The sequence below is a fragment of the Cupriavidus sp. UYPR2.512 genome (assembly GCF_000379565.1).
Taxonomy (GTDB): Bacteria; Pseudomonadota; Gammaproteobacteria; order Burkholderiales; family Burkholderiaceae; genus Cupriavidus.
Genome location: NZ_KB902887.1, coordinates 1 through 57,671 on the forward strand (window position 1 = coordinate 1; position 57,671 = coordinate 57,671).

At 62.5% G+C, this 57,671-nt stretch carries 43 protein-coding genes and 2 pseudogenes (1 of these 45 running past the window's edge); 12 read left to right on the forward strand and 33 right to left on the reverse strand.

Annotated elements, in window-relative coordinates; genetic code table 11:
* Positions 1-340, forward strand: a 340-nt coding sequence (locus A3A5_RS37940) for a hypothetical protein (RefSeq protein ID WP_018310099.1), incomplete at its 5' end; no start/stop codon positions are given.
* A 447-nt stretch (positions 341-787) separates the two neighbouring features.
* Here the strand turns inward: A3A5_RS37940 and A3A5_RS0108115 are convergent.
* Together A3A5_RS0108115 and A3A5_RS0108120 are read right to left on the reverse strand one after the other, a co-directional pair.
* Positions 788-1,087 carry a hypothetical protein gene (locus A3A5_RS0108115; RefSeq protein WP_018310100.1) on the reverse strand — a complete coding sequence of 100 codons (300 nt, stop codon included), beginning with the start codon at positions 1,085-1,087 and terminating at the stop codon, positions 788-790.
* 2 nt (positions 1,088-1,089) lie between these two features.
* Positions 1,090-1,521, reverse strand: a complete 432-nt coding sequence (locus A3A5_RS0108120; RefSeq protein WP_157637157.1) for a hypothetical protein — start codon at positions 1,519-1,521, stop codon at positions 1,090-1,092.
* Positions 1,522-2,305: 784 nt separating this feature from the next.
* On the opposite strand from A3A5_RS0108120, the gene A3A5_RS43095 reads away from it, so the two are divergent.
* Positions 2,306-4,918 carry a hypothetical protein gene (locus tag A3A5_RS43095; protein ID WP_157637158.1) on the forward strand — a complete coding sequence of 871 codons (2,613 nt, stop codon included), beginning with the start codon at positions 2,306-2,308 and terminating at the stop codon, positions 4,916-4,918.
* 1,178 nt (positions 4,919-6,096) lie between these two features.
* On the opposite strand, the gene A3A5_RS37945 is transcribed toward A3A5_RS43095, so the two are convergent.
* The 17 genes from A3A5_RS37945 to A3A5_RS0108220 form a co-directional block, all read right to left on the reverse strand.
* On the reverse strand, positions 6,097-7,821 hold the full coding sequence (locus tag A3A5_RS37945; protein WP_018310104.1) for a restriction endonuclease subunit S: 1,725 nt from the start codon (positions 7,819-7,821) through the stop codon (positions 6,097-6,099).
* Positions 7,818-9,290: a class I SAM-dependent DNA methyltransferase gene (locus A3A5_RS0108140; RefSeq protein ID WP_018310105.1), complete on the reverse strand. Its 1,473-nt coding sequence runs from the start codon at positions 9,288-9,290 to the stop codon at positions 7,818-7,820. The genes A3A5_RS37945 and A3A5_RS0108140 overlap by 4 nt, the downstream gene beginning before the upstream one ends.
* 12 nt (positions 9,291-9,302) lie before the next feature.
* Positions 9,303-11,648: an EcoAI/FtnUII family type I restriction enzme subunit R gene (hsdR, locus tag A3A5_RS0108145; protein WP_018310106.1), complete on the reverse strand. Its 2,346-nt coding sequence runs from the start codon at positions 11,646-11,648 to the stop codon at positions 9,303-9,305.
* Positions 11,649-11,681: 33 nt separating this feature from the next.
* Positions 11,682-13,460, reverse strand: coding sequence for an N-6 DNA methylase (locus A3A5_RS40980; protein ID WP_081623831.1), 1,779 nt, complete (start codon positions 13,458-13,460; stop codon positions 11,682-11,684).
* A gap of 14 nt (positions 13,461-13,474) precedes the next feature.
* Entirely contained in the window at positions 13,475-13,729 is a 255-nt protein-coding gene (locus A3A5_RS0108160) for a DUF4258 domain-containing protein (RefSeq protein ID WP_018310109.1), read from the reverse strand.
* 959 nt (positions 13,730-14,688) lie between these two features.
* Positions 14,689-17,130 (reverse strand): hypothetical protein, encoded by a 2,442-nt coding sequence (locus A3A5_RS0108165; RefSeq protein ID WP_018310110.1) that lies wholly within the window; start codon positions 17,128-17,130, stop codon positions 14,689-14,691.
* A complete protein-coding gene (locus A3A5_RS40205; protein WP_026200573.1) occupies positions 17,127-18,701 on the reverse strand; it encodes a hypothetical protein in 1,575 nt (524 codons plus the stop codon). The genes A3A5_RS0108165 and A3A5_RS40205 overlap by 4 nt, the downstream gene beginning before the upstream one ends.
* A gap of 453 nt (positions 18,702-19,154) precedes the next feature.
* Entirely contained in the window at positions 19,155-20,648 is a 1,494-nt protein-coding gene (locus A3A5_RS0108175) for a hypothetical protein (protein WP_018310112.1), read from the reverse strand.
* Positions 20,645-25,564, reverse strand: a complete 4,920-nt coding sequence (locus tag A3A5_RS0108180) for an AAA domain-containing protein (RefSeq protein ID WP_198293114.1) — start codon at positions 25,562-25,564, stop codon at positions 20,645-20,647. The genes A3A5_RS0108175 and A3A5_RS0108180 overlap by 4 nt, the downstream gene beginning before the upstream one ends.
* Before the next feature lie 392 nt (positions 25,565-25,956).
* A complete protein-coding gene (locus tag A3A5_RS0108185) occupies positions 25,957-28,431 on the reverse strand; it encodes a DEAD/DEAH box helicase (protein WP_018310114.1) in 2,475 nt (824 codons plus the stop codon).
* A gap of 305 nt (positions 28,432-28,736) precedes the next feature.
* Complete coding sequence (locus A3A5_RS0108190) at positions 28,737-30,131, reverse strand: hypothetical protein (protein ID WP_018310115.1); 1,395 nt, start codon at positions 30,129-30,131, stop codon at positions 28,737-28,739.
* 90 nt (positions 30,132-30,221) lie between these two features.
* A complete protein-coding gene (locus A3A5_RS0108195; protein WP_018310116.1) occupies positions 30,222-30,548 on the reverse strand; it encodes a hypothetical protein in 327 nt (108 codons plus the stop codon).
* A 486-nt stretch (positions 30,549-31,034) separates the two neighbouring features.
* A complete protein-coding gene (locus tag A3A5_RS0108200) occupies positions 31,035-31,358 on the reverse strand; it encodes a hypothetical protein (RefSeq protein ID WP_018310117.1) in 324 nt (107 codons plus the stop codon).
* A gap of 423 nt (positions 31,359-31,781) precedes the next feature.
* Complete coding sequence (locus A3A5_RS0108210; RefSeq protein ID WP_018310119.1) at positions 31,782-32,357, reverse strand: hypothetical protein; 576 nt, start codon at positions 32,355-32,357, stop codon at positions 31,782-31,784.
* Between the two features lie 25 nt (positions 32,358-32,382).
* Positions 32,383-33,171 carry a DNA-processing protein DprA gene (locus A3A5_RS40985; protein WP_157637159.1) on the reverse strand — a complete coding sequence of 263 codons (789 nt, stop codon included), beginning with the start codon at positions 33,169-33,171 and terminating at the stop codon, positions 32,383-32,385.
* A 167-nt stretch (positions 33,172-33,338) separates the two neighbouring features.
* A complete protein-coding gene (locus A3A5_RS0108215; protein ID WP_018310120.1) occupies positions 33,339-33,905 on the reverse strand; it encodes a ComF family protein in 567 nt (188 codons plus the stop codon).
* 694 nt (positions 33,906-34,599) lie between these two features.
* Entirely contained in the window at positions 34,600-35,007 is a 408-nt protein-coding gene (locus A3A5_RS0108220; RefSeq protein ID WP_081623833.1) for a diguanylate cyclase, read from the reverse strand.
* 264 nt (positions 35,008-35,271) lie between these two features.
* Here A3A5_RS0108220 and A3A5_RS45595 point away from each other — a divergent pair.
* The 3 genes and pseudogenes from A3A5_RS45595 to arfB form a co-directional block, all read left to right on the forward strand.
* Positions 35,272-35,445, forward strand: a pseudogene (locus A3A5_RS45595) (MipA/OmpV family protein); the annotation flags it as partial.
* A gap of 100 nt (positions 35,446-35,545) precedes the next feature.
* Entirely contained in the window at positions 35,546-35,926 is a 381-nt protein-coding gene (locus A3A5_RS44530; protein WP_018310121.1) for a MipA/OmpV family protein, read from the forward strand.
* A gap of 28 nt (positions 35,927-35,954) precedes the next feature.
* The gene (gene arfB / locus A3A5_RS0108230) at positions 35,955-36,359 is read left to right on the forward strand and encodes an alternative ribosome rescue aminoacyl-tRNA hydrolase ArfB (RefSeq protein ID WP_018310122.1); all 405 of its coding nucleotides are present in this window, start codon (positions 35,955-35,957) and stop codon (positions 36,357-36,359) included.
* A gap of 16 nt (positions 36,360-36,375) precedes the next feature.
* On the opposite strand, the gene htpX is transcribed toward arfB, so the two are convergent.
* Positions 36,376-37,254 carry a protease HtpX gene (gene htpX / locus A3A5_RS0108235; protein WP_026200575.1) on the reverse strand — a complete coding sequence of 293 codons (879 nt, stop codon included), beginning with the start codon at positions 37,252-37,254 and terminating at the stop codon, positions 36,376-36,378.
* A gap of 125 nt (positions 37,255-37,379) precedes the next feature.
* Complete coding sequence (locus A3A5_RS0108240) at positions 37,380-37,694, reverse strand: hypothetical protein (RefSeq protein WP_018310124.1); 315 nt, start codon at positions 37,692-37,694, stop codon at positions 37,380-37,382.
* Positions 37,695-37,927: 233 nt separating this feature from the next.
* Between A3A5_RS0108240 and A3A5_RS0108245 the strand changes: the two genes are divergently transcribed.
* The 3 genes from A3A5_RS0108245 to A3A5_RS0108260 all read left to right on the forward strand — a co-directional run bounded on the left by A3A5_RS0108245 (position 37,928) and on the right by A3A5_RS0108260 (position 40,032).
* Positions 37,928-38,383, forward strand: coding sequence for a Cd(II)/Pb(II)-responsive transcriptional regulator (locus A3A5_RS0108245; protein ID WP_018310125.1), 456 nt, complete (start codon positions 37,928-37,930; stop codon positions 38,381-38,383).
* 535 nt (positions 38,384-38,918) lie between these two features.
* Entirely contained in the window at positions 38,919-39,338 is a 420-nt protein-coding gene (gene rnk / locus A3A5_RS0108255; protein WP_018310127.1) for a nucleoside diphosphate kinase regulator, read from the forward strand.
* Positions 39,339-39,618: 280 nt separating this feature from the next.
* Positions 39,619-40,032, forward strand: coding sequence for a hypothetical protein (locus tag A3A5_RS0108260; RefSeq protein WP_013958352.1), 414 nt, complete (start codon positions 39,619-39,621; stop codon positions 40,030-40,032).
* 158 nt (positions 40,033-40,190) lie between these two features.
* On the opposite strand, the pseudogene A3A5_RS45600 reads toward A3A5_RS0108260, so the two are convergent.
* The 7 genes and pseudogenes from A3A5_RS45600 to gcl all read right to left on the reverse strand — a co-directional run.
* Positions 40,191-40,755, reverse strand: a pseudogene (locus A3A5_RS45600) (efflux RND transporter permease subunit); the annotation flags it as partial.
* A 340-nt stretch (positions 40,756-41,095) separates the two neighbouring features.
* A complete protein-coding gene (locus A3A5_RS0108270) occupies positions 41,096-41,962 on the reverse strand; it encodes a neutral zinc metallopeptidase (RefSeq protein WP_018310128.1) in 867 nt (288 codons plus the stop codon).
* 247 nt (positions 41,963-42,209) lie between these two features.
* Entirely contained in the window at positions 42,210-43,673 is a 1,464-nt protein-coding gene (gene pyk / locus A3A5_RS0108275; protein WP_018310129.1) for a pyruvate kinase, read from the reverse strand.
* A 108-nt stretch (positions 43,674-43,781) separates the two neighbouring features.
* The gene (locus A3A5_RS0108280) at positions 43,782-45,104 is read right to left on the reverse strand and encodes a glycerate kinase (protein WP_018310130.1); all 1,323 of its coding nucleotides are present in this window, start codon (positions 45,102-45,104) and stop codon (positions 43,782-43,784) included.
* A gap of 66 nt (positions 45,105-45,170) precedes the next feature.
* A complete protein-coding gene (gene glxR, locus A3A5_RS0108285) occupies positions 45,171-46,085 on the reverse strand; it encodes a 2-hydroxy-3-oxopropionate reductase (protein WP_018310131.1) in 915 nt (304 codons plus the stop codon).
* A gap of 57 nt (positions 46,086-46,142) precedes the next feature.
* The gene (gene hyi / locus A3A5_RS0108290) at positions 46,143-46,925 is read right to left on the reverse strand and encodes a hydroxypyruvate isomerase (RefSeq protein ID WP_018310132.1); all 783 of its coding nucleotides are present in this window, start codon (positions 46,923-46,925) and stop codon (positions 46,143-46,145) included.
* A 128-nt stretch (positions 46,926-47,053) separates the two neighbouring features.
* Positions 47,054-48,838, reverse strand: coding sequence for a glyoxylate carboligase (gene gcl / locus A3A5_RS0108295; RefSeq protein WP_018310133.1), 1,785 nt, complete (start codon positions 48,836-48,838; stop codon positions 47,054-47,056).
* A 283-nt stretch (positions 48,839-49,121) separates the two neighbouring features.
* Here gcl and A3A5_RS0108305 point away from each other — a divergent pair, with 283 nt between their 5' ends.
* The 3 genes from A3A5_RS0108305 (at position 49,122) to A3A5_RS0108315 (ending at position 51,284) form a co-directional block, all read left to right on the forward strand.
* Positions 49,122-49,817 carry a hypothetical protein gene (locus A3A5_RS0108305; RefSeq protein ID WP_018310135.1) on the forward strand — a complete coding sequence of 232 codons (696 nt, stop codon included), beginning with the start codon at positions 49,122-49,124 and terminating at the stop codon, positions 49,815-49,817.
* Positions 49,818-49,965: 148 nt separating this feature from the next.
* Positions 49,966-50,886 (forward strand): LysR family transcriptional regulator, encoded by a 921-nt coding sequence (locus A3A5_RS0108310; RefSeq protein WP_018310136.1) that lies wholly within the window; start codon positions 49,966-49,968, stop codon positions 50,884-50,886.
* A gap of 17 nt (positions 50,887-50,903) precedes the next feature.
* Positions 50,904-51,284, forward strand: a complete 381-nt coding sequence (locus tag A3A5_RS0108315; RefSeq protein ID WP_018310137.1) for a DUF2784 domain-containing protein — start codon at positions 50,904-50,906, stop codon at positions 51,282-51,284.
* 10 nt (positions 51,285-51,294) lie between these two features.
* Here the strand turns inward: A3A5_RS0108315 and A3A5_RS0108320 are convergent, their stop codons facing one another.
* From A3A5_RS0108320 to A3A5_RS0108340, 5 genes are all read right to left on the reverse strand, one after another.
* Positions 51,295-52,128 carry a crotonase/enoyl-CoA hydratase family protein gene (locus A3A5_RS0108320; protein WP_018310138.1) on the reverse strand — a complete coding sequence of 278 codons (834 nt, stop codon included), beginning with the start codon at positions 52,126-52,128 and terminating at the stop codon, positions 51,295-51,297.
* 103 nt (positions 52,129-52,231) lie between these two features.
* Positions 52,232-53,011, reverse strand: a complete 780-nt coding sequence (locus A3A5_RS0108325) for an enoyl-CoA hydratase-related protein (protein ID WP_018310139.1) — start codon at positions 53,009-53,011, stop codon at positions 52,232-52,234.
* Positions 53,012-53,053: 42 nt separating this feature from the next.
* A complete protein-coding gene (locus A3A5_RS0108330) occupies positions 53,054-53,857 on the reverse strand; it encodes an SDR family oxidoreductase (protein WP_018310140.1) in 804 nt (267 codons plus the stop codon).
* 583 nt (positions 53,858-54,440) lie between these two features.
* Positions 54,441-55,133 carry a GntR family transcriptional regulator gene (locus A3A5_RS0108335; RefSeq protein ID WP_018310141.1) on the reverse strand — a complete coding sequence of 231 codons (693 nt, stop codon included), beginning with the start codon at positions 55,131-55,133 and terminating at the stop codon, positions 54,441-54,443.
* A gap of 47 nt (positions 55,134-55,180) precedes the next feature.
* Complete coding sequence (locus A3A5_RS0108340) at positions 55,181-56,581, reverse strand: C4-dicarboxylate transporter DctA (RefSeq protein ID WP_026200577.1); 1,401 nt, start codon at positions 56,579-56,581, stop codon at positions 55,181-55,183.
* Positions 56,582-57,008: 427 nt separating this feature from the next.
* On the opposite strand from A3A5_RS0108340, the gene A3A5_RS0108345 reads away from it, so the two are divergent.
* Positions 57,009-57,671, forward strand: the 5' portion of a protein-coding gene (locus tag A3A5_RS0108345; protein WP_018310143.1) for an allantoate amidohydrolase. The gene runs 594 nt beyond the window's last position; 663 of the gene's 1,257 nt are visible here — the first part of the coding sequence; its start codon is at positions 57,009-57,011; its stop codon lies beyond the right edge, outside the window.

The window sequence follows — 57,671 nt, forward strand, 5'->3', positions numbered from 1 at the left end:
GCGCTCAGGCGCGCTCGCCGACTATCAAATTGATATGGAAGAGGATCTGCTGCCAGACCAGGTCTGGACCGGTGTGCTGCAGGACTATCCGCGTTGGTCCGCCAGCGTCTGGGACCTGGTCGCGCGCAGCATTGCCGTGGCGCTGACGGGAAGGGAGGAACTGCCTCCGCGGCCGACCATCCCGCCGATTCCCATTCACGACTCCGATGGCCCTTGGCCGTACGTCCGCTTTGACGATATCCCTGAGCCGACCCGCACGTTCTTTATGCACAATTTGCATGGATCGAGTACGCCTGCTTTCGGTGCGCGGCATACGCGTGGGACTGGGAAGACTTCCTGACTGGGCAGCGATGAGCGATCGCTCCGACGCGCATGCGCGAGAGATGGTTGCGGGAATATCCTGGTACAACTGCCTTGGGAAGGAGCAAAGGCTCGTCTGGCTCGACAAGGGTGCGGGTCTCTTCGGCGAGCGAAACTGTGTGACGGCCTGACGTGCCCTTAAAGCCGAGCGCCCGCAAACCGCGCAGCGCATTGTGGCAGCGAGCGATTTACCGCTGCCCGAGGCTAANAAAATTCAAAACCGCCTCGCACACAAAAATACGGACAGTCCCCCTAGTGTTCTGACTCCTTAATCGCATCGAACGGGACGTGCAGAGACAGATTGGCTCTTCGCGAGCATGTATGAGGCTGACATCAAGGGTGTCCAACCGTTGCAGCTTGCGAATATAGGTACGCCGGCTCCGTCGAAGAAGCGAAGCCGGCCGCCTGGCAACCAATCCCGATCCGTTCACTCGCCGTCCGGGCCACCCCCTCGATCCTCATCGCCTCGATCGTCTCCGCGATCCTCATCTCCGCGATCGCCGCGGTCGTCACCTTCGGCGTCGCGCTCTCCCTCCACAACAGCGCCCCCCCCTTCCTTGTCGTAGTCAATCTCGATCACACGGCTGCCATCATCATTCTCCCGAACAGTAATGTCCGGCTCGGCCCCCGCTTGCCCGGTTTTGTCCTCGAGATCGCCGTCGAGGTCCTCAGCAAACTGCATGTCTTCATCTGTCGGCGGCACTTCGTCGCCCTTCTGTTCACCCATTTTCAATCTCCTTTTGCCGTCAATTTTCCATTCAGCACTTTCAAAAGAAACGCCCACCTTTTACGACGGTTCTCCTCTTTTGCAGTTGTACTGCACTTCTGAAATACCCCTCGGACCTGTTGAATCGCCTCCGGGGAATCCTTCAATACATTGATGAATGCCTTGTTGAAGATGATGGTATTCGTCACGGAGGTGACGTCGGTCAAAGGCAGGTCACACAGCGAAGCTTTTGACTGCGTGTAGCAGTCCACATGGGTGCTCATTGCAAAACTCTTCATCTTTGCGCAGTCGCAAGACATGGGGTTGTCGATCGGAAGTACTTCTACTGCCTTTTCTTGCAAACAAACCAATGTCGTGTCTCTCCATGCCTTGCCCGCTTCGCTTAGAGTAGTGTTCGCTAGGAAGGCCTCGCAATACTTTTTGCCGAACGACATGAAGTAATCGTCGTTCTTGTCCTTACACGGACAATATTTGTCGAAACAGGCTTGGTAGACGTTGCAAGAAGCGGTCGCCGAATTGACACACTGCCCGTAAGCGAACGTCGAAAGAATCAATGACGCGACGAAGATGCAGGTGCGCAACATGCTCGATCCCTTAACGTCGGCGACGTGTGCCAATGTCTTTGCTTCACGCCAGCATGACAAGTGCAGAAACACTAGATGTCTATGCGAATACACCATCCCTGGAATTCTATTGTTTTCGCTCCCCGGCCTTCTTTCAATAGCCTTTCGGCTCGAAGAATAGGCGACCTGCAGAATATAACTACTCCGCCAAAAGGCGGAGATGATATGAGAATAATTTAATTGAGATGTAAGAGATGTTGATGTGAGGTTCTGTTGCTAAGGTAGACTGGCCCGGGAGTCTTACGCGATGACCGATTAGTGTTTCAATATTGAAACAGAACTGACGCGAGACAGTGCCTCAAGGGTTTACGGAAACCGAGCGTCGCCCGTGATGTCAACTACCGTGAGGGCAAAGGGATAGTGGACGGTGATGGGTCAGTGAAAAAAAAGTATGTCGAGTCCCAATAAGCCCCCCGAACTTGCAGAGGCACTGAGGTTGCCATGGGCGACCTGAAGGACACTGACGGTCGATAGGTATCGCATTGTCCTAAAATGGAGAAATCCAAGCTGCCGGAAAAAGGAGAGCGCTATGGCCACAGGCGGAGTCCATCACGCGAGGGTGCTCTCTAAGATCCTTGGTAATGTCATTTGGAGCTTGACAAAGCCAGTCTTTACCCTCTGGCCTTGGATATTCTCTGTAGCGGTCTTTTTGGCGCTGCTGAACTCATCGCAAGGCGAATCCTTAGCAGGAAATTTCGCATCGGAGCCGCTTGCTATACAGGTTGTCATTACCGGGCTATTGGTCTACCTGCTACTAACGTCCTTTGGTTGCTTTCTTTCCTCGGTTGTCACAACAGCGCTCGAGACGAAATCCTCACCGGGGGGGAAGGTGCTGGATGACGCGGCAGTACAGTTCGCTTCATATTCATTGTGGATATTGGTAATTAGTACTTTGCCCGCACTTGCCTTTGGCATTAAAACTGGATCTATCGCTTCGCAGATCATCGCTTCAGCCTGGGCGGCACTGATCTTCTCTCTCAGTCTTGTGGGACTTCGGTCCATCAAAGGACGGAAGAGCAGTCTTTGGGAAAGCCTAATCGTCGTGTGCCGCCGGCATCGACTGATCTTTGCTGCTTGCATGATGGCATTTGCCGTTGCTCCGCTGATATTGGGCGCGATCACCGCCTACCGAGCGCCACTAAGATTGACACCTGCGGGGCCTCTCGTACTAGCCCTCGTCGGCACCAGCGCGCTCGGCACGCTCATTGGAACAATCTTGATTATTATCCCGAGGTGTCTTCGGCTTCCATGGCTTGGTTGGGCGATTGGAGCAGGAATTACTGCCCAAGTCCTTCTAGCGCCGCTATCTATTGATGCAGAGAACCCTCTGCTACGAAAAGAACGCCAAGAGGCGACGTTGACGAACGAAGAGTGGGAGACCAAGTGTCCTACTTTCGAGACGGCGCCGGCCGGACAGGTCTTGATATCCAGGGTGGATGATGAAATTTTAGAGGCGGATGAGATCGAAGACTCCGGGGAGCGCCGTCCCGAGTCGCGGCCTTACTTTCTGGTAAGCGCAGAAGGCGGTGGCATCAGGGCAGCCTATTGGACAGCTATGGGCCTAGGGCAGATGGATGTCATTACCCATGACGAGTTCGCTTCAAGGGTTCTTTTGCTGTCTGGCGTGTCAGGCGGCAGTCTAGGAGTCGCAACGTGGTTAGCAGCACATGAAGTAGAGGGACTGTCGCCCAATGAAAGGCTTGATTTGATGGCGGTCTTCCTGTCCACAGATTTTCTGTCGCCGTTGCTTGGGGGATTCTTGTTCCTTGATGCCCCCCGCGTCGTTCTTGGTCAGATATGGCCGGCGGCCCGACGCGACCATGTATTTGAGAAGGCCCTTCATGACCGTTGGAAGGATCTAACGGGTTCGTCATTCTTTGCTCAACCGCTCCGTAGGCTATGCCTGAGGAAATTCAGCCATCCACCGTTAGTGTTCTTTAACGCGACAGACGCTCTATCGGGAAAATTAGTTTCACTGGAAGGTGCAAACTTTTGGCGTCAGAACGCATTCAACGGTTTTACAAACTCTCTTGAATTTACAAGCCTACGATGGATAAGTATTGCACAAGCAGTTTCAATTAGTGCGAGATTTCCATTCTTGTCTCCGAGTGCAGAAGTCGGAATCTCTTCGTCTCAGATGGGGTTAACTGAGAGGCAAAGGGCAATCGATGAAATTGACCCAGAGTCTGCCGAAACTCAGGAGGAGAAAGAGTCATTGACCACTAGGAAAGTCAGTCTGCAAACGGCGCTGGACAATGAGGCTGAGTGGCCGGATGAGGTTGTCAGCAAGGTCCGCGTTGCGACACTGGTAGACGGCGGTTACTTCGACAATAGTGGACTGACCCACGCCATTAATGCCATGGAGAAATTCAACGAAAAAGCGTTGAAAGCCGTGGGTCAGACTATGAAGAAGAAGTATGCCGATCAACCGATCTATGTAATGCATTTTCTCAATGACCCTAGTGCTGCGTGTCTGCCTTTAGGGGCGAATTGGAAACAAGGTGTGTCTGCTGCGGGCACTAACTTTATGGTCGCGGCAAATATAGGGTCGCTTCCATGTGAAACTTCAGTCGGCTTGCTAAACGACGCAACATCGGCACACCCATTTCAGTTTCTAACAACTCCGTTTGAAGCGATTTTCTCAGTCAGGGAAGCGCGCGCAGCGGTACAACGTCAGTATCTGATAGATCGATTTTTTAGGCTACAGTACTCCAGGTTGCCGCAGATTGCGCCACAGAAGAAACAACTGAAGGAGTTTTCCATTGCTCAGGAACTCACTGACATGACGGCTGGCCCGGCGGGTCTTCTTTTCCCATACTCAAACGAGATGTGGACCGTCGACAAGCGTACGGTGAACCGTCTATACGACACCCAGCGCAAATGGCTAAATGTGTTTGAGACAAGAGACCCTCAGTTCGATCAGACCTACGCGGCAAACCTCGAAGCTTGGAAGCAGGAAGCGCTGTCGGCTACTGAGAGATGGAATTGTGCTGCCGAACTGCGTATTAGCCAACCGCCCCTTGGATGGACGCTCAACGCAAAAGATCGCGCGCTGTTGCGATGTCTCGCTGCCCGAGCCAGTATTCGCGCCGGTTTTCCCCCCTTAACCACTCCGTATCCGGGAGGTGAGGCGCTATTCTCCAATCAAGCGCCAACAACCGAATTCCCCCCCCCTGAGGCGCCGCTGCCCTATAAGGCTCTTAGATAGCGTCATGATTGAAAGCGGCATTTGTACTTGCCCATAAGGCGATGCTCTGCGCGCCGAACAAGTAGCCGTCAAAGCTCGGGCATGCCGTTGGTGAGTCGGCCGCTTCCTGGTCGGAACCGCCGTTCGAAGGCCGGTGTGAAGCAGCAGTCAGTGTCCGTAGATGGCCGGCTCCGGTCGAATGAGGGTAGTAGGGTTCCCACGTGCAATGAGCGCCGGAATTTGCTAAGCCGCGTGGGCGGCCTTTCCGCGCGTTTTCCCGGCTTGCGCGGCAGCCGTCGCTGCCCCTTGAGGAACTCCAGGAAGCAGGTCTAGTTTGCCTCGACGATGCCGTTTTTCTGCTCGGTCTTCTGTTCAGCAGGCTGTTGCAGGAAGCGATGGCGCTTCAAGAAGAGGGTGTTTTTGCCCCATTCCCCATTGCCTGGCGGTCGTACGATTTGTGTCCAAGGCACTCTCCTTGTCGCGCAGGGAAAGTGTCAACCTTATTTAGGACGGGTGACGACCAAACAAAAGGCCCCGCCGCAACAAGGGGCCTTTTGGGGCTGGTCGATCAATAGCGAGGGCGCCGTCGAAGATTGCCTTGGAACTCTGGCGCAGGTCCGTTTGCGAAAATCCGGAGCGCCTCGCGGGAACGCTCAAGCTCTGCAAGCAAGTCCACCCGGCCCTGCAACGGAGCCAAAACCTTACCTTGGTCGACGTCCGCTCCCTCGCGCGCCACGGTACAAGGCCTAGCCGTTCTATCGGGGGTGTTGATCATAGATAACTCCGATCACAGTTGCCGCTTTGCCAATCGGCAGCGACGAAATTTGTCATGAGTATAAGCATAACCCAAGTGGTTAAATCGCCGCTCAAGCGCTCAAGCGCTCAAGCGTCGGTCTTTGGTCAATCTGAGGCGTCGAGGTGCTTCGCCAGGCCGGCAAGTGACAGATAGGCGGGAGGGCGGGGGCCATAGCCGACCCTCACCGGCCGACCGCGCTCGTGCGGTCGCATGGGCCGCTTCCTGGGGTTCAGCCGCCATTCACCTGGACCATAAGACCATCGAGCTGGCAACGAACTCGCGATAACGTGTTTTATCGCGAGTTTGAGAGAGGGCCAACGCTAGTTAGGCTAGCGAACGAAGGGCCATTTCAGGAAGGGAGAAGGGAACGGCCGGGCAGGGTGACCGGGCCGTCCCCCTACGCTCAAGCCGCAAGTTCTAGGCGGTCCTCCTCCGGGCCAGCCCCTGCCTGCTCAACCAGCGCTGCGGCAAAGTGCGCCTGGCAGGTCCGCCGCTCATTCAGACGTGCCCGCAGATCCGCGCACAGTTGGCGCAGTTCTTCCACGCGGGCGACAATGCGTAGCATTTCCTTTCGCGGCGGGACTGGTATCAGGACGTTATTCAGAATCTCGAGGTTGATGTTCTTCTGTGCCGTCGCGGGAGCGAAGGCTGTCAAGTCATCTTTCGCCGTCTCGATAAACGTAAGGAAGTATCGAGTATCCACTAGGCCTGCAATCGGAACGAGTCCGACCACACTGTCTGGAAAGCAAGCGTCAAAGCCAAGAATCGCGGAGTCGGCAATATTTGCAGCAATCGTGATGCAGAGCGTGCCGGCTGGCCATAACTTGCTCTGTGCCAAGCCGAACTCGCTATATTTCGCGTTGAAATGCTGGATGACGCGGTCTGCGCGGGCCACCTCCCCAGTCTGGATCAAGGGATATAGACCGGGATTGAAAAGCTTTGGATCGTTCCGAGGTCGGTGCTTCGACTTGCCTCGTCCAAATTCACCAACCTCCTGGAATCGGGCCCACGCCCATCCTGTCGGCAGGGGGAAAGGCTCATCATCGACCTGTATTGGCGGCAGCGGCTTGTCGCGCTTGAGTACTCCCGCTGCAATCAGATTGTCCTTCTCAACGCGAATCTGTCTAAGCAACTCGTTGGCCGGCTCGTCATCCGGGTCCTGCGAAACAATCAATCCACGGACCGCGAGTTGTCCAATGGCTTTCTCCAACGCGTCCACTGCTTCCGGGCGGTCGAGCAGTAGGTCGATGTTCGCGGCGAGGCGGGACCAGTTTTCCGCGAGCGCATGTGCCGACTCGCTCGCGGCCAGCGCTTCGAACAGCGTCGTGGTCAGCCGCGCGTGCTGCTCCGCCTCTAGGCTGCCACGGGATTCCAGTTCGTCGGACAGCCGCATCAGCTCTTGGACTTTGGCTACGATGCGTGCCTGCTCAGCACGCGGTGGCAACGGAAACCGCTTATTTTCAAAGTAGTCTCGCGGGAGGCGCTTCTGTCCAGCGGACCCGGTCATGACCTTCTCGCCGTTAAGTAAAAATTCCGGTGTCTTCAAGAAAATCAGGACGTAGTCGGGCAGGATTCCGCCCAATGGCCGGACAACGTGAAGTTCGGTCGTACCGGCCCCAATCCCGTTGGTAAGGTTCCTGAAAACGGTAGATTTGCCGTTCTCAAAGCAGGGGGTGATCTTGGCAACGCCAACATCACCCTCCGCAAAGTGTGTGAAACCAGTCTTGATCGCCGACCACGGTCTTTCCTCCACGCCATGCGGACTTACAAGAGCAGTGGGGATCGAGCTCATCTGCACGAAGGAAACTGGCAGGTCGTCGTCAGCATTGTTGCGTGGACCAATTACCCCGATCTCAGCCAAGGATGACCACTCCCACCCCCGTGGAAGGGGGGGCTTCTCAGATTGGCTTGCCAAAAGGCTGGCGCTTGTTTTCCGCTTTCCCTTACTGACGGGTTCGGAATGGTGCTTCTCCTTTGCGATCTGCTTCAGCAGGAAGCTAGCCGGCTCATCGTTGGAGTCCTGCGGCACCAGCTTGCCTTGCACCGCCAGCGTCAAGATCAGCTCGCGCAAGCGAGCCACACCATCCGGTGCGGTCGCCAGCAAGTTAAATCCTTCCTTGATCTTCATGCCTGACCCTCCAGCGCATCCGCCAGGATGCCCTTGAGCCGGTCGCGCAGTGTCTGCGCCTCGGCGGTAAGCCGGTGGTACTGGGCCAGCAGCTCATCCGGATCGTGGCTGATCTCCTCGCCCCGGTGCGGGTTCTTCTGGTCGAGGTTGAAGCCGTTGGCTTTCAGCGTGTCGATGCTGACCTTCCAGGCAAACTCGCTCTCGACGCGGCTGGCAAAGCCGTCCGCTTCGCTGCCCCACCAGGCCTTCTCCGGCGCGAACTCCTCGATGCGGATCGGCTTGGTCTTCGAGTAGCTCTTGTAGCCGGCCGGATAGGGATGCTCGTAGTACCAGACCTCACGCGTGGGTGCGCCCTTGGTGAAGAAGAGCAGGTTGGTCTTGATGCCGGTGTAGGGGGCGAACACGCCGTTGGGCAGCCGCAGGATGGTGTGCAGGTTGCACTCCGTGAGGAGCCTTTCCTTGATGCGGGTTTTCTTATCGCTATCGCCGAACAGCGTGCCATCGGGCAGTACCACCGCCGCGCGGCCATTGTGCTTGAGCAGCTCGATCATCAGCACCAGAAACAGGTCCGCCGTTTCCTTGGTGCGCACGTCGGCCGGGAAGTTGGCCTCGATGCCGGCTTCCTCGGTGCCGCCGAAGGGAGGATTGGTCAGGATCACGTCGACCAGATCGCGCGTGCCATAATCGATCAGCGGTCGCGACAGAGTATTGTCGTGGCGAATCTGCGACGGCACCTCGATGCCGTGCAGCATCATATTGGTCACGCACAGCAGGTGCGGCAACTGCTTCTTCTCGACCCCTGTGATGGCGTTCTGCAGCACGATGTCGTCGTCGGTGCGCTGGCGCTGCGGCTTCAGGTGTTCGATCGCGCAGGCGAGGAAGCCGCCGGTGCCGCAGGCCGGGTCGAGGATACGCTCGCCCAGGCGCGGGTTGACCTGGTCGACCATGAATTGCGTGACCGCACGCGGGGTGTAGAACTCGCCCGCGTTGCCGGCGCTCTGCAGATCCTTGAGAATCTTTTCGTAGAGGTCGTTGAACAGATGCCGCTCGGTGCGGTTGTTGAAGTCGATCTCGTTGATCCTGTTGATCACCTGGCGCAGCAACTGCCCGGACTTCATGTAGTTGTAGGCGTCGCCGAACACTTCACGCACGACGAAGCCGCGCGGGCTGCGCTTCTCATCGGCATCGAGCCCCTTGAGCGTCGGGAACAGGTCGCCGTTGACGAACTCGAGCAGTTCCTCGCCGGTGATGCCTTCCGGATCGGCGGCCCAGGTGCGCCAGCGCAGCCGCTCCGGCAGCGGCGACTTGAATTCGTCGCGCATCAGTTCGAGCTCGGTTTCCTGGTCGTCGAAGATCTTGAGGAACAGCAGCCAACTGAGCTGGGAAATGCGCTGCGCGTCGCCGTCGACGCCGGCGTCCTGGCGCAGGATGTCCTGCACGGACTTGATGAAGGTGGTGCTGATGGTCATGGGGGTTCGTCGTTATTGGTAGAGGGCGCGTTCCAGTTCCTGGAGCGCGGCCTGATATTTCGCTTTGCCGCCAAAGGCGGTGATGATCTCGACCGGCGAGCCGAATTCGTTGAGCGGCGCGAGCTTCAGCACCTCGATCTTCTCGATATTGGTGATGCCCGCGTCCGCATACTTGTCGAGCAGCGCCTGCAGCACGCGCCGGGCGGTCTCGCCGTACTGGCCGAAGACGTTGCGTTTCCTGACGCGCTCGGCGCGCTCGCGGCGCGTCAGCGGCGGCTGGTTGAAGGCGATGTGGCAGATCAGGTCGAAGGGGTCGAGTTCCTTGCCGGCCATCTCGGCCAGCTCCTCGAACAGCACCCCCTGTTTTTCCAGTTCGGCCAGGATCGCCTCCTTGCGCTCGGCGGCATTCCAGGCCTGAAGGAAGCCGTCCAGCGAGGCGTAGCGCTTGTTGAGCTGGATCCGGGTGAAGTCGCGCAGCGACTCGGTGATCAGCTTGCCGTCGGGGCCCAGGTACTGGACCTGCTCGTGCGCGACGCGCACCGGCACGTGATCCAGCACGTAGCGGGTGCGTCCCGGACCGGGCGGCTCCTCGGGCTCGCCGAGGCTGCCGCCAGGCTGGGCCGTGCCGCCTTCACCGGTGCCCTCGCCCTCTGGATCCTCATCGGGCGGCAGGATCGGCTCGTCGGGCGCGGGATCATACACCACGACCGGGTCGCCATCGAAGGCGGGGTCGGCGAACAGTGCCGTGGCCTGCTTGAAATCCAGGATCGTGAACCAGAGCTTGTCGTGCTCCTCGTCGATGCGCGTGCCGCGGCCGATGATCTGCTTGAACTCGGTCATCGACTTGATGGTACGGTCGAGTACCACCAGCTTGCAGGTCTTGGCATCTACCCCCGTGGTCATCAGCCGCGAGGTGGTGGCGATCACCGGATAGGCCTTGCGCGGGTTGATGAAGTTGTCGAGCTCGAGCTTGCCTTCGGCGTTGTCGCCGGTGATCTGCATGACATACTTCGGATTGGCACTGGCCAGATCCAGATTAGCGTTGATCAGCGCCTGGCGCATGCGCGCGGCGTGATCGATGTCCTCGCAGAACACGATCGTCTTCGCCATGCGGTCGGTCGCGCGCAGGAACTCCGTGATGCGCTGCGCTACCGCCACGTCGCGCTGGGTCAGCACCAGCGTGCGGTTCATGTCCGACTGGTTGTAGATGCGGTCCTCGACCACTTGGCCGAGCTTGTCGACTGTGCCGACCGGCGGGCGCCAGCCGAGGTCCTTGTCGAGATCCACGCGGATCACCTTGTAGGGCGCGAGAAAGCCGTCGTCGATGCCCTGGCGCAGTGAATAGGTATAGGCCGGCTCGCCGAAATAGGTGATGTTGGAAACTTCCTCGGTTTCCTTCGGCGTCGCGGTCAGCCCCAGGTGGACGGCCGAGCTGAAGTAATCGAGAATCTCGCGCCAGGCCGAGTCCTCGGCCGCGCTGCCGCGATGACACTCGTCGATCACGACGAGGTCGAAGAAATCGGGGCTGAACTGACGGTAGATGTTCTGGGCCTCGTCGGTCCCAGTGACGGCCTGGTACAGAGACAGGTAGATCTCGTAGGACTTCTCGACCGTGCGGTTTTCGATCTTCGTCATCGCCCCGGCAAAGGGCTTGAAGTCGTTGGTCTTGGTCTGGTCCACCAGGATATTGCGATCTGCCAGGAACAGGATGCGCTTGGCCGCGCGCGCCTTCCACAGCCGCCAGATGATTTGGAACGCCGTGAAGGTCTTGCCGGTGCCGGTCGCCATCACCAGCAAGATACGCGGCTGGCCCTTGGTCACGGCCTCGATGGCGCGGTTGACCGCGTTGAGCTGGTAGTAGCGCGCCTCCTTCCCGGGATAGTAGTCCTGGCTATAGACCGGCTCTGCCTCGGGCGCGATGCCCTTCCATGCCAGATAGCGTTGCCACAGCAGCGCCGGGGCAGGGAATTCTTCCAGGGTCAGTTCGCGCTCAATGACGCCATCGGTCGCGGTGCGGTCATGCCAGACGAAGCCATCCCCATTGCTGGAAAACGCGAACGGCACATCCAGCATCTCGGCATAGCGCAGCGCCTGCTGCATGCCGTCGCGCACGCCATGGCTGTTGTCCTTGGCCTCGACCACGGCGAGCGGAAGACCCGGCTTGAAGGACAGCACGTAGTCGGCGCGCGCGATGGTGTCTTCGTCGCGCGTCGCCTTCTTGCCGCGCACCAGGATCCGGCCATGGGTGAGGGACACTTCTTCCCGCAGTTGCGTGTGCAGGTCCCAGCCGGCGTCGACGATGGCCGGCGAAATGAATTTCGTGCAGATATCCCGCTCGGAAAGTGATTTCTTGCTCATCTTCTGTCCTTCGCGCTACGCGCCAACACCGTTTCAATCGAGCGGCCACAGTTCGAGGGTCACCCGCGCCTGCTGCTTGCGCAGGCGTTCGATCTCCTGCTGCAGTTCTGCCTCCTTCTCCAAGGCTGCTCCGGCCTGTGCCTGTTCTGCCGCGCTCGGTTGCAGCACCTGCAGGGCTCTCAATTCCGACAGGTTGATCATCTGCATCGTGGCACCCCCGGACACAATGCCTTGCAGCAGGGCCTGGCCCAGCGGCGAGCGGAGTTGCAGGAACAGGGTGCGCGGATCGGTGCCAGCCGCCGGATCGACGCGCAGCACCATCGCAGTCTGTCCGGCGACCCAACCGCCTTCACCCGGCGGCGGGACCTCGGGTGGCACAATGCCGATCTTGCCGACCCCCCCTTTGACGATCAGGACGATGTCGTGCGGCAGCAGGAACTGTTTTTCATTGCATTGCTGCGCAATCTCGCGCGGCAGGCTGACCGCTCGGCTGGCGTCCTGAATGTAGCCGTAGGCCGGCAGGTCGGCAGGTCCCACCTCCCAGGCCGATGCGACGTCATCGCTGTCCACGGACTTGATCGCCAGCGGCCGCAGCGTCGTCACCAGATCTCCTAGCCTGACCATTTCGGCGTGGGCGAGTTTTTCCCGCAGCCGCCGCTGTGGGGGGGGCACGACGTAACGACTGACCTGAAGCTGGGCATCGTTTGCCAGAATTTCCTCAACCGATACCACTATGACGTCCGGGTCTGCAGCGTCCGTCAGAATCAGGTCGCCGAGCATGGAGGTATTGGTCAGCCTGGAGCGCGCCTTCGACAGGGACTCCACAAATCGCTCGTTGTCGGCGTTGACGAAGCGCACGGTGCGATGGCCTCCACGCGGATCGAGCACCAGCAGCGCGATGGCAACCTGTGGACCACTCAGAATGCCGCTGGGCAGGGCCACCACGGCCTGCACCATGCCGCGTTGCAGCAGATCGATGCGCAGCGCTGCCTCGCCTCGGCCGAACAGGAAGCTGGGCGTCACCGCGACCGCCACGCGTCGGCGAGTTTGAGCCAGCAGGTGGCGAATCGACAGGATCGTTCCGGAAGTTGTCTTCTCCGGAAAGCGGCCGAACCAGTCCTGCTCGGCGACCTCGCGCTCATAGCGTTGGTTCAAGGGGGGGAAGGCAATGGCAACGTCAAATTGGCGAGGTTTCCCCTCCTCAATGGCTTGGGGAAAACGAATCGGGTCCCCGATTTGGACGGTCAAAGACCCGTCGGCCAGCAGTCCGATCTGCAATGTTACCCGCCATGGAAGGGGCGTTTCCAAATAAACGGCGGCCCCTTTGAGCGTTCCTCTTACGCTCAGTTGCGCGCCGGTGTCCCAAGGCGTATAGAGCGTGTCCCCGGCCTGCAACTCGCCAAGGGTCAGCATCAGATCCGCCAGTTCAGGTGGATAGAACAGTTCGCCATCCCCCCTGCTGCCTGCCAGTCCGGTTACGACATCTGCGATGTTCAGGTGTTGCAGTACCCCGGTGTCGCGCAACTGCAGCACCAGATTCACGAGGTCCTGTAAGCCGGCTACGCCCAAGCGAGAGCCTTCCTTATCGTCGGGAAAGGCTCGCCGCAGGTCCCCATTTTGACTACTGAGCTGCTGCCAGCGCTCGACATAGTCCTGCGGCCTTTCACTCCTTGTAAGACGCAGCGGCGGCGGCAGCTTGCCATCGCTCGACCACTTCTCCCAGACGAGAACCTGCAGCACCAATTCGAGTGCAATGGCGTTGTCTAATTGACCGCGTAAGGACTCAACGAGCCCCCAAACAATGTCTTTCATCCACTGAGTTCCCTTTAGTGCCGGCGTTCGCAGTTGTACGCCGTGACTAGTTCCTCTCCTGCTGCAACGACCGTTACCCCGCCTTTGTCCAGAATCTTTTTCAGGACCCGCTCCGTCTGCTGCATGGCTTCCAGCAGACGACGAGCCTCCCTGTGACCTAAAACGTACTTATCCCGATCCGACACGCCGTGCGCGAGCACCAAATCCACCATGTCCTGGGTGATGCCGCGTTGGGACATGCGTTGCTTGACGTGATTAGTGTGTCGCATTAGCGCTCCTCTTGATGGAGCCAATCATATGATGTAATCTACAAAATATCAAACGTAATTTAATTACAACATTGAGAAGTCGAGCCCAACTTGATGCGTTCGGACGGCGTCAGTTCAGCACCTGGGATTAGACGAGCGCTTCAGAAAGTCACTCACCATGGGGCGACGGCTTGCGCCAAGACCCGGACGCACCAGACATTCATAGAGACGCCCTCGTTGATGGCCGCGGCATTGAGAAGAATCTTCAAGGTCTCGTCCACACCTTCGAACTCAAGAACTATCCGCGCTGATCGGCCACCAGCGGTAACAGGACACGCTTCTTTGCACCTTGGACCAAGATCGATGCATCTGCCGTTGGCATCTAAGGCCGGTTTCGTCGCGATGCTGGTCGAACAGACAGCGGGCGGGCGGCAATAACCAGAGCAATCTGGCACTGGGGCCGCCTACGCCGCGCGGACGTCGGACCCCTGCCCGACCGTCCTGCCAGGTTATCCAGAGAGCCGGCCACGCTCGGGCGTTTGCCAGACTCGCAGGTGGCAGGTCGGTTTCAAAAAGCTCGCGGTAAAGCCGTTATCGCGAGTTTTTTGGGACGGCCTTCCGCCGACAGGGCTTGTTATTGGATTGGCCAAAGCGGCCGTTCATCATGTAGCGTTCGACTATTGGCCGAAGTACGACACTGACCAGGCTCGAAATAGCGGCCGCAGCCCGCTCGGCTACGGACGCTGCTAGCCTCGGCTGCACCAGGCCGCGGGCGACCCGTTGCGGTCCTAGCCCAGCGCGAGTTCGACATCCGAAAGCTGCCGCTCAATGCCTTGGCTAGCCGGCGCGGGAGTCCGCAGGTCACCAACACAGGCCATGACGATGTCAACGCTAGGGTCTGTGTTGGCATATGCACTGAACCGAGGGGTCGGGTTCAACATACACTCCGGCGCCGAACTTGGGGTGGCTTGTCGCCGCGGCTAGCCTCCAACCAGACGCAGATGAGTATCTCGCACCGAATCTGCGTTGACACCAAGTCGTGACGCAAGGCGGTCGCTGAGCGCCTCCATGACTGAGACGAACGCATCGGAAGTCAAATCATCTCCGGTCAGTCCGAACGTGCGATAAACATGTTGCGCCAGCTCACCCGCCCTGTACACCGCTATAGGTTTTCCTCGCTCGTCAGTCACCGACTGCACGGCACATGCCGCCCAAGCGCACGTCGCCCAGCACTCGACGACGTCGACGGGCAAAGCGGCGGTCGGGTCCTCAGGAAGCCGAACCAGATAGGCCAGCACCGGGCTGCGCCGAAAGAATTCGTAAAGCAGTCGCGTAGCCAAGCGAGGCCAACCTGTATCGCCCTCGATGGGCAGAACCTGAACACGCGACATTCGCTGCTCCGGCGCTGCGCCAACTAGGTGCGTGCGGCGCGTTCCCGCCGTCAAGACGACCATCAGCAGCGCTCGCAGTCGAAGTAAGTCGATGCCGGCCAGGCCCGAGCTCTCCGCCTTCGACCGCGATATTGCTGAAAACGAAGTGACAGCTTCGACGATCTTGTCGGCAGTGTCTCGATAGTACTTGTGCTGACGCTCGCGGGCACGCCTCCGCGCGGCCTCCTGCGCACGGACCTCGCCGTCCGAAAGCGGCTTTGTCTGGTGTCCTAACTCGACGTCACCCTCACCGTCGGCCGTCTCGTCGCCCATGTCCAGCAATTTTCCAACGTCCGAAGCCTCCTCATCATCCGCCTCGGACGCCTTCTTCCCACGTCCGAGGAAGTAGTTCAGGGCGCTGCGCACAGCGTCCATGTAGCTGGTTGCCGTGGTGCTGTTCCCTAGGGTGCCGGAGGTCTTGCGCCGGCCTTTGATGAATTCCTCGTAGGAGAGCGACGTCGACGGATCCGCTTCTTGGGGGTCTCGCTTTTTGGTACCACTCGGCGCGACTACCTCTTGTGTCTCCTCGGCTTCAGCACGGTGGATCTCATCAATCACCTCCAGCAGCCACAGTCCCTCCGTGGCATCCTCATCATCGAAGTGCTCGAGGGCGTTGCGAATCTTCGAGGACTTCGGCCTGCGCTGGCTCTCGTGAATTGCGGCATCAACGGTCACCACTGCCAGACTGGATTCTTGCTCGTGAAGTCGCACCCGCGCGAACCCTGGCAGCTCGTCTCCATCAAGAACCATGCAGCGACAGTCCTCGAGCCGTACCGAGAATGCGGCCTCGCCCAGTGACAGCATGTTGGCATCAAAGAGCTCTACACGCGACTCGTCGACGTCGAAAGCAGGTCTCGGCCACCAGAGCAGGCTTGCCGAGCGAACCTCGAAGCGCCCGGGCATGCGTGGCTGAATCTGGTCGAGCGCAATCTCCTCATAGTCGGTCTGCGGCGGCAGATCCGAGAGTGCGATGGCAGCATCCTCACTCAGTGCTGGCTCTAGCTCAAGCAGTTGCACAGCGCTCCCCTGTTTGAGGCGCCGGTAGAGGCTAACCTCCTCGTTTCTTCCCCCGAACAGCTCGTTGCCGAGTGCAGCGGTCGTACAGTTCGCGCTCCCGTAGAGCACGTGGTCGGCTCGGGCGGTTTGGGCAACCAGCAGCTTGGCGTGGGCAAACCGAGACGGGCCCCTTTTCAGCGCACCGATATCGCCAATCTCAATTTGGTCACGCTTGCCAACCGCATGGACCGGAAACAATTGCGTGGCGGGCTGCAAGACCACCTGGAGCCTCGTTGGACGCAGCGCTTCCTTCAGCCACTTCAGCGCTGCCAAGTCATCGTCCCAGTAAGGGCTCATAACGACCAGGCGCTTCACCCGCTCTTCGCCGATAAGCTGGCGAAACCTCTCAGCGATTCCCACTCCAGCATTCTCACGCGGCAGAAGCGCCAGGAGGCCGCCAGCGTCGTCACTGATGGGCTCAGACGAATCCACGCCATCTCGCAGCCATGGCGTGCGCGCGACCGCCCATTCAATCTGCCGTCGCGCCGTCGCTGCTGACGGTTCAATAGTCCTGGCCATGTAAGACATCGCCGCTCGCAGCAACGGAACACCAGTCAGGTTGTCTTCGTCGACGCTCACCTCCCCGACCATCTCCAAATTACCGGCAAGGCCCGGGGCGGTGAGGTTTGCGGAACCGATGATGAGACGCCCCGACTTGCGGCCGAGTTGCAAGATGAGTTTCGAGTGATAGACGCCGCCGTTCGCGATTTTCCCGTCGACCACCGAATAGCGTCTTCCGGCGTACTTCGGTCGACCAGTGCCATTCTCGAGGCTCAACGCCACCATGCGGGCGTCAGCGATGACGACGATGTTGTTGGACCGCGCTTCCCGCAGACGGGTCAACGCCATCGACTCAAACGCCACGAAGTCCAAATCGAACGTTGTGGCTATGCAGGTATGAAAGCCTGTGGCGCTGAAGCACTCGAATAGCTTCATACGCCCTCCAGGGCACGTCGCCCCAAGTCGGTCAAACCGTCAGGGCCAAGGAGGTGGATGTCGTCAAGGAACCTGATGGACGACGCCAAACGCGGGTTCGTCAAGACCGGGCCGTCCTTGCTTCTGAGTCGGACACGCCCATTGTCGGTCTCCAGGAGAAAGGTGTAATCGCCTTGGTGTCGTAGCTTCTGGATAGCAACCCAAAGATGGCGATCGATCACGCGAACCTTGAGCAATGAATGAAGCAGTTGAGGCAGCGGCGCATCGCGATGAGCCTGCAGAAACCGGAGTTCGGTGCAAATAGATTGCACGAAGGGGCTGTCTCCGACCAGTTTTAGCTCCGCGTCCAGTGCAGGCAACTCTGGCGTGAAGCGTTTGAAGAGAACCGCCAAGAGCCGCAGTGCAGCGACTGCGACTTCGGCATTGGTCGCCGAGGACAAATTGGCGCCTTGAAGAACCTCGTTGATCAAGTTGAACTCGCTGTCGTCCTTCTCCTCGGTCCACGGATTCTCCGGCAGAGTGATGTCGTCGCACAGGTGCGCAAATGTCTGCATTTCGGCGCCAAGCGCCTTGACAATGCGTGCAACAACAACCTGTAGGAGCTTGTCCAAAGCCACGCCCCCCGGGAAGCCCTCCAGTACGTCAAGAATGTACTTCAAGAGGGCTTCATAGCAGGCATGGCATAAGTCATTGACGTGATAGGCCAACCACGTGAAGCGCTGGGCCATCTCCTCGTCGCTCAGCGATTCAACCTCGACTCCATCGCTATCTCGCAGCGCGTAGAGCGCCCATCGGATATCACTGGCCGCAGGCATATAGCCCAGCCAATCGGTCGCGCGCAGCACGAGCCTCAGACTCATGCTTCGGGCCAGGTCACTTGGCGAGCTATCAGGAGCACGTGCGAACAGTATTGCCTCGTACATGTTCCGTTCGAGACTTTCGGGCTCGATAGCGCTGGGCACCATGACGGCGAGCTCCTCCAGCTCACTCCTCGATACCGAACCGCGCTCTACGGCTTTCAGGAAGCACTCGCCAGCGCCGCCTATTGCTGCGGCGAACGCCGCCGCCAGGCCGTCCCCGATCTCTGGAGTCGGCACGGGCACGTCGTGGTGTTCAACCGAACACAAGATGCCCGTCGCAAAGAGCTGCGTCCCGTATGCCGCCCCATAGGCACCGAACGCCTGTTTCAGATACTGCGGTTCCGACGGGTCGTTGTCAGCATGTATGGAAAACGAAATCCAGGCGCCTGACGTGGCGGCCAGCTTGCGCCTTGCCCAGCGGCTCCCAGCGACGCCCGTGTCCTGCGTCTTCGCCTGCGTCAAAAGCGCATAAAGCGCTTCTGACCTTCGGAGGAACTTTTGCCAACCCGCAACGGAAGGGTCACCGCTGTGCTTGGCGTAGTAGTCTGTTAGCCAAGCGTACAGACCGTAGTAGCGCATACGCAAGGTCACGTTGCTGATGCCCGGCACCAGTCGCTGGTACTGGGAAACGCTCGTGCTCTGCATACCCAATGGGTCCAAGCCTCGTCGCTCTTCACGCCGCGTCCATTGCGGCTCTCCCATGGAACTCATGTCCAATCCTTCCGTTTTGTTTTGTGCTGAATTTGAGCGGCTAACTCAGGAAAGGTCAATGGTCAAGGAGAACTGTTGCTGCGACTCCGGAAACCCTGCTGACAAGGCGCTCCGTCCGAACCGACGTGCTTAGGTGCCTTCAACTGGGTATGAAGGCGGCTGGCGGCCGAGCGACTCGCGTGGTCGAGGAAGCCGAGACTTCAGCCGCAGTCATCGAACGAAAATCGCTCGTAGATCGGGCGCGCTATACAAGTCAGCTATTAGCTTGATCAAGGCTTTGCGGCGCCCGCCTGCCTCGTAACCGTGTCCGCCGCGGAGGTCGACATGCCCAGAACCTACCATTCGCCAGTGACTGCACCTGGCCGGACCGGGCCGCCAGCGTGCAGCGCATGGGCGTCCGTTGAGAGCTGGTCAGCGGGCGCGGCGCACCTGGCATGTGGGAGGTGCGGCTCATCATTTCAGACGCTCCGGGCTGTAGTCTGAGTAGGCAAGAACGGGGCAGCCTTCGTGGAGATTGCGGCGCTGCTTCGCGGACACCGTCTGCTTTTTCGGCGACCAACGGCCGGCATATCGGGCGCCGCTACCGACATTCTCGAGTAGGCGATGAATAAGATGAATATGCTTGGTGAGGGTCGAGAGCACACCGAAGGCGACCCGGACGCCGGGATAGCCTTCCAGCTCGGTATGCAGCAGCGCGACCGCGAACTGCCCGGGATACAGCATCAACTCAAGCGCGCCCAGCCAGGGGGAAGCAGAAATCCCCTCGGGGCGTACGAGGTGCAATTCGGTCAAGCCAGTGTTGGAGAACTTTGCGCGCACGCCCGGTTCCTGCCGTTCTTGCGCATAGTCAATGACAAACAAGTCGTCCCCGCTTCCCCCGGCCTTCAGGGCCTTGCCCCACATCTCCACCGTTGCCTTGAAGTCTTCGCCGCGCCCCCAGAATGGGTAGTCCGGCGCAAGCCATGCCACCGAGCTCAGGTGCTTGGGCGCGCCTTTATGGCCTTGGCGTGCGTCGTAGATGAGGCCGGAAACCGCCTCCCGATTGCCCTTCAGGCACAGACTTCCGAACAGGGGCTGCAGCCCCGGCGGGGCAACCATGCCGCTGACGACGTCCGCGGCAAAGCGACTGGCGTCGAAACGGTCCCCCTCGGCGTACTTGCGCAGGAAATCGAGATGAAACAGGTCGATGAACTCGTCGACGCCGCTGGCACGCGCTGCAGGTTCGCGCTCAAACTCGTTCGCGACCCGCTCACGAAACTGCGCCAGAAGTTCGGGACTCACGCCCGCGTCGAATTCCTCCGGGAATTGACTTGACAACTTGTTTCCAACACCAAGCCCCAGACTGACCGTCACCGGAATGAAACCGGCTTTTTTGGCCTCGACGCTCTCAATCGAATGCACACCGTAGGACCGTTCGCGCTCTTCCCCGCGCGCACGGGCAAATTCGCGCTCTATCTGCGCAAAGTTCTCGCGGTAGGCCCGACGGGCCCGCTCGACGCTGTTCCCGACGATATCGGCAGACGGATTGAGCTTCACCCAGTTATCGCTCGCAAACGCGAACTCCGCGCGCCGCAGCGAGGTGAAGGCCAGCAGGTCGAACGGGACGGTATCCGTGCGCTTCTTGAGCTTGGTGACCCATGGGCAGTCGTCGGGCGAGGCATCGAACCTGGCGATGATTTCCTCACTAAGGCTGAGCGCGTCATCCACCAGCTTCACGTAGCCTTGCCGGTCCAGCGACTCGATGACAGACAACGCCTCGGCCTCCGAGAATCCGAAGTAGCCCTGAAAGCCGGACAGTGACACGCGACCGCAGGTGTGCAGCAGCCGCAGCACGAACTCGGTCACAACCGGCAACCTTTCTTCAGTTGAAATGAAGGCACCGACCTTGAATGCCTGAATCGGCAACGCGAACGTCACCTTGTTGAACTCAAAGCGTTCGCCGCTCATGCTCGGAACTCCTGCGCGCGAATGACGGCGGCGCGGCCCGCAATGGTTAAGCCATCCACCTTCTTCAGCACCCGCCCCAGCGGCAAGCTCTCATTCTTCCCGCGCCACATCGGCGTCGCGCCGACCACAATCAGCCGCTCCATGGCACGCGAGAGCGCCACGTTGATGCGGTTTGGACTCCGGAGGAAGCCAGGATTCATATGCGGGTTGTGGCGAACGGTCGACAGAATAACAATTCGGTTCTCTTTGCCCTGGTAGCTGTCCACCGTGTCGACCTTGATGAGCCGCCGCAGTTCGGCCGGCAGCCAGCGGGCCTCGTTCTTGAGGCGATTCAGCAACTCTCGCTGCCTGGCGTACATGCAGATGACCCCCACAATAGGGTCACCGGGCTGCAGCCCCTCCTGCAGCGCCCTGACAAGAGCCTGGTTATGCAGCAACGCTTTCAGCACGCCCATCACGACATTCGCCTCGGTCTCGTTCCAGCAATCGACGCCATCCGAAGACACATCTTCCTGGGCCACCTTGCCCAGCGTACCCGTATCCACCCAGGTGATCTCGTGCTTGAACTGCGGCGGCAGCAGGCTCGTATCGAGCCACGAGGCGGCCCGCCCCGTCGCAAGCGCCCCCCCATAAAACACCTCGGACACGAGCTCGCCGATGGTTGGTGCCATGCGGTATTGCTCCCGTAGGGACGTGCCAGTGGTTCTTCCGTACGGCGAATCAAAAACCCGTTCGAAATCGCTGGCGAAGGCCCGGGAGTCATCGGCGTAGCCAAGCTTGCGGGTGACGGCATCGCGAACCTCCTGCGGGAATGTCGGCGGTAGTTGCTTGTGGTCCCCCACCAGGAGGATGCGCCGCCCGATTTGCAGGGCGACGGCCAGTTCGCTCGGCGCGGCGCGTCCAGCCTCGTCAATGATGACCCAGTCGTACATGTTCTGGATGACACCCGCAGCGCGGCGCCCAATGCCCACCAGCGTGCCGGCCACGACTGTCCTTGACTTGGCCAGAAACTCGACAAAATTGGCAGCCGGTTCGCCCAGCGCCTTGAGCCAGTCATCGGACAGCTTCAGTAGCCGGCGCAGCCTATCCAGCGCTTGTGGCGACTGAATCTCGAAGGTCGCGGCAAGGTCATCGAAAAGGTGGTCGACCACCGCGCCCAACGGGACATCGCCCACGTCAAAGCCATAGTCGCGTCTGCAGATATCGCGCACCGTCTCGGTCAACTGTCGCACATGGTGAGCGGTTTCATCCCCCTCCCCAGACCCGGCCTCATTGCGCGAGTCACGCGGTGGCTCCTTGGCGGCATCCAGTTCGAGCATGCCAATCTGCTCGACGAGGCGACCGACGCTGACATGCAGGCGCACCGCACTGGCGGCGAATTCGGCCGGCAAGCCCATCTCAGTGGCCAACCGCACGACCCGCTCCTTGTACTCGGACTTGAAGCGCTCCCGGTACACCTGCTCAATTGAGGAAGAGTGAAGATGTCGAATCGGCTCCGAGACTACCGATTCATGGCCGAGGCGTACGGCATCGAACACGATGCCTTTTGACTCAAAGAGCTCCAGCGCCTTTTCCATTGCATTGTTCACTGCCTCGTGCGCCTGGCTCACCACCAGGATGCGACGTGCGCTTTCCTTGGTTACCAGATAGTGCAACAACGATGCGATGAACCAGGTCTTGCCGGTGCCCGGCGGGCCTTGAAGCAGGCTGACCGGACCAAACTGCAAGGCGCGACGGAACGCTTCGCGTTGGCTGTCGTTTAACTGCTTGGTGCCTTGCGAGTACGCGTCCAGCGCCTCATCGGCGGGCAGCTTGAACTCCATCGGCGCAGGCTGCACGCCATCGGCCTGGAAGTAGTCCACCAAGTCCGGGATGACTGAGCGGCCCTCAAGAATTCGGTCAACGGCGGCGGCCCGGCGGTTCAGCGAAGCGCTCTCCATATTGCTGCGCAGACGCAGCTTGTCCCCGGGCTTCGGCGGCTTGCCACTCCACCGTTCAACGGCCAGCTCCGCGTTCGTACCCAGCGAGGTGTCTCGAAGCTCGAGGTCGCCGCAACGCCGCCAGACGCCCTCTGCGGTCCTGCGTTCAACCCATGTCCTGTCGTCAGCGTCCGGGTCAAAGCCGGCTCCTTCCAGTACACAGGGGATGAGCAATTGATGCTCACGTTGGGGATTGCGCCGCACCTCTGCCGTCACGGTCGCAATTGGCAGGCCGTCCTGCTCGGCATCGAGCAGTCCTCGCCACAACCGCTCGACATCAATGGCTTGCTGCCGGGTTGCCTTCGGCGGCATCGAGCCCGCGGTCTGGCCTAAAACATCGTCCGACGCCGCGGGGGCCGAATCCGGACTCGTCTCGTCAGGTACGCTCGCCGCATCGCTGCCGAATTCGTCCACCCATAGCGCAATCGACGGCGCCAGCTCCGACGCTTCATTGCGGGCACCGTCAGCCAACATCAGGCGCGCCCGTACGCCGCCGATGCCCTTCTCCTGGGCCCGCATCAACTGCGACAGGTCAATTGGCTTCACAGTGATCCACGACACCCGGCGTTCCTGGGTCAGCCACCCGAACGTCAATCGTGCACCGGCCCCCGTCAGGTGGACAAGCTTTGTTCCTGGAGTCTGACGTGCGTTCTCCATGGAGAGATGAAAGAGGCCGTTGTCGGACACCAGCTCACCCGCCCCCACCCTTTTTGCGGCTAGGTTCTGTACCGTGATGTGAAAGGGCTCCGTGTCCGGGGCGTTGGTAGACTTCCCCTTGCCGTCCAGCGCACTCTGCAATGGCTCCAAGGCGGAGACGCTGCGTTCCGTCAGCAACCTTTGAATCTCTTCCCGCACCTTTTCCAGGCCCAATAGCTCGGCCTCGGTGCTGCTTTCCTCAAGCAGTTCCTTGAGCACCGCTGCCAGCGCATAGCGGTCACGCGCCATCGGCGACATGGTCTTGTAATCGGCGGGGAGATAGGCGGTGCTATAGGCTTCGATGCCGCCCCGGCGGTAGTCGAGCAGGTCGATGAATACCGGGCTACCATCCGCCCGAACAATGATGTTGCCGGGCTTGATGTCGCCGTGCGGCCACTCGAAATCATGCAGACGCGAGAGTGTGCGCGTGAGCGCCCGGGCCACCGCCACCTTGACCTCGCGCTCCTGCGGTCGCCTCATCCACTCGGCGAGCGTTTCGCCCTCAATCCAGTCCTGGACCAGAAGCAGGCTCCGCCGGCTGAGCCCGTAGTCGCGAATCCCGGCCAGACCGGCAAGCGACGCGGCACGGAGATTGCGCGCCCTTTCTAGGAAAGACAGCAGCCGTATCGCAACATCGGGACGCCTGAGGTCCGGTTCAACCCCGTGCCATTCCTTGACCAGGACCGGCTGTCCATCGACACTGCTGCGGTAGGCAAGCAGGTCATCATCGTCCGTCAGCGGCGCCCCGTCCTCCAGATAGTCCCGAGCCCGGGTCCTGGCACGGTGGGCCTCAAAGACGGAGAGGTCAATCAACTGTTCGCGCTCGTTGGTCGACGCCGTGTTCACGGCCTCGAGCATTTCCCGAGCGTTCTCAAACCGCGCCGTCGGTTCGAGGCTCAGCGCCTTTGCGAGCACGGCGTCGAACGCGCCATCAAAGGCATCGTTCGCTCGCGGCTCCCACCGGTAAGCGCCTTCCACGCTGGGCGGACGCTCACCATGAAGCATCAGGTGCGCCAAGACACCGAGCATGTAGACGTCACGGTGATAGGGCGTTGACTCCTGGGCGAAACCCGTGTCTTCGGGCAAGTTAGCCCGCTCCACCTTCACCCGGTCCCGGAACTCTCCCACCGTCTCCATGACCGGATAATAAGCTGCTGGAAATCCGGAGACGACCACTTTCGCGGGGCGCTCAATCCACAAGCAATGCGCGCCGACATCCCGATGTGCAACGTTGAGGTCATGGAGGTCCGCAAAGCGCTGTAGCATCGCCTTCACCAGGACAACGCGCTCCGCTCCATTCAGCTTCGGCAGGCCCGCGTTGGTGAATTCGCTCAGGCGCGTGACCTTGGGCGGCAGCACATAGAGTTCCGCAAAATCCCGCGTGACATTCGCTTCCGACATGCGCGCGACAGGGCGCAGCAAGCTACGCGAGAGCTCCTCGTTGCGCGGTTCGACGTACTCGTAGACTCGCTGTTCCCGCAAGCCGATGAAGCCACGCTCGCCCTCGCCGATGAGTTCTGTCCCCAGCGCCGAAAAGTCCCACTGCCGAAGCAGCGCCAGCTTGTCCGGGTCAGCCGACTCCTTTGCCCTGAATTCAGCGTAAAGCTTGGTTGGATGCTCCCACATCGGCTGCTTATCGGGACGGAAGCCATGCAGGTTGTATCCGGCCGGTCGTCCCTTCTGACCTTCGAAGAACAGGTCATAGTTGTACAGGAATCCCAGCGGGTCAAAACGCGGTGGACGACTGATTACCTTGCGGTAGTTTGGTTCGGATACCCAGCCCAGCAATTCGTCCAGGTAAAGAACCGAACGGGCCTCACCGTCCTCCAGGTCAATCTCAGCGAGGCGTTCACTCAATACGACGAAGGCATAGACAAACGGAGTCTTTGCCGCGCCGACACGCGCCTGCAATGCGCTACCCAGTTTCTTGGCCTTGAGATTGACCAGCGGCACCGGCGACCGTCCACGAGGCTGACCGTCGACGTACCAGTTTCCTCCCCGTGACTCAAGACGCTTGCCGCGCCAGTTCTTCAACTCGAGAACCACAATATTGGTGTGCGTCACCAGCACCAAGTCGTAGTCGTCATCTCCCGCTCCAGCGCCTGCACGGCTCAGCTTGAACGAAGCGTAGCCACGCCAACTCTTGGTCAACGGCGACGCGTCAAATGCCTTCTGGATGCGTTGATGGGCTTCAATTTCCGATGCAGGAACACCAGACTTCTCAATGAGCCGAATATCCACGTTTGCACACTTCCTCAAACAGTTCTTTTGCTGGGCACCCAGGCTGCCATCAAGACCTCTCGAAAGGGCCATCTGCGGATGGCTCGACCATTGATGGCGCGCACCAGTGTCCGCTTAGCGGCGCACCTTCCTGACAGACCGCTTTTGGCCGACCTCAGGCGGCCGAGGAAGGGCGCCGGTCGGCGCTACCCGACCCATTGCGGGCGTTCGGGCGTAGCTGCGCTGTAGCCGCTCCGCAGCGAAAGCGGAATTTGCCGAGAGCCAGAGCGCATGCGAAAGGTAAAGCGGCGGCGCTTGTAAGCCCGCCGGCGCGATACACCGAAGCGCATTCCGAAGCGACCTTAAACCATCGCAGCTTCCCGGGGCCGAACAAGGGGCCAAGGTGCCGTACGTCACTTGGCGCCCTGTGCCACCGTGCACAACGCCTCGATCTCCTCTGCGGAAAGTTTGTGATGCGTCAGTTGCTTCTGAACTGCCTTCGCGTCAGCGTACCCGCCATCGCTGGCCAACGAGACCGAATATGCCTGAATCGCATCGCGCATCCTGTTGAGGCCCCGTCCGTTGACGATTCGGATTTCGGGATGGGGCGATGCGGCCTGTTCAAAGACGGTCTTGGGGTGCACCAAGATGGGCGTCCTCGTGCAGGTGTGGCCGTACTTTTGATCAAACCAGACAATGGAGCCGTTCAACTGGTTCGTATCATGCTTGGAGATGCGATCGGCCAGTACGGCTCCGCTTTTGCACTCGATCACGAAATACCGTGAGTTGCCGAGGGCCCAAAGGTTGTCCGGTCCTCGGCCCACCTGGTCTTCTGGCCTCTCGGACCCGAAACCGAGAAACAATCCCAGTTCCTTCATGGCAGCCTCAAACCGCTTCGACCCTTCTTCACCCCACTGCAGATCCTCCAGCAATGCGTTGACCCAGATGATGAGGTCGTTACCTTCGAGAAAGCGCGTCATGAACTGGACGGCCGCCGCCGCCTGTCCGCTGGGTGGTGCGCTGAGACGGTGATAAGTCGCTCCTGCCAATGGCTTAAGCAGCCGATGGTTGTCGCTCACCGCAGCCAGTTGCAGTTCCTGCGCCTGTGCAGGGTCGGTGAAGTTCGTGTACTCCGCTAACTGCTGTTTCAGGTAGCCCTTAACCTGGCGCTCGCTCGTTGCGTTCACCGCTGCCTGAGCCTTGTTCGTGGCGATGTCGTGTCGCGACACGCGTGCCGCGTCGAAGGCCTCCCGCAACAGCACCTGATTAGCGTCAATGTGCCCGTCTTCGATGGGCGGCGCGTTCACAACCGCATTACGGCCAGCCTGCACCCAGTTGTCGTCCTGTTCCAGGCACAGGTCCATGATCTCTTTGAGCTTCTTGAGCGATTGCCCACGCAACTGCTCCGCCACACTCTTGCCGAGGGCGATCTGAGCGCGAGTGGCGGAAGAGAACATCGCTTCGGCCTCTGGTTGATGGAGTCGTTGCGTCAGCCTGCCACCAAGCAACAGTACGACACAATGATCGTCGCTGGAGCGCACACCACGACCCATTCCCTGTTCGATTCTCTGGACCTGGCGCACAAGCTGGCGTTTGGTCCCGTCCAGCAGCAACATCTCGAGCCGCTCGCCGAGTCCGTATACTTCCGGCAAGCCATCAATGACGAGCAACTCGCAGGCCTCTCCTGGCAGATCGATGCCGTCGTATTTGTTGATCAGCACGGTCAAACCTAGGATGTCGTCCTTGAGACGCTGCACACCCGCTTGAATGTTGTCCTTGTCGAGAGTTTGATGCGCGACGTCCTTCCAGAATTTCGCGCGCTCTTTAGAGGGGACGATGACAACGACGTTAAGGTCCTCCGCGATCGCCGACACAAATTCGCGGATCTCCTCCATCTTGAAGTCCGGATTGATCTCCTGCGGGGCAAGGATCATTCGGTCTCCGATGTCGCCGCCTCCTTTGGGTCGGATCGGCTTGACGACCTCGTCCGCCACGGCCCCGAAGTGGCTCACAAGGATCGTGTCGTCCGCCAAGGTGGCCGTCATGTAAATCCGCCTCTGGGCAGTGGCGAAGGACGGAATGCGATCGATCGGGACGAAATGTGGTGAGATTTCTAGTTTGCCACCGCCAAACAGGCAGGTGCAAAGCGGGATGCAATCGCTCAGCAAGGGCCAACTCCACTCCAGCTCCGCAGAAGCCCGTTGGGCATGCAGCAGCGCGATGACTTCCTTTTGACGGGACTGCCAAGCCCAGTAGGACACCACCATCACGATGCTGGGGTCCAGGGCCTTCACGTCGAGCAGACCGGTCGGTGACTGATGCTCCAGGTCGTTCTCAAAGAGTTTGAGCAGTCCGTCGTACACCGGCGTGCCGGCGCCTGCCTTAATCGAGAACTGGTCGTGAACGACGCCGAGGCATGCATGCGCGTCGTCGACGACAACGCAGCCGATCGGGATTTTCTTCTGCCCGACCCCGAAAACCGATCGTGCGTTAAAGAGCTTCCACACGTTGGCAACAAGGATGGCTCGACCTGCAAGGAAGTCGGGGTCCTTCTCGTCTTCTGTAGCGGAAATGCCGAGCGCCGTCGCCTCCTGTAGTACCTGATTGACAAGGAAGTTGTCGGGCGTGATATATACGGCGGGCTTGACGTTTTCGTTAAGCGCGCTCTGCAAGCACAGCAGGCCCACCACGGTCTTGCCGCCGCCGGTATTCATCTTAAGCGTCAGGTCTTTGGCCTTCCGCCGCGCATACCAAGCGTCTAGTACGTCCGCCTGCTCATCCAGCGGCCGCTTGAATCGGGCGTCTCGCTTGAGCGTGGTAAAGATTTTGCGCGGATCGGTCTGCTTGGCGCCGGTACCAGCGTTCAGTTTGCCAAAGTCTAGGCTCATGTGACAATCCCTCGTTAGGTTTGGGCTTATGAATCTATTATGTCATGCTGCACTCATTCATCAGTCTCCGACCGTTGGCTAGTCAAAAAGCAACGTCGTCTTCCACCCGAAAGGGTCATTGGTAGAGCGGTAGCAAAATGACTGCACTGGCATTGTGAAAGCCGACATCGACTCGGTATGGTTGGTTGGAATGTCGTGGCCAAATTTCGCAGTGGCGGCAAACTTCTTGAGCGCTCCGTGGTCTTAAGGTGCCGGAAGCGGATTAACGGGCAGCATGATCTGAAAAAGTCTGAACCAGGAAGTTGTCAGTCATCAGTGCCCCAAATTTTCGGGTTCTTCTCCAGCGAGCAGTGGAGGTTGGATAGCTTCCCTGCTGTCCAGCGCTTGAACACACGGAACAGAAGCATCTGAAGATGGCGTCGCTTGTCGTCCATCGCTCTTGCATAGGCGCCGATGCGATCGCTTCGCAGCTCCCACCCCTCATTGGAAAATGCCATCTGTCCATACATTGACTTGACCAACTCCATAGCATGCGGCTTCAGAAAACCTGAACGCCCCGGCGTTCCCCGACCAGGGAAGCTGGCGTAGTTGTCTTCATTCGGGAGTTCGCTAGGTACGTAAGTCTTGGTCTGGAACAGTCCTGCCAACGCAAGCGCAAACAGAAACGTATCGTTCAGGGTCAGTTTGCCATCAGGGAGTGCGTGCCGGAAGGGGATTCCACGAGTATGCAGGTACTGGTCTTGGATTACATGAGCCGCTCGCACAGTCGCTTCGAGATCAGTGCCCGACAAGCGGCGCGACATCCCCTCGATGCCTGCGAACGCTCCGTTGGCGCCGAACAGCAGTGTCAGCGCATACTCGATCTGTTCAACAGAGTTAAACTGCGGAATGTCAAGCGTGCCAATCTTGTTCAACGCACCAATCAGCGTGGCGTTCACTTCGGCTGCCTTGGTGGCCAAGGCACCGATGCGGGCGCTTTCCAGCAGGACTCGATTGGCCGCCAAATTGCATAGCACTCGAGCGACCAGATTGTCCTCGAGGACTTCTTCATCCGGGCCATTCGCCAGGCTCTCAAGCTTTTCATAGACGCGGTGGGATGCCTCCTGCGCGATGCTCTGGATGAAATTGATTGGAGTAGGGACCGCCAAGGCGTTGTCCAGATCGAGGTGACTTCTCACCTCTTGCTCAACGATGCCGTACGTCAAGTAGAAGGCCTGTTCCACCTTCTCGATGCTGCGCGTCAGCGCGACATCCTCAAGGACAGGATAGCTCGCCGGGCCGTTACTCCACGTGAACATAGGGGTGAAGCGTGACGGTACCGAGGGGAGTTTGCTCCTGAGGCTATCGATCAATAGCTTACGGTTCTCAACCGCAGACACCTTCTCAGAGTCAGGCACTTTCATCTGGTCTAGGATGAGATGACGCAGAGATGCGGAGCGGGTAGGAGTCACCCCGAACAATTCCCCTTCTTTAGTCCAGCATTCGACTGGCAGGCTCGCCAGGGTTTGGCCGAGCCATTCTCTGGATGATCTCCCATGCAGCGTTACTGCTTCCATGGCGTCCGCGATGTCAGCCGCTTGTGTCGGGTCCACCTTGATTGCCTGCGACACCTCCTCTTCCGTCGCAGTCAGAATTGACGCAAGCTTGGCCCTGACACTCTTGGCGCTCTCGCGGTCCAGTTCGACGTTCTGAAGTTTCATTTTGGCGGTCCAGTTGTGCTTAAAAAAATACACTTCAATTCGTGTAGCAGGGCGCTTTACAGCGCCCCGCTGCGAACGATGTTAGGTTGGTTACGACGACGAGGCGGGGTTGAGCGCCGCCAGTGAGGTGTTCGAGCGTTCTGTAACTTCTGCACGAGCTCGCTTGTCGAGCGTCTTTCGCGCCGCGCGGTTGACCATTTCGCCTCGCGTGAGGCGCTGGGTGTGGCTAATTTCATCTGCGGCCATGCGAACGGCCTCTGCTTGCGTCGTGGCTGCTCCAGACTTCAGGAACTCCTGTGCCACAGCATTCGCGTGCGCGATTTCACCGTGGATGTTGATGGAGCGTACCGCGTGATAGTGATCATCAGCGGCTGTCATCATGGAGCGATAGGGTGCCGGCAGGGTCTTGCGAGGCATAATCTCAGTCCTGTGGTTGTGGAGACGCCACTATCTCCAACCTTTTATTGCAGGTCGAGTCGAGTTCCCGGAAGTGACGCTGTTCCGTCAGGCAGGTAGGCATTAGGACGTCGTTCGCACGAATTAGTGGAACATCGCACGCGATAGGTTCTGGACTGCGGGTTTTGGCTGTTGCGAAGCCACTGGCGGGTGTCGCCTAGTGTTGTTTGGAAGGGTACTTCGGGCCTTGGCTTTCTGATGAAGCGATCAGCCGGATGAGCGCTCCTCAGGCTGAACCAGACATTGGGACCGGCAAGGCCGACGTCTGCTCCTGGCCCGACAACCGCCGTAGCAAGGTCCAGGCGTCGGCCAACATGGTTGCGGCTATGATCACTGTCCGCGGCGAGATGACAGAGGCAACTGCGACGCAGGCTGGGATTTCCCCTCTCGGGCTCTCTCACTTGACTCCTGCATTGCGGAGCGAGGTAAGAAGGGGGCGGGACGACTCTAGTCGTCGTCTTCCTCCACGTCTACCTGATGACCGTTTTGCTTGCCCTTCACCTTATCCTTGACGTGCTTCGGCTTTCCCTTTGAATCGACTTCGAACGTACGGTCGTCTTCAGCCGTCTGAGCGTTGTTGTTATCAAAATCGGTTTCCGAAAAGGTCGCGAGCACGCTGTCAGACGTATCGGCAGCGATGCTGAAGGAAATCTGGACCGTGCCGATCTGAGTTGTCATGCTGCTGTCGGAAAACAGCTTGCCAATCACGAGAACACCGCCGTCGCCCGGCTTCACCGAAGCTGGAATGGTGTAAGGGGGGAAATCGACCACTGGGCCGCCGCGGTCCAATATCTTGTGGAAAGATATCTATTCTGTGATAATTTTGTCAGTTAGCCTGCTTAGGCTAGTGGTCAGCATCCAGGGTTCGATTCCCTACTGGCTCATCCTGCCCTTAGTCCTACTTGTGTTGTTGGTTGCTTTGCTGAAAAACCATTTACTAGCTACACGTCAGGCGCAGACTCAGAGCGTCAAGGAGGATAAAACTATGGGAAAGAAAGTACTTCACAGTGCCGATATTGCAGTTCTTGAGGTAACTCAGGATCTAGGGGTGGGAGTGGTAGCAGGTGTAGTGCTGGCCTAAGCAGGTTAATGTGATCGCAGCGCTGTGAAAGCAAGGGTGTCCGGCCTCAATACGATGGGGTCTAGCAGCGCTTGAGTGCCAGATGTTTGCCGTGCAAAGCTAAATCTGCGGCGTTACGCACCGTGCTTTTCAAGCCATTCGATCATGGCCTGATCAAAGGCCTTGCCGTACGGGGTGGAGGCGTTGTGGAACATCGCGCTCGCAAACTCGGCAAAATCCTCGAGTACATCTAGGGGATTTGTGCTTGGTTGAATATTGGAGTCCTTTACCTTTGCCTGTCTCATAGCGGCAAAGATCTCCTGAGACAAAAAGACACCGGCGTCGTCTTCCGTCACTCCGGCGGAAAGGTTATGGGCCAAGCGGTTGCGTATCCGGTTCAAATGTCGGACTCCGCCCACGATCATGTCGATGGTGCCCGCGTCGGATTTCAGTAGCTCCACTTTTTGTGCAAAGCTGAGCCGCGCACTGTCAATTTCTCCGAGATTGGGATTAGCCGTCTGAAGGTGTTCAGTTAGGTAATGCTCGACGTGAAGATGCGCGCGCAGAATTCGACCAATGGTATCGGTATCTTGATCCCAACGCTTCTTCATTGCTTCGAACTCGGCCTCCATCGATGTGATTGCTGCCTCGCGTCCGCCCATGATCTCCAGAGTTCGTGACGCGACATATTTGAACTGCTCCGTATCCATAGCACTGTCCCATGCTTGCCGTTCGTTACCGTGATATCGGCTGAGAAGCCCCAAATGACTCGCGATGCGGGTAGATTTCTGACCGCTTCACCTCAAGCGTGTTAAGAGCTGACTCATAGTCCTCTTTAGAGCGAAGCGGTGTCGCCCCCCGTTTATTGATCAAGATCCGGGGGCCTTTTGAGACCAGTCCGAGTGAATCTGCCCGCTCGGGCAGAACTGCAAAAAGCTGCCGATGGTTTTTTAGGCAGAACTCGGCCTGGGTCATCGTTCCGCTTCGCTCCTCTCCCTCCACGATGACCGAACCTGCAGACAACCCAATCTGAATGCGGTTTCTGAGCACGAATTGCTCGGGCCGGGCAGCGACGCCAACAGGATATTCAGACGCCCAGGCCCCACCTTTCTCAAGGATTTCTGCGCCCAGTTTCGCGTTTGCCTTTGGGCTGGCGTGCTCAAGGCCATGCGCCAAGACCGCAATCGTCGGACCGTCTCCGGCCAGTGCACCGGCATGAGCCGCTGCGTCTATGCCGAGCGCGAGGCCACTCACCACAGTCCAGTTTTTTTCGGCAAAATAGCGCGCGATTCGCTTGGCAATAATTGTGCCGGCGCTTGACGCCTTTCGTGTTCCTACGACTGACACGCCGGGAGGGCTCGACAGAAGCTTCCTATTGCCTTTGATGTAGAGAACCGGCGGAGGCTCGTCTATGGAACGAAGGTAGCTAGGATACTCGGCCGATCCGATGAAGACCGGATGTATGTCTTTTAGCGCGGTCTCCGATATGACCGCCCATGCTGAACGGACCTCGTCCTCAGACACGGGAGGTAGGCTTGGCCAAGCAGAGCGGTACCATGCTATGTAGTCATTCGGGCTTTCCAGCTCTCCGAGCGGCATTTCCAAAACCACTTTCGAAGTAACTGAGGTCGAGAGCCGCGCAGCCCGCAACAGGCTGAGGGAGAACGCACAAGCGAGGGCGTGGCTATTGTTCATACAGTACGAGCGATGGCAAGGGGCATCACTAGGGCGGTTCCGCTCGTGTCCAGGAGCTGGCTACACGCATTAAAGGAATTTCCGGTCGTGGCGACATCATCAAGCAGCAAGACGGTCTTTTTCGCGATTCGGGCCTGATTCCGAACTGCAATGGACTGACGATGCACATCGATGTTTCGTGCGCCACCCTTCGCTAGCTTCTGGATTGCCTGCACGCGCTCAAGCGTTGTCATCGAGTCAACGAAGTTCCTATTTCGCCGGCAAAGGTAGTCTCCGATCTTAAGCAAGCCTGGACTCCATTGTCCTCTCGAAGATGAGGGTACAAGAACGATATGCACCTGGAGGTCGAGGGGCGGAATGTTGTGCGCCTTCAGCATCACTTCCAATCGCTGTGCGAAGTCGACCACCGCCTTGGCGTGTCCCTTCTCGGTCTCCTTCTTGAGGTCCAAGATTTGACCGCATTCGCGGGTGAAGTTCGGATTCAGGATTCGATTGCCATATTCGTCCTGCGTCCAGTACGTGTGGTAATCGATCAGATGGTTGATTGGTTGGATGAAACCCATCGCCTATTTGCCTCTGCCGCTTCTCGGGGCGGTCATGAATTTACCCAAGGGGAGAAAATCGACCCTCCCGTCCTTTACATGTGATTCGTATGTTGCATGACGGGGCCTGAAGGGCGCAAGTAAATTTCCGCGGTACTTCGGAGGGGTAAAGACGATTTAAAGTGAGCACACACTACTGAGCGAAGCGAAGATTTTTTGCGACTTGGGTTGACCTTGGCATCGGGCGACCACCACCACGTGGGCTGGCTTCTGCTCGTACGCAATGATCATTCATTGCTGTCGAACTGGCCTCTGATTCGGAGCCGGCCGCGCCTAACGTATTCCATTGAAAGACCGGGCATCTGAGCGGTTACAGTCCGGCTCCGGAGGGCGCTTGGGGTGACGCTCGTGCTGGACGGAATCAATCACGCTGAGCAGGCGTCAATTGGACCGGCCCCTCGTTGGACAGTCTTCGAACTGAGCAGCCTTCAGATGGGGGGAACTCACCCAAGCTTCGCGGCCGCCTCCTACACGGATGGCTTTGCTGATAGAACCGAAGAGTTTTTTCTAAAGTGACGCGAGGCATCCATGATTACAACTCAGCAAACGATAGCATCTGCGTTGTAGGCGCATGATATGTAATCATTCCTTATACATGCGCCTAGGTGAGCGAACTGAGTCTCTAGCCACATTTTTGGCCAAGGCATTTCTCACACTATGAACGCGCCTTGCGGGGTGGCCAAAGCACGATTTCCTCCCAGTGCCCAGCCACGTCCTGCATGGCGCGCCAAATTTCTTCCCGACTTGTAGTGCGATGGTGCTTGTGCTGGCCCTGAAGCAAGTGCATGCACCGGCTGTCAGTTCGTGCCGGCGGGCTCCGACACGCGATCATCGCTGGCCCACGCGTGCCGCCACTGTCGATGGCGCGCACGGTCGCGCGCACCACGTCGGCCAGCTTCCTCAGCACGCGGTCGCCGCTGGCGTGGCCCCGGTTGTCGTTGATGCGCTTGAAGCGGTCGATATCGATCATCAGCATCGACATCGGCGTCTTGTCGCGCAGGCAGTGCTCGTATTCGATGCCGAAGCGCGCCTCGAACTCGCGGCAGTTGGTCAGGCCGGTCAGCCCAGCGGGCGCGGCTTAAATCACCAGCTGAAAACTTTTAGCACGCACCTCGCCGGGAGGCGCTCCAGTGCTGATAAATTCACCCGATCCACGCAATCTCACGCGGCGGGCCGTGTGCGCGCTCCCGGAAACCTCATGGCATTGTCGCTCGCTGGCGCGGCAACCGCTGTACCCGCCGCACCGCTGAGCCTGCCGGGTTCGCTTCCCAATATGGCCGGGCTTGGCATCGGCTCCACCACCGAGTTTGCCGGCGGCAAGGACCGCATGATCGGCGTGGTGCCGGGCCTGCGCTATGTCACGCCGGGTGGCCGGCTGCTGGAATGGTACGGTCCCTATGCGCAGTTCAACTTTGGCGGGCTTACCGGTTTCCAGTGGGGACCGGCAGTCGGGTTGCGCCTGGGCCGCAATAACCTGGACGATCCGGTGGTCTCGCGCATGCACGAGATCGACACCACGGTCGAGGCTGGCGGCTTCATCGGCTATGAATACCTGAACCAGGGCCGCGTCCCCTGGCGGTTGCGCGGCGGCTGTCAACGTGATGACCAATGCCGGCATCGTCTATGGCGGCACGCATATCGCTGCAACGGGTTCGCTGTGGGTGCCGCTGCACCCGCGGGTCTATGCGGGAGTCGGACTGGGCGCGACCTGGGTCAGCGGCAGTTTCAACCGCACCTATTTCGGCGTCACCCCGTCGGATTCGGCGGCCAGCGGCCTGCCAGGCTATAACCCGGGCGGGGGCCTGGAACAGTTCACCGGCTGGCTGGCGTTGATCTACCAGTTTGACAAGCACTGGTATGGGGGTGCAATGGTGTACGGCCAGCGCCTGACCAGCGATGCCGCCGACAGTCCCATCGTGACCCAGCGCGGCACGCGCAACCAGGTCACTTACGGGGTCGGCATCGGCTATGCGTGGCGGTAGTGCCACCGGCGCTTGCTATGATCCCGCCATGACCGACGACCTAGTCATCCCCCATCACGAATACCTGATCACTGCGATCCGGGCGCAGGGTGCGGGCGGCCAGAACATCAACAAGGTGTCAAATGCCGTGCACCTGCGCTATGACGTGCATGCCTCCTCGCTCGCGCCCGACCACAAGGAGCGCCTGCTGGCGCTGCACGACCACCGCATCACGCGCGACGGCGTGGTGGTGATCAAGGCGCAGCAGTTCCGCAGCCTCGACCAGAACCGCGACGAAGCGGTGCGGCGGCTGCACGAACTGGTGCGCAGCGTGGCCACGCCGCCGCGCGTGCGCCGGCCCACGCGGCCGACCCTGGCCTCGCGCCGGCGCCGGCTGGACAGCAAGAGCCAGCGCGGCCAGGTCAAGTCGCTGCGCGGCCGGGTGTTCGAATAGCGTCTGGTATCAGCGATCAGCGCGCCGACTGCAGCGCGGCAATGCGCTGCTCGATCGGCGGGTGGCTGGAGAACAGCGCCATCCACGACTTGCCGCCGGCAATGCCCATTGCCTGCATGTTCTGCGGCAGTCCATCCGGCTCCAGGCCGCCCAGGCGGCGCAATGCCGCCACCATCGGCACGGGCGTGCCCATCATGCCGGCCGCGCCCGCATCGGCACGGAACTCGCGGCGGCGCGAGAACCAGGCCACGATGATGCTGGCCAGGATGCCGAACACAAGCTCGCAGACGATCACCGTGACCATGTAGCCAATGCCCGGGCCGCTCGATTCCTCGTCGTTCTTGCGCAGCATCGAATCGACGAAGTAGCCGACCACGCGCGCCAGGAAGATCACGAAGGTGTTGACCACGCCCTGGATCAGCGTCAGCGTGACCATGTCGCCGTTGGCCACGTGTGCGACCTCGTGCGCCAGCACGGCCTCCACTTCTTCATGGGACATCGATTGCAGCAGGCCGGTGGAGACCGCTACCAGCGAGCTGTTCCTGGTCGCGCCGGTGGCGAAGGCATTGGGTTCGCCATCGTAGATGGCAACTTCCGGCATCGGCAGGCCGGCACGCTGCGCCAGATTTTCAACGGTCTGCACCAGCCACAGCTCGGTGCTGGTGCTGGGATGCGTGATGACCTGCGCGCCGGTCGACCACTTGGCGATGGTCTTGGACATCAGCAGCGAAATAAATGCGCCACCGAAGCCCATCAGGGCGGCGAATGCCAGCAGCGTGCCCAGGTTCAGGCCGTTGGCGGTCAGGAAGCGGTTCACCCCCAGCACGCTGGCGGTGATGCTGAGGACAAGCATGACGGCGAGGTTGGTCGCCAGGAAAAGCAATACGCGTTTCATGTGTGTATGGAGCAGTGGTGTGTCGGGCGGTACAGCCAGGATGCGGACGGGCCGCGGACGCGCGCCGCACGCTCAGGCGCGGCACGCAGGAACAGGCGGGCGCGGCCACGCCGCGCCCGTGGGACTCAGGCGCTCGGCGGACGCGGCAGCCGTGGCAGGTCGGGCTCGGGCAGCGGGGCGCCGGCATAGCGCGGCGGTCCGGCGCGGCCGCCCCAGGCGGCCAGGCGCAAGGGAGATGCCGGCAGCAGCTGCTCGGCAAGGTCGGCGCCGGGCTGCCACTGCGGCTCCGCGGCTTCGGAAGCGGGCGACGGCTCGCCCGCTGCGGCAGCGTCATCGTTACCGATGTCGGCCGCAGGCGCGGCCGACACTTCGCCGGTGGCCACCACGGCGTGCGCGAACGCTGCCGCCCAGCCCGGCAGGGGCAGGAAGGCCAGCATCATGACCAGCAGGAGTAGCCGGAGGGAGCGCACGAAGGGGGATGGCTTATGGGTAGATGTGGAAGGAATTCTACAGGATGCGGCATGGCGCAGGCGCCGCCCGCAGGGCCCGTCGCACGCCGGCGTCACTCACTCTGGGTGTGCTGCTTCCGTCATTCCTGCAAGACCTGCCGGGCTGGCCTACACTATTGCTAACCCTGTAGTCATTACAGGGTACAAAGCGAGGACCAGGCACCATGCGCATCGGCGAACTCTCCCATAGCAGCGGCTGCGATGTCGAGACCATCCGCTATTACGAACGCGAAGGCCTGCTCGACGCGCCGCGGCGCGAGGCCAACGGCTATCGCTGCTATGACGACGGCCACCTGGTCCAGCTGAATTTCGTGCGCCACTGCCGCTCGCTCGGCATGGGCCTGTCGGATGTGCGGCGGCTGCGTGAGTTCGAGCGCAATCCGTCGCAGGACTGCGATGACATCAATACGCTGCTGGACCGCCAGATTGCGCAGATCCACGCGCAGCGGGTGGCGCTGGAGGCGCTGGAAGGGCAGTTGCGCGCGCTGCGCGAGACCTGCCACCACCACCAGCCCGCCAGTGAGTGCGGCATCCTGCAGAATCTGCAGCAGGCCGCCGCCGGCGCGGCCTGCGAATGCCATGCGGGCGCGCACGAGGCCGGGCATGCTGCCGACGGGTGACGCGCGCAGTCGCGTCACTATGCTACGATGACTGCTCCCGTGATCGCACCACTGCGGTGCACGGGCGCGGCGGCAGCGCAGCCAGCGAGCGAGGTAGTGAGCAATGACTTACGCGGCTCGCCTGTTCAGAGAACCATCCGCTGCCCCTTATCAAACCTTCTGCATGACCATGACTGATCGCCTGACGCCGATGCCCGATGCGCCTGTCCGCCTGATGCGGACCGGCCGCGCGCACGCGTGTGCGATCGCCACGACCAGCATCCTGCCCCAGCGCGCGATGCGCGTCTCTCCCCGCCGGATCAGCGCACCGCCTGATTCCGCCCGGTTCCCAGCCTGATTCGTCTCCCACCAGCGGGGCCCGGGCCGAACCGGGCCCGAGCCAGCGTTTCCGTTGTTGCCGGCAATCGCCGCAAGGCGTTCGCCGATCCGTTGATGTCCGCGCTGCTGCGCGGCACGCCAGCGGGCAAGACCTGACCGCCGCCGCCTGCCATGCTGGCCGGGCCGCGCCAACCACCTGACTGCCGGAGGACCCGCCATGACGGCCACCAAAACGAATACCGCCACCCTGTACCTGACCGAACTCGACGTGACCCGCCTGGAGCGCATCGCCAGCCGCGCCGGTTCGGCGCAGCTTGAGGACATGCTCGACAACCTGCTGGCGCGCGCCACCATCGTCGCGCCCGAAGAGATCCCGACCGACGTCGTCACCATGAACACGCGCCTGGTCTGCAACCTGCCGGGCGAGCAGGCCCCGCGCAACTGGACGCTGGTGTACCCCGACGCGGCCGACTTTGATGCCGGCCGGCTGTCGGTACTGTCGCCGGTGGGCCAGGCGCTGCTCGGCGCGCGCGCCGGGCAGACCGTCAGCTACCGGCTACCCGACGGCCGCGAGCAGCAGGTGAGTGTCGCCGGGATCGCGTTCCAGCCGGAAGCCAGCGGCCAGTACACGCTTTGAGCCGCATCCTGAGCCGCACCCCAGCCGTCTGAGGCGTGCTGCCGGGGCCACGCAGGCACATCCTGCGCCGGATGTGTCCGGCGATCCATCGACACCATTCGTCGGCAAGCCAGTCGTTTCACGACTCGCAACGCACCATTCGTCGCAGCGGTATTTCTGCTTGCGCGGACTGTGACTAATCTTCAGTCCGTGCTCGCATCGCAACATAGATTGCAGAGCGGCCGGAGTCTCATCCCGGTCCATACAAGAAAGAACGACGAATCAGTTGAAGGAGTCCCAAATGATCGCCAGACGTATCCTTGGCGGCGCGCTCGTGTTCGCGGCTGTCGCTGCGTCCGCTGTGGCGTTGGCTGCCCCCGCTGCCAGCAAGGTTGGCAAGTTTGATGTGTATGCCGATGCGCTGAAGGCCGGCAAGTACGATGTGTATACGGACGGCGCCAAGCAAGGCAAGTTCGATACGTACACGGACGGAGCCCGCACCGGCCGCTTCGACCCGTACTCGGAAGGCTCGCGCCGCGACGGCAAGTTCGACAGCTTCACCGAAGGCTCGCATAGCTTCAGTGGCGAGATCTCCAAGCAAGGCAAGTTCGATACCTTCAGCGAAGGTACGCACACCTTCACCGGTGATATTGCCGATCGTGCGCTCGACAATTCCCGCTCGGGTGACGGTTCGCTGTACGGCTATCGCGTCTGATCCTCGCAGGTCTTCCCAAAGACCTCGTGCGGCCACTGCGGTGGCCGCAAGTTTTCTCTCCCGCCTGCCCGGCTGACCTCCTCCTCCTTCTCTCTTCGCCAGGCAGGCGCTTTTCTCTTCCGTCCGCTCGTGACCGCGTCAGCGCGCAGGCATGCCCCTCATGCTGAAGGCGGCTGCGTGGCTGTCGCGTCGTGTCCTGGTTCTGGCTGCGCGCGCGGCAACCTGCGCGCGATCGCTGCATAGAGCAGCGGCACCGCCAGCGTACCCAGCACCGTCGCACCCAGCATGCCGCCCAGCACGCCGGTGCCGACCGCCTGCTGCGCACCCGCGCCCGGGCCGGTGCTGAGCGCCAGCGGCACCACGCCCAGCACAAAGGCCAGCGAGGTCATCACCACCGGCCGCAGCCGCTGGCGCGCCGCGCGCGTCGAAGCGCTCCAGCGTGACCTCGCCGCGTCCCCATTCCAGCGAGGCGAACGCGGCCAGCGACACCATCGCGCCGTGTGCGTTGCGCACGTGCACGCGCGCGAGCTGGTCCGGCTGCATGCGGAAGGGCGCGTCGGCCTGCAGGATCACGCGCCGCACGCGGCCCTCGCGCGCCACTTCGTCGATATAGCGCGAGCCCAGCGTGGCCGACAGCGTGTGGTGCACGGTATCTGCATCGACACCGAAGGCTTCGGCCTTGCGGTAGTCGATCTTCAGGTCCAGCGCGGGCACCGGCTGGCCGTCAGGATGGCCGGCACCCAGGCAAACGCCGGGCGCTTCAGGAAAAACGACGCCATGTCAGGTCAGGGCTGGCACGGGCGCACGGCAAGTGAAGATCGGCCGTGGCTCCGGTGCGGTTGGAACGGAACGGCTTGGGTGTGGAGACGCCGCAAGGCTAAGCGGCAAGAGGCGGCAAGTCGCGGCAAAGCTGGGCCGATGTTGCCGGCGCGGCCGCGTGTCGGGTCGCCTGTCGGTCAGGGGGCGCGTGGCCCGTCGACCGGGGCCGGCGTGCACCGCGGCGCCGGACAACGCAAGCGTCACATTGCCGGCACCCCTCGGACGTCGGGGGCGGAGCCCTCGGTTACAGGTCGCGCGAGGCGAAGGTATCGCACTTGCGGATATCGCCGGACTCAATGCCGCGGCGCAGCCAGCGCACGCGCTGCTCGCTGGAGCCGTGGGTAAAGGCCTCCGGCACGACATAGCCCTGCGACTGGCGCTGCAGCCGGTCGTCGCCGATCGCGGCGGCGGCCTTCAGGCCTTCTTCGACATCGCCGGGCTCCAGCAACTGCTGGTTGGCGCGCTGCGCGGTGGCGGCCCAGACACCTGCCAGGCAGTCGGCCTGCAGTTCCATACGCACCGACAGCTGGTTGGCCTGCGCCTCGCCCATGCGGCGGCGCGCGCTGTCGACCTTGTCCGATACGCCCAGCAGGTTCTGCACATGGTGGCCGATCTCGTGCGCGATCACATAGGCCTGGGCAAAGTCGCCGCTGGCGCCGAAGCGCTGGCGCAGCTCGTCATAGAAGGCCAGGTCGATATAGACCTTCTGGTCGCCGGGGCAGTAGAACGGTCCCATCGCCGACTGACCGGTGCCGCACGCCGTGGGCGTGGCGCCCGAGAACAGCACCAGCGTGGGGGGCGCATAGCGGCGGTTCAGCTGGGTTTCAAAGATGTGCTGCCAGGTGCGCTCGGTATTGCCCAGCACCTTGCGCGTGAACACCGTCATCTGGTCCGTCGCCGGCGGGCGGTTGGCCTGCTGCTGTTGCTGTGGGCCGGAGCCCTGCAGCACCGACGCGCCCTGCATGATCAGCATCGGGTCGATGCCAAAGAAGTACGACGCCGCCAGCGCGACGATGACCGTGCCGATGCCGATGGTCTTGCCGCCGACACCGCCGAATCCGCCACGGCGGTCTTCAACGTGCTGGCTTTCGGCTTCGTCATCTAGGCGCATGGGGGCTCCGGGGGTAGGGGAATTGCAGGGGGAGGGTGTCGATCAGTATAGCAATCCGGGGTCAGGTGCCGGTTCTGGCCGGGCCCCAGGCCAGACAATCACGCCTGCCAGGCACGCCAAAAAAAACACCACCCACTTACCCTGGAGACGGGCAGCGCAGGCGGTGTGCGGCAAAACAAAGAAACCGGGTTTGCACCCGGTTCCGTCATGACCTGAACGTTCCGGGACGGGAACGCAAGCAGCGCTGTCAGGCCAAGGCAGCCTCACGCGTAGCCGGCGCGGTTGCCACCGCGCTGGCGCCAACTTCAGCCACGCGCAGCAGGTTGGTGGTCCCGCCTTGCCCGAACGGCATCCCCGCGGCGATGGTGATCTGGTCGCCCGGCACGGCATAACCTTCGGCCACCGCCGCGCGCGTGGCGGCTTCGACCATTTCATCCACGCTCTGCACATCCGGGCTCACGGTAGAGTGGACGCCCCAGGCAATTGCCAGGCGGCGCGCGATTTCCAGGTTCGGCGTGATGCTGACGATCGGCGCGCACGGCCGCTCACGCGCGGCGCGCAGCGCGGTGGCGCCCGAGGACGTGTAGGTCACCGTCGCGGCGGCGCCGATGATCTGTGTGACTTCGCGCAGCGCCGCGCAGATTGCATCCTGGCGCGTGTTCAGCGGGGTCTCATGCTGGGCATCGAGCAGGTTGCGGTACAGCGGGTCGCGTTCCACCTCGGTGACGATGCGGTTCATCATCGACACCGCCGGCACCGGGTAGCGGCCGTTGGCCGACTCGGCCGACAGCATCACCGCGTCGGCGCCTTCATAGATGGCGCTGGCCACGTCCGACGCTTCGGCACGGGTCGGCACCGGCGAGTCGATCATCGATTCCAGCATCTGCGTGGCGATCACCACCGGCTTGCCCAGCTGGCGGCACACGCGCAGGATGCGCTTCTGCACGCCGGGCACGCGCTCGGGCGGCAGTTCTACGCCGAGGTCGCCGCGCGCCACCATCACGGAATCGGACACGCGCACGATCTCTTCGAGTTGCTGCAGCGCGGCCGGCTTCTCGATCTTGGACAGGATGCCCGCACGGGTGCCGACGATCTCGCGCGCTTCGACGATGTCGGACGGGCGCTGCACGAACGACAGGCCGATCCAGTCAGCGCCCAGCGACAGCGCGAAGTCCAGGTCCTTGCGGTCCTTCTCGGTCAGCGCGGGGATGGGGATCACGGCGTCGGGCACGTTCACGCCCTTGCGGTCGGACAGCGTGCCGTTGTTGACCACGCGCGTGGTGATGGTGCCGGTGGTCACCGCTTCGATCGACAGGCGTACCTTGCCGTCGTCGATCAGCAGCGACTGGCCCGGCTGCGCGGCGGCGAACAGTTCGGGATGCGGCAGGTAGACGCGGGTGCCGTCGCCCGGGGTGGGATCGCTGTCGAGCACGAACCCATCGCCCGCGCGCACCGCGACCTTGCCGGCGGCGAAGGTGCCGATGCGCAGCTTCGGGCCCTGCAGGTCGGCCAGGATCGCGATCGGGCGGCCGGTCTCTGCCTCGATCTTGCGCACGGCGTCGTAGCGCGCGCGGTGGTCTTCGTGCGTGCCGTGGCTGAAGTTCAGCCGGAACACGTCGGCACCCGCCTCGAACAGTTCGCGGATCACCGCGATGTCGGTGCTTGCGGGTCCAAGCGTGGCAACGATCTTCGCTTTGCGCTGGCGTCTCATGATGTCTCCTCTTCCATTCTCGGACGGCGCGCCACGTGGCGCGCCGGATAATGCTGTTCAGGTGAACTACGGCTTCGGTACGGCGGTACTGCGCTGACGACTGCAGGCCTACACAATCAGGATGGCGCGGAAGTCATTCACATTGGTGCGGGTCGGGCCGGTGACGATCAGGTCGTCCAGGCCGGCAAAGAAGCCGTAGCCGTCGTTGTTGTCCAGGTGCGCGCGCGCCGACAGCCCGCGCGCGGCGGCGCGGGTCAGGGTGTCGGGCGAGAGCAGCGCTCCGGCGTTGTCCTCGGAGCCGTCGATGCCATCGGTGTCGCCGGCAATCGCGTGCACGCCGGCCAGTCCGTCCAGCGCCACCGCCAGGGCCAGCAGGAACTCGGCATTGCGCCCGCCGCGGCCCTTGCCGCGCACGGTCACGGTGGTCTCGCCGCCGGACAGGATCACGCAGGGCTTGCTGAAGGGCTGGCCGCGCTGCGCAACCTGGCGCGCGATGGCGGCGTGCACTTCGGCCACTTCGCGGGCTTCGCCTTCGATGCAGTCGGACAGGATATGGGCCTCATAGCCCAGTTCACGTGCGCGCGCGGCGGCGGCTTCCAGCGATTGCTGCGCGGTGGCCAGCGTCACGTTGCGGTGGCCTTCAAAGCGGGCATCGCCGGGCTTGGGCGTTTCGCCGGCGCCGCTTTCCAGGTGGGCGCGCACGTTGGCGGGGACTTCAATGCCGTACTTGGCGATGACGGCCAGCGCGTCGGCGCAAGTGGTCGCATCGGGCAGTGTCGGGCCGCTTGCGATCAGGGTCGGGTCATCGCCGGGAATATCGGAAATCAGCAGCGTCTCGACGCGGGCCGGCGCGCAGTGCAGCGCCAGGCGTCCGCCCTTGAGCGCGGACAGGTGCTTGCGCACGCAGTTCATTTCGCCGATGCTCGCGCCGCTCCTGAGCAGCGCCTTGTTCACGGCCTGCTTGTCGGCCAGCGTCAGGCCCGGCGCGGGCGCGGCCAGCAGCGCGGAGCCGCCGCCGGAAATCAGGCACAGCACCAGGTCGTCGGCGGTGAGGCCCTGCACCAGTTCCACCATGCGCTGCGCGGCGCGCGCACCGGCTTCATCGGGAACGGGGTGAGCGGCTTCGACAACTTCAATCCGTTGGCACTCGGCACCATGGCCGTAGCGCGTCACTACCAGGCCCGACAGCTCGCCTTGCCAGTTCGCCTCGACCGCCTGCGCCATCGCCGCAGCGGCCTTGCCGGCGCCGATCACTACCGTGCGGCCCTTGGGCGGCGTGGGCAGGTGCGGCGGCAGGCAGTGGCTGGCGCTGACGGAAGCGACCGCGGTGTCGAACAGGTCGCGCAGCAACGCGCGCGCGTCGGACTGTCCGGGATGCGCTGCGGCGCGCTGGGGCGAGAGCAGGGCGGCTTGAGGTTCGGTGGCGAGCATGAAAAATCCTGGTGCTGACGGGGAAAGCTAGTCGTCCCCGCAGGGCGGGGACGACGTCGTTGCTGCTTACTTGGCGATCTGGTGGTTAGACATGATCTCGATCGCGCGGCACAGGGCCGAGTGATCCTGCTTGCCCAGGCCGTTGGCCGAGCAGGTGTTGAACAGCTCCTGCGCGGTGGCGGTGTTGGGCAGTGCCACGCCCAGTGCCTTGGCACCCTGCAGCGCCAGGTTCAGGTCCTTCTGGTGCAGCTCGATGCGGAAGCCCGGGTCGAAGGTGCGCTTGACCATGCGCTCGCCGTGCACTTCCAGGATGCGCGAGGCCGCAAAGCCGCCCATCAGCGCCTGGCGCACCTTGGCCGGATCGGCGCCGGCCTTGGAGGCAAACAGCAGGGCTTCGGACACGGCCTGGATGTTCAGCGCGACGATGATCTGGTTGGCCACCTTGGTGGTCTGGCCGTCGCCGTTGCCGCCCACCAGTGTGACGTTCTTGCCCATCAGGTCGAACAGGGGCTTGACCTGGTCATAGGCTTCCTGCGGGCCGCCGACCATGATGGTCAGGGTTGCGGCCTTGGCGCCGACTTCACCGCCCGACACCGGCGCGTCCAGGTACGAGGCGCCCAGCTTGTTGATGCGCGCGGCGAAATCCTTGGTGGCGATCGGCGAGATCGAGCTCATGTCGACCACGATCTTGCTGTGGCTGGCTTCCTTGCCGGCGGCCTTGAACGCGGCGGCCACGCCCTTTTCGCTGAACAGCACGGCTTCCACGTGCGGGGTGTCCGGCACCATGATGACAATGATGTCGGCACGCTTGGCGACTTCCTCGGCGCTGGTGCAGACGGTCACGCCTGCATCGACCAGCGCTTGCGGGGCGGGGTTGACGTCATGCACGAACAGCGTGTGGCCGGCGGCGCGCAGGTGGCCCGCCATCGGTGCGCCCATGATGCCCAGGCCGATGAAGCCGACGTTGCGTTGGTTTGCCATAGTGATGTCTCCTTGTGAGATGTTAAGTCTGTAGTCGCTTGCCGGTGCGGTAACCGGTTATTGCACGCCGTGCGCGGCACGCCAGCCCAGTCCTGCCTCAGTGGTGGTCTTGGGCTTGTATTCGCAGCCGATCCAGCCGGTGTAGCCGATCTCGTCCAGGAACTTGAACAGGTACTGGTAGTTCAGTTCGCCGGTGCCGGGCTCGTTGCGGCCCGGGTTGTCGGCCAGCTGCACGTGCTTGATCTTCGGCAGGTTGGCCTTGATGGTGTTGGCAATTTCGCCTTCCATCCGCTGCATGTGATAGATGTCGTACTGCACGTACAGGTTGGGCGCGTTGACCTGGTTGATCAGGTCCAGCGCCTGCTGCGTGCGCGACAGGAAGAAGCCGGGGATGTCGAAGGTGTTGATCGGCTCGATGAGCAGGTCGATATGCTCGGCGGCCAGCGCGCTGGCGGCGAAGCGCAGGTTCTCCACCAGCGTTTCCTGCGCCTGCTCGCGCTTGACGTTCTGCGGCTGGATGCCGACCAGGCAGTTCAGCTGGCGCACGCCCAGCACCTTGGCGTACTTGATGGCCTCGCCCACGCCGTCCTGGAATTCGCCGACGCGGTCCGGGTGGCAGGCAATGCCGCGCTCGCCCGCTTCCCACTTGCCGGCGGGCAGGTTGTGCAGCACCAGGTCCAGCTGGAAGCGGTTCAGGCGGTCAGCGATCTGGTCCGCGTGGAAGGCATAGGGGAAGAGGAATTCCACGCCGCGGAAGCCCGCGCGCGCGGCGGCTTCGAAGCGGTCGAGAAAGCCCACTTCGTTGAACAGCATGGTGAGGTTGGCCGCAAGTTTAGTCATGAGTCTCTCCGGTTTAATTGTGTTGTCGCTCCGCCGGTGCGGAGCCGGTACTGCGGTATGGCGGTAGGGCAGGGGCGCTGGATTCGCGCGGGCCGCAGCCCGCGCTTTCCATGTTGGAATGGTGTTGCTTACGCCGTTTCCACTTCTTCCTTCAGGATCGCTTCCTCGATGTCCTCGAGGTCTTCGATCGGCTCGAACTCGTTGACGTTGTCGATCTCGGTGCCCATCGCGATATTGGTCACGCGCTCCAGGATCACCTCGACCACCACCGGCACCGAGAACTCGGCCATCAGGTCGCGCGCTTCGGCAAAGGCCGGGGCGATGTCTTCCGGCTTGAACACGCGGATCGCCTTGCAGCCCAGGCCCTCGACCACCTTGACGTGGTCCACGCCGTAGCCGTTCAGTTCAGGCGAGTTGACATTGTCGAACGCGAGCTGCACGCAGTAGTCCATCTCGAAGCCGCGCTGCGCCTGGCGGATCAGGCCGAGGTAAGAGTTGTTCACCACCACGTGGATGTACGGCACCTTGAACTGCGCGGCCACGGCCAGCTCTTCGATCATGAACTGGAAGTCGTAGTCGCCCGAGATCGCCACCACATCCGAGTCCGGCGAGGCGGTCTTCACGCCGATCGCGGCGGGGATGGTCCAGCCCAGCGGGCCGGCCTGGCCGCAGTTGATCCAGTGGCGCGGCTCATTGACCGACAGGAACTGCGCCGCGGCGATCTGCGACAGGCCGATGGTGCTGACGTAGCGCACGTCGCGCGGGAAGTACTGGTTCATCTCGCGGTACACGCGCTGCGGCTTGACCGGCACGTTGTCGAAATCGCTCTTGCGCTGCATGGTGCGGCGGCGCTTCTGCACGTCGGCGACCCAGCTCTTGCGGCACGGCAGGCGGCCGGCCATCTTCATTTCGCGGGCGACTTCGACGAACAGTTCCAGCGCGGCCTTGGCGTCCGACACGATGCCCAGGTCCGGGCCGAACACGCGGCCGATCTGGGTGGGCTCGATATCGACGTGCACGAACTTGCGGCCCTTGGTGTAGACATCAACACTGCCGGTGTGGCGGTTGGCCCAGCGGTTGCCGATGCCCATCACGAAGTCCGAAGCCAGCAGCGTGGCGTTGCCATAGCGGTGCGAGGTCTGCAGGCCGACCATGCCGGCTTGCAGCGGGTGGTCGTCGGCGAGCACGCCCCAGCCCATCAGCGTGGGGACCACCGGCACGTTGACCAGCTCAGCGAACTCGACCAGCAGATCGGACGCGTCAGCATTGATCACGCCGCCGCCGCAGACGATCAGCGGGCGCTCGGCCGCGTTCAGCATCGAGATCGCCTTCTCGATCTGGGCACGCGAGGCAGCCGGCTTGTACGGTTGCAGCGGCTGGTAGGTGTCGACATCGAATTCGATCTCGGCCACCTGCACGTCGAACGGCAGGTCGATCAGCACCGGACCCGGGCGGCCCGAACGCATGATGTGGAAGGCTTGCTGGAACACCTGCGGCACCAGTGCCGGCTCGCGCACGGTCACCGCCCACTTGGTCACGGGCTTGGCGATCGATTCGATATCGACGGCCTGGAAGTCTTCCTTGTACAGGCGGGCACGCGGGGCCTGGCCGGTAATGCAGAGGATGGGGATCGAATCAGCCCAGGCCGAGTACAGGCCGGTGATCATGTCGGTGCCGGCGGGGCCCGAGGTGCCGACGCAGACGCCGATGTTGCCGGGCTCGGCACGGGTGTAGCCTTCGGCCATGTGCGAGGCGCCCTCGACGTGGCGGGCCAGCACGTGGTTGATGTTGCCTGACTTGCGCATTGCCGAGTAGAACGGGTTGATGGCCGCGCCCGGCACGCCGAATGCCGTGGTCACGCCTTCCTTCTCCAGCACGGCGATTGCCGCGTCGATTGCTCTCATCTTTGCCATGATCTTGTCTCCGGTAATGGTGGGAATTTCGTTGGAGTCGATCCTATTCCCGCAGGCGGGGTGGGATAAACAGAAGGGAGATCAGTTGATTCGATACCTGGGGTACGCAATATCCGCTTGGAAGCCCGACCGGACGGTTGGCGGGGGTACGCCGGGGTACGCAATTGGATATGTGGTGTGACGGTACGGGCACGCAACGCAGCGGTGGGTACGGGCCGGCGCCGGCGGGCCGCCGCTGCGCAGTGCGGCAAAATGGCGGGATTCCTCGTCATCCGGGCCGACCATGTATTCCAGGCTGCCGTCTACCTACGAACTGCTTGAAGCGCTTGCCGCCGACCCGCCCAGGCCGGCGGCCGCCCCTGCGGGGCCGGGCGGCCGCCTCGGGCGCTCGCTGTGGCTTGGCTTTATCGTGGCGCTGGTCGCGACCATCCTGGGCGGCGCGGCCCTGGCCGTCTGGCGGTTGTGGCTGAAGCTTCCGGTGCCGCTGTGGTCGCTGCGGACCTTCGAGGCGCTGCTGGCCCTGTCGGCCGCCTGCTATGCCGGCGCCGGGCTGACGCGCGCCGGCACCGTGCTGGCCAGGCTACGCCATCCGCTGCGCTGGCAGGCCGCCGAGATGGACCGCCACAGCGCGGCCGAGGATGCGCTGCTGCGCCGGCTGGCGCGCATACCGCCGCAGCAGCTGCAGGCGCGCCAGCGGCGCGTGGCGTTGCAACTGCGGTTGTGGGAAGGTGCTGCGCGCACCCTGGCAATGCTCCTGGCACTGGCGCCGGCCGCGGCCGTGGTGGCCGCACTGCCGCGTCAGCAGGCCATGGCCGGGGCGCTGCTGTGGCTCTATGGCGTGATGGTGGTGACCGGCGCGGCTTGCTACCTGTACCTGCATGTGCAATGCAGCCGGCCGCTGCGGCGGCTGGCCCATGTGCTGGGCGAAGCGGCCGAGATGAACGCGCAGGTCCGGGCGCGGGCGGCTCCGGCCGCCTGATTCCGCACCGGCGCCGGGTGACCTGGCGTGCCCCTGGCAGCGGCCCTGACGCGGCCGTATGCGGATGCCGCGATCCTGCTCATCAGCCGCGCAGGGATGCCACATCCCCGGGGATGCCGCACAATGGCGCCCGGGAGACGAATATCCGATGGACAAACTCAAGCAAATCGAAGCCTTTATCGCCGTGGTGGAGCACGGCAGCATGGCGGCCGCGGCGCTCACGCAGAACGTGACGCCGGTGATGATCGGCCGCCGCATCAACGCACTGGAAGCCCGCATCGGCGTCAAGCTGCTGCACCGGTCCACGCGCCGCATCGCCGTGACCGAGCAGGGCGCGGTGTTCATGGAGCAGTGCAAGAAGGCGCTGGCCGACCTGGACCGCGCCGAGATGCTGATTGCCGAAGGCAAGCACAAGGCCACCGGCCACCTGATCGTTTCGGCGCCGGCAGCGTTCGGGCGCAAGCACGTGGCGCCGCACGCGCCGGTGTTCCTCGCGGCCAACCCTGAGGTGCAGATCTCCTTCAACCTGACCGACCGCGTGGTCGACCTGGTGCGCGAAGGCTATGACGTCGGCATCCGCATCGGCGGCGCCATCGACCCGAACTTTGTCGCGATCAAGCTGGCGTCGAACAAGCGCGTGGTGTGTGGCACGCCGGCGTACTTTGCCAAGTACGGCGTGCCGCAGACGCTGGATGACCTGGCCCAGCACAACTGCCTGGCGTTCAACCTGCAGGGTGGCCAGCAGCGCGGCTGGTACTTCAGCCAGAACGGCAAGACCGTGACCGTGCGCGTCAACGGCAACCTGGACTGCAACGACGGCGAGTTGCTGCACCGCTGGACCGGCGAGGGCCTGGGCCTGGGCTGGCGCTCGACCTGGGAGATCCTGCCGCAGCTGGAGAGCGGCGAGCTGATCACGGTTCTGGACGAATACGCGCTGCCGGCCTACGACATCCTTGCCGTGTACCCGCAGCAGCGCCCGGTGCCGGCCAAGATCCGTTTCTTCATCGAGCACCTGAAGGCGCAGTTCGCGCGCCCGGGTTACTGGATGGACACGGCGGGCGGCAACTGAGGCCGCCGCCGCGCGCGATGCCGATCACAGCCTGGCTGGCCGACCTGGTGGTCATCGTGCACGGGCTGTTTATCCTGTTCGTGGTGGCGGGCGGCCTGCTGGTGTTGCGCTGGCCGCGTGTCGCATGGCTGCACCTGCCCGCGGCAGTGTGGGGCGTGCTGATCGAATGGTCCGGCTGGATCTGCCCGCTGACGCCGCTTGAAAACACGCTGCGCCAGGCCGCGGGGCAGGCGGGCTACAGCGGCGGCTTTGTCGAGCGCTACCTGTTGCCGCTGATCTATCCGGCCGGGCTCACGCCCGCGGTGCAGCTGTGGCTCGGGCTGGTGGTGCTGGTGGTCAACGTGGCAGTCTATGCGTTGTGGTGGCGCCGCCGGCGAGCCGCGCGGCACCATCACTGAGCGACTTGCTTCAGCCCGCCGGCTCGAAGCGCGGCGCGCGCTTCTGCATATTGGCCAGCACCGCCTCGCGCTGGTTCGGCGAGCCGACCAGCCGGTCCTGCTCATCGGACTCGGCCTGCAGGATGGCGGCATTGTCGCCGCGCTCAACCACCGCCATCAGGCGCTTGGCCGCGCGGATCGCATCCGGGTTCTTCCGTGCCGCCTGGCGCGCGGCTTCCAGCGCCGCGGCGCGCGGGTCGTCAGCAAGGTAGGTGCCAAGGCCCAGTGCGCAGGCTTCGGTGCCGCTCAGCACGCGCGCGCTGTAGATCAGCTCGCGCAGCACGTCGGGGCGCACCAGGCCGCGCGTGAGCACCATGCCGGCCATGTCGGGCACCAGTCCCCACTTCATTTCCATGACCGACAGCCTGGTATCGGGCGCGACATAGCGTACGTCCGCCCCCAGTGCCACCTGCAGCCCGCCGCCGAAAGCCACGCCGTGGACCGCCGCGAAGACCGGCACCGGCAGTTCGCGCCAGACCATGCACGCGTATTGCGGGCGATTGGAAATGCCATTGGTACGCTTGCCGAGGCGGCCCGCGCCGATGCTGTCGTTGTGGGATTCGCCACCGTCGGACAACATGCCCGCCATGCGGTCCATGTCCAGCCCCGCGCAGAAGGCGCGGCCTTCGCCTGAGAGGACCACGGCGCGCAGGTCGGGCATGCGCGCCAGTTGCTCGCCGGTCCCGATCAGCGCGTCGAACATGGCCTGGTCGAGCGCGTTCATCTTGTCGGGGCGGTTCAGGCGGACGTCGGCGACGCCGTCTTCGATGGTGACGAGGATACGTTCGTTGCTGCTGGCGCTCATGCGCGGACTCCTTGGGATGCGGGTTGTGGGTTCGGTTGCTATGCGGAGCGTGCCGCGTCGACGAGTCACCCGGGGATGCTGCAAACGGCGAAGGCCCCCGCGCTCAACGGCCCTTGAACTGCGGCTTGCGCTTCTCCATGAAGGCGGCCACGCCTTCCTTGCAGTCATCGCTGCGGCTGGCGCGCGACTGCAGCGTGGCTTCCACTTCGAGCTGCGCGGCCAGGTCGTTGTCGAAGCTCTGGTTGAGGGCTTCCTTGATCATGCCGTAGGCCATGGTCGGCATGGTGGCCAGGTGGCGGGCCAGCTTGCCGGCCTCGTCCTGCAGCGCGTCGTCGGCGTGGACCTTCCACACCAGGCCGATGCGCTGGGCTTCCTCGGCATCGATCTTCTCGGCCAGGATGGCCAGCGCGCGGGCGCGCATCTCGCCGGCATAGCGCGGCACGAAGTAGGTGCTGCCGGCGTCCGGGACCAGGCCGATCTTGGAGAATGCCTGCAGGAAGCTGGCCGAGCGAGCCGCCAGCACCACGTCGCCCGCCAGCGCCAGGCTCATGCCGGCACCGGCGGCCACGCCGTTGACCGCGGTGACGACCGGCTTGGGCATCTGGCGCAGCGTCATGATGATCGGGTGGTAGCGCTCGCGCAGCAGCGTGCCGGAATCGGTAATGCCATCCTTGCCGCGCGCGGCCAGGTCGGCGCCGGCGCAGAAGCCGCGGCCCGCGCCGGTGATCAGCACGGCGCGCACGGCGGCGTCGCCGGCGGCGAGTTCCACGCCCTCGCGCAGCTCGCGCATCAGGTCGCCGTTCATCGCGTTGAGCACGTCCGGGCGGTTCAGGGTCAGCGTGGCCACGCCTTCACTGGCTTGATAGAGGACGGATGCCGTCATGGGTGGTTCTCCTGGTCTCGTGGTCGGTATTCGGTACGGTGATTACTGCGGCTTCTTCAGCGCATCGGCCGAGGCGTCGCCCAGCTTGCTGCCGCCGTCGCAGTCGAGGATGGTGCCGGTGACGTAGTGCGCGTTGTCGCTGCTCAGGTACATCGCGGCATCGGCGATATCGTCCTTGGTGCCGTAGTCGCGCAGCGCCAGGCGGGCCTTGTAGCGGGCCTCCATCTCGGGCGTGGGCGCCAGCCGCGCCATGCCCTCGGTATCGGCGATCGGGCCGGGCGAGATGCCGTTCACGCGCACCCCGGCCGGACCCCATTCCATCGCCAGGCACTTGATCAGCATGTTGATGCCGGCCTTGGCCGCGCAGGCATGAGCCTGGAACATCATGGCGTTGACCGCCTGCGGCGCGGTGATCGCGATCAGCGACGCACCCGGCCTGGCCAGATGGTCGAAGCTGGCGCGGAACACGTTGAAGGTGCCGAGCAGGTCGATATCGACCACGGTCTTGAAGGCATTGGCCGACATGCCGACCACGGGCGCGAGGAAGTTGCCCGCGGCGCCGGAGATCACCACGTCGATCGGCCCCAGCTCGTCCTGGGCGCGCGCGAAGGCCGCTTCCACGGCGGCATAGTCGCGCACGTCGGCGGCCATGCCGACGGCGGTGCCGCCGGCCGCGGTGATGGTCTCGGCGGCAGCCTGGATGCGCTCGGCGGTGCGGCTGATCAGCGCCAGCTTCGCCCCGGCGCGCGCGAAGCCGTGCGCGATGCCGAGGTTGATGCCGGAGGAGGCGCCGGCGACGAATACGGTCTTGCCGGCGAAGGCGTCGGGGCGGAAGGCACTGGGCATGGGAAGTCCTCTCGGTCGATGGTCAGGCGATGCGGGCCGCGATCCTGCGGCAGGCAGGACCGTGGCGGGGCGAAATGCAGGGGAGGGCTAGCGCCGGCGGCGTGGCTGCACGGCAGGTATCGCGCGATGGCGCATGACGGTCTCCATGTTTCTGTTCTGGTGTGCGTCCGCCCCGGGTGCTGCAGGGGCGGCGCCGGCCTCTGGCTCGGGCCACCGGCATCCTAACCCGAAGCCGGGATTCGATTTCGCATATTGCCGGCAACGCCGGCCGTCGCTGACGCAACAATGGGGATGCCAGAAATGCCGCCCCGGGTGCTGCAACTAGCTGACAGGAAAGGGAAAACGGGTGCCGGGCGAGGTGGCGGCCAAGGGGCGGGACAGGGCGCCATTGCGCAGGGCAAAACCCAGTCCTCGGAAAAAAGAAAGCCCGCACACCGTTGCAGCGTGCGGGCAGCCTTCCGACGATGAGGGCCGGAAGGCGGAGTGCTCATGAAGTGCGCCCCCGCGTCTTCATGGCGGGTTCAAGTGTGCGCGTGAGCGGCAGGGGCCGCTTTGACTCACGTCAAGCAGTCGCTGCGCACGCCTACGCGAGCAGCGCGGTCACCAGGTCCTTGCCGCGCGACACCGGCGCGGTTTCCTCGAAATGCAGCGCACCTTCCACGTGGCCCAGGTGGTCCACCATCAGCGTGACGGCGCGTTCGACATCGCCGGCACGGGCGGCCTCGATGAATTCGCGGTGCTCGTCCGACGAGCAGGCCGCGTCGCGGCGCGACTGGTACAGCATGGTGATGACCGCGCTGCGTGTCGACAGCTCGCGCATCATCTCGGTCAGCACGCCGTTGCCGACCACCTCGGCCAGCACGATATGGAAGTCGCCCAGCAGCCGGGTGCGCACCTGCGCATCGTTGCCCGTCAGCGCCTTGCGCTCGGCCGCCAGGTGCTTGTCAATCCGCTTGTAGTCGGCGGGCGTCGCCTTGGCGACGAACTCGCGCGCCAGCGCCGCTTCCAGGATGCGGCGCACCGCAAAGACCTCGCGCGCCTCTTCGGCGCTGGGCTTGGCCACGAAGGCGCCCTTGTCCGGCACGATCTGGATGACCTTGTCCTTGGACAGCATCAGCAGCGCCGCGCGCACCTTGGTGCGGCTGACGCGGTAGACACTGGCCAGGGCCTCCTCGCGCAGCTTGGTGCCGGGCGGCAGGCGGTGCGAAACGATGGCCGCGACTATGTCTTCGGCGATCGCCTCGGCGGTCATGTCAGGATCGATATGCTCGGGCATGGCAGCGCACTTGCGCAGAGGCTGCGCGGTTGGGGAGATGCGTGATTCTATCGCCCTGGCACGGCGACCGGAGATCCGGCGTCCACGCCGTCCTCCGCCATCGCGGCCAGACCCGCATCCAGGTCGGTCGCTTCAATGGTGCCGTTGAGCACGCCATGGGCCCGTTCGCGGTCGATATCCTTCTCCCAGGCGGCCACCACCACCGTGGCCACGCAGTTGCCGATCAGGTTGCCGAGCGCGCGGGCGATGCCGATGAACCAGTCCACCGACAGCACCAGCACCAGCCCGATGGCGGGAATCGCCGGGTGCGCCGACAGCGTCGCCGCCAGGATCACGATGGCCGAGCCGGGGATGCCGTGAGCGCCCTTGGAGGTGACCAGCGCCACCGCCAGGATGCCGAGCAGGTCGCCCAGCGCCAGCGGCGTGTTGGTCGCCTGCGCGATAAAGACCGCGGCCAGCGTCAGGTAGATCGAGAACGCATCCAGGTTGAACGAGTAGCCGGTCGGGATCACCAGGCCCACCACCGACTTCTTGATGCCCATGAACTCCAGCTTCTTCATCACCTGCGGCAGCACGCTGTCAGACGACGCGGTGCCGAGCACCACCAGCAGCTCGGCGCGCAGGTAGCGGATCAGCTTGATCACCGAGAAACCGCACACGCGCATGATCGTGCCCAGCACCACCAGCACGAAGATGACCACCGCACCGTAAAACAGGAACACCAGGAAGCCGAGCTGCTTGAGCGAGCCGATGCCGTACTTGCCCACGGTGAATGCCACCGCGCCCAGCACGCCCAGCGGCGCCAGCTTGATGATGAAACCCATCATCTTGAACAGCGTGTGCGAGAAGGTGTCGATCAGCCTGACCAGCGGCCGGCCCGGTTCGCCCACCAGCGACAGCGCGCAGCCGAACAGGATCGAGACCAGCAGCACCTGCAGCACATCGCCGTTGGCAAACGCGCCGAACACGGTGTTGGGGATCAGCTTGAGCAGGAAGTCGACCGTGCCCTGGTCCTTCACCTTGGTGGCGTTGTCGATATAGCCGGCGATGGCCGAGGCATCGAGCGAACGCGGGTCGACATTCATGCCAGTGCCGGGCTGGAACACATAGGCCAGAAGGATGCCCAGCGCCAGCGCGATGGTGGTGACGATCTCGAAATACACCACCGCCTTGATGCCGACGCGGCCGACCTTCTTCAGCTCGCCCGCGCCGCAGATGCCGGCCACCACCACGCAGAACACGATCGGGCCGATCAGCATCTTGACCAGCTTGATAAAGGCATCGCCAAGCGGCTTGAGCTTGGCGGCGAATTCCGGAAATGCCAGGCCGAGTGCCGTACCAATCAGCAGGGCAATCAGCACCTGGCCAAACAGCGAACGGGTGAAGCGGGTGTGCAAACGGGGCTGGGGGGCGCTGGGGCGGGGCTGCGAGGGAACTGCATGCTGCATGGTTGTCTCCGTACCGGGCCGGTCCGGCGCCTGTTCATTGGCTGGCGCTGGCTGGCCCATCTGATCCAGGAATCACCGGCGGCCCCGTACTGCTCTGCTGGCGGGTGGCTGCCGGCCTTACGTTCCGTGCGGGGCTTCCGGGTCGGGAGCGCGCCACCTCGCGGACAGCCCCCCTGTTGAGGCGGAATCCACGCAATCGCCTGTCCGGACCGGATTGTCCGCGGCAAATTGTCTGAACGTGGAAGCGAATATAGTGCATATCATTTTTGTATGCAATTTTTGAATTCACTGTGCTAACATGAATCGCACAGAATAGAGCTTCGGCCCGGGCGCCCCGCCCGCGCCGGCAGGCCTTGCGGCAGACGCCGGCGGGCCTTGCCGGACCACCCCGCCGCGGCGTTCACGCACTTCCAGCAGGAGACAACGCATGGCAGCAAATCCGTCGCCGTCCGCCGCAGAGACTGGCACGCGCATCATGGCCTGGGCCGACGCCCTGGCCGTCCACACCGAGCAGCCCGGCATGCTCACCCGTACCTACCTGACCGAGGCCCACCACGGCGCCGCCGCACAGCTGACCGAATGGATGCAGCAGGCCGGCATGACGGTGCGGCGCGATGCCGCCGGCAACGTGATCGGCCGCTATGAGGGCACCTCGCCGGACGCGCCGGCGCTGCTGACGGGTTCGCACTTCGACACCGTGCGCGACGCCGGCCGCTATGACGGCAACCTGGGTGTGATCCTGCCGATCGCCTGCGTGGCCGAATGGAACCGCCAGGGCAAGCGCTTCCCGTTTGCGATCGAGGTGGTCGGCTTTGCCGAGGAAGAGGGCGTGCGCTTCAAGGCAACGCTGCTGGGCAGCCGGGCCATCGCCGGCACCTTCGACAACAACGTGCTGGACAACGTCGACGACAGCGGCAAGACCATGCGCCAGGTGATGCGCGAGGCAGGCTTCGACGCCTCCGACTTGCCCGCCGCCAGGCATGACCGCAGCAAAGTCGCGGCCTTCATCGAAGTCCATATCGAGCAAGGCCCGGTGCTGCTCAATGAAAACCTGCCGGTGGGCGTGGTGACCGCCATCTCCGGCGCCACC

Excerpts from the sequence above, each read along its gene's own strand:
- A3A5_RS0108115 (WP_018310100.1), bottom strand. The coding sequence starts at position 1,087 with ATGGGTGAACAGAAGGGCGACGAAGTGCCGCCGACAGATGAAGACATG.
- A3A5_RS0108120 (WP_157637157.1), bottom strand. The coding sequence starts at position 1,521 with ATGTCGTTCGGCAAAAAGTATTGCGAGGCCTTCCTAGCGAACACTACT.
- A3A5_RS37945 (WP_018310104.1), bottom strand. The coding sequence starts at position 7,821 with ATGAAGATCAAGGAAGGATTTAACTTGCTGGCGACCGCACCGGATGGT.
- A3A5_RS0108140 (WP_018310105.1), bottom strand. The coding sequence starts at position 9,290 with ATGACCATCAGCACCACCTTCATCAAGTCCGTGCAGGACATCCTGCGC.
- hsdR (WP_018310106.1), bottom strand. The coding sequence starts at position 11,648 with ATGAGCAAGAAATCACTTTCCGAGCGGGATATCTGCACGAAATTCATT.
- A3A5_RS40980 (WP_081623831.1), bottom strand. The coding sequence starts at position 13,460 with ATGAAAGACATTGTTTGGGGGCTCGTTGAGTCCTTACGCGGTCAATTA.
- A3A5_RS0108160 (WP_018310109.1), bottom strand. The coding sequence starts at position 13,729 with ATGCGACACACTAATCACGTCAAGCAACGCATGTCCCAACGCGGCATC.
- A3A5_RS0108165 (WP_018310110.1), bottom strand. The coding sequence starts at position 17,130 with ATGAAGCTATTCGAGTGCTTCAGCGCCACAGGCTTTCATACCTGCATA.
- A3A5_RS40205 (WP_026200573.1), bottom strand. The coding sequence starts at position 18,701 with ATGAGTTCCATGGGAGAGCCGCAATGGACGCGGCGTGAAGAGCGACGA.
- A3A5_RS0108175 (WP_018310112.1), bottom strand. The coding sequence starts at position 20,648 with ATGAGCGGCGAACGCTTTGAGTTCAACAAGGTGACGTTCGCGTTGCCG.
- A3A5_RS0108185 (WP_018310114.1), bottom strand. The coding sequence starts at position 28,431 with ATGAGCCTAGACTTTGGCAAACTGAACGCTGGTACCGGCGCCAAGCAG.
- A3A5_RS0108190 (WP_018310115.1), bottom strand. The coding sequence starts at position 30,131 with ATGAAACTTCAGAACGTCGAACTGGACCGCGAGAGCGCCAAGAGTGTC.
- A3A5_RS0108195 (WP_018310116.1), bottom strand. The coding sequence starts at position 30,548 with ATGCCTCGCAAGACCCTGCCGGCACCCTATCGCTCCATGATGACAGCC.
- A3A5_RS0108210 (WP_018310119.1), bottom strand. The coding sequence starts at position 32,357 with ATGGATACGGAGCAGTTCAAATATGTCGCGTCACGAACTCTGGAGATC.
- A3A5_RS0108215 (WP_018310120.1), bottom strand. The coding sequence starts at position 33,905 with ATGGGTTTCATCCAACCAATCAACCATCTGATCGATTACCACACGTAC.
- A3A5_RS44530 (WP_018310121.1), top strand. The coding sequence starts at position 35,546 with ATGACCAATGCCGGCATCGTCTATGGCGGCACGCATATCGCTGCAACG.
- arfB (WP_018310122.1), top strand. The coding sequence starts at position 35,955 with ATGACCGACGACCTAGTCATCCCCCATCACGAATACCTGATCACTGCG.
- htpX (WP_026200575.1), bottom strand. The coding sequence starts at position 37,254 with ATGAAACGCGTATTGCTTTTCCTGGCGACCAACCTCGCCGTCATGCTT.
- A3A5_RS0108240 (WP_018310124.1), bottom strand. The coding sequence starts at position 37,694 with ATGATGCTGGCCTTCCTGCCCCTGCCGGGCTGGGCGGCAGCGTTCGCG.
- A3A5_RS0108245 (WP_018310125.1), top strand. The coding sequence starts at position 37,928 with ATGCGCATCGGCGAACTCTCCCATAGCAGCGGCTGCGATGTCGAGACC.
- rnk (WP_018310127.1), top strand. The coding sequence starts at position 38,919 with ATGACGGCCACCAAAACGAATACCGCCACCCTGTACCTGACCGAACTC.
- A3A5_RS0108260 (WP_013958352.1), top strand. The coding sequence starts at position 39,619 with ATGATCGCCAGACGTATCCTTGGCGGCGCGCTCGTGTTCGCGGCTGTC.
- A3A5_RS0108270 (WP_018310128.1), bottom strand. The coding sequence starts at position 41,962 with ATGCGCCTAGATGACGAAGCCGAAAGCCAGCACGTTGAAGACCGCCGT.
- pyk (WP_018310129.1), bottom strand. The coding sequence starts at position 43,673 with ATGAGACGCCAGCGCAAAGCGAAGATCGTTGCCACGCTTGGACCCGCA.
- A3A5_RS0108280 (WP_018310130.1), bottom strand. The coding sequence starts at position 45,104 with ATGCTCGCCACCGAACCTCAAGCCGCCCTGCTCTCGCCCCAGCGCGCC.
- glxR (WP_018310131.1), bottom strand. The coding sequence starts at position 46,085 with ATGGCAAACCAACGCAACGTCGGCTTCATCGGCCTGGGCATCATGGGC.
- hyi (WP_018310132.1), bottom strand. The coding sequence starts at position 46,925 with ATGACTAAACTTGCGGCCAACCTCACCATGCTGTTCAACGAAGTGGGC.
- gcl (WP_018310133.1), bottom strand. The coding sequence starts at position 48,838 with ATGGCAAAGATGAGAGCAATCGACGCGGCAATCGCCGTGCTGGAGAAG.
- A3A5_RS0108305 (WP_018310135.1), top strand. The coding sequence starts at position 49,122 with ATGTATTCCAGGCTGCCGTCTACCTACGAACTGCTTGAAGCGCTTGCC.
- A3A5_RS0108310 (WP_018310136.1), top strand. The coding sequence starts at position 49,966 with ATGGACAAACTCAAGCAAATCGAAGCCTTTATCGCCGTGGTGGAGCAC.
- A3A5_RS0108315 (WP_018310137.1), top strand. The coding sequence starts at position 50,904 with ATGCCGATCACAGCCTGGCTGGCCGACCTGGTGGTCATCGTGCACGGG.
- A3A5_RS0108320 (WP_018310138.1), bottom strand. The coding sequence starts at position 52,128 with ATGAGCGCCAGCAGCAACGAACGTATCCTCGTCACCATCGAAGACGGC.
- A3A5_RS0108325 (WP_018310139.1), bottom strand. The coding sequence starts at position 53,011 with ATGACGGCATCCGTCCTCTATCAAGCCAGTGAAGGCGTGGCCACGCTG.
- A3A5_RS0108330 (WP_018310140.1), bottom strand. The coding sequence starts at position 53,857 with ATGCCCAGTGCCTTCCGCCCCGACGCCTTCGCCGGCAAGACCGTATTC.
- A3A5_RS0108335 (WP_018310141.1), bottom strand. The coding sequence starts at position 55,133 with ATGCCCGAGCATATCGATCCTGACATGACCGCCGAGGCGATCGCCGAA.
- A3A5_RS0108340 (WP_026200577.1), bottom strand. The coding sequence starts at position 56,581 with ATGCAGCATGCAGTTCCCTCGCAGCCCCGCCCCAGCGCCCCCCAGCCC.